This window comes from Lacrimispora sanguinis, from assembly GCF_044987295.1.
Taxonomy (GTDB): domain Bacteria; phylum Bacillota; class Clostridia; order Lachnospirales; family Lachnospiraceae; genus Lacrimispora; species Lacrimispora celerecrescens_B.
Window position 1 is genome coordinate 1960225 of record NZ_CP173277.1, and the last position, 57671, is coordinate 2017895.

Genomic DNA, 57671 nt, shown 5'->3' on the forward strand with positions numbered 1-57671 from the left:
GATATGCGGTTATAAAACTGGCAGCAATCACCGAAGAACCAGCCAATATAAATGCTATCGTTAAATATAATCTCCCCATAACGGCCTCAATAAACATTTATGGATTGTACTTCCACACCTGGAATTGCTTGCGACAGATAAGAAGATATTGTTTTTAAGTGCGCATGGATTAACGGTTCGGTCACGCCTTCAACTCCGTATACGAAATAGAGAGCATGTTGAGTAGCTTCTGTTATTCTTGTCCTGTAATCTTGTCCATTCATTATACTTGATAGTACCCCTTTTTCATCAGATAAGTACAGATCGTTTTTTATTAGCTGCTGTTCTTTCCCGGATAACCCTTTATAATTCAATGGTTCTGTGGCGATATTCACTGTCAGATCACCTTCAATCAATTCTAGATCGTGTCCGGCAGTAAGCAGTAAATCTTTCAACTCGGCCAAAAACATGGCTTCTACGGGTACACCGACAGGTGGGATACTTTTACCCTTTAGCAAAACCGACTCTAACTGCCCCAATACATGATAGGTTTTATGATACCGTTTGTAGTAGGCCGCATAATGACAAAGTGGTTCTTTTGTCAAGGCGGGTTTGCGTTCGTAACCAGAGTTATTTGACTTCATCTGCTCTATTTCTGTTGCTATTATGTTATCCATAACAGCACGTTCAATCGGTGAACATAAACCCTTAACAATCATCATGCCGAATTTCGTTTCTGGAAAAATGCTTTTCACAGAGGGGGATATTTTTATCATTTTCTTTCCGTCCTTTCCTTTTTGCAGTGGTATGTGCTATAATTCTATCATCTGGAAAGTGGTCTTAAAAGTTCCACTTTTCATCCGATTTTATAGAACCACTTTTGAAAGGAATGATTGGAATGTGGATTACGATTGACCGCCAAAGCCAGCTAACACTTGCCCGCCAAATTTATAAACAAATCTGTCAAATGATTTTAAACGGCACACTGGAATCCGGGCACCGGCTCCCCTCTACAAGAAAATTATCTTCTGATTTATCTGTCTCAAGAAATACTGTAATTGAAGCTTATAGTCAGCTTATTGCAGAGGGGTACTTAACTACTTATAAAGGTTCAGGTACCGTTGTTGCCCAAGGATTACACGCTTTCGATATTGGGGTATCTTTCAATCAAAGTCCTGCGCCAAAGCAGGATAAAGTACCGCTTCCAAAAGAAATGATTGACTTCCGAACCGGAATACCTGCGCTCGAATACTTCCCCCGCAAGGAATGGGGCAATCTCTATCGGGAAATATGCAACCAGATCCCAGCCTGTGCTTTCGGCTATTGCAGTACATCTGGAGTATGGGAGTTAAGGGTAACGATTGCCCAATACTTATATCGGACAAGGGGACTGTCATGCGACCCTGCCCAAATCATGATCACCTCAGGTTCAACGCAAGGATTATCGTTGATTTCCCATGTACTGCAGGATAAGCAAAAGGTGGTCTTAACAGAAGATCCTTCCCATGCAGGACTGCGGAAGGTAATTACAACGGCTGGTTGCTTTATCGAAGGCATTTCTGTAGATGATAAGGGACTGCGCACAGAATTGCTGGATATCCCAAGGCAGATCTCATTCATATATACCACGCCATCACACCAGTACCCCATGGGAAGTATTCTGCCTATTCACAGGCGGCTGGACTTAATCCGGTATGCCGAACAAAATAATTGCTATATTGTAGAAGATGATTATGACAGCGAATTTCGATACGAAGGACAGCCTGTGAGCTCTCTATATGAATTAAATCCGGAACGGGTGATTTATCTCGGCTCATTCAGTAAGATACTGGCCCCCGCATTCCGGTTGGGATTTATGATTTTGCCTAAGGAGCTGGTCTCCCCGTGCAAAAAGCTGAAAATGTATTCCGATGTCCATACGGATGCATTGGGGCAATACACATTGGCAAACTTCATACAAAACGGCGGTTTTGAAAAGCACATATGGAAAATGAAAAAGCATTATGGCAGAAACCGCAGTTTACTCCTTGCTGAACTATCAAAACATTTTCCCGGCCAGTATGAAGTCTTAGGACACGCTACAGGCTTACACCTTGTTGTACAATTCCATAACAAAATGTTTACTGATAAAATAATTCGTGCAATAGCCAATAATGGCGTACGTATCTATCGAGCAGGAAGTTTTTATCTGAAAGAAAATGAAGAGCACAGCAATGAAATTATTTTGGGTTATTCCCATTTGTCCTCTGAAGAGATCGCAGAGGGGGTTAAAATTATCAGTGACATAATTTCATAGACGGCAAAGATATGGGATACCTGAAACTTTAAATGAATAGGACAAGAGAGGGCACCCCTCAGTCATTTCACGACTTTTGGGATACCCTCTCCTTTTATTTTCACCAGCGTTAAGTTCAGTTAAGCTGCATTATAATGACATTGCCGAATACTCATCTACTGGTGTATTATACAAATCCACGTCAAGCTCTGATGTCAGCCTTGCTGTTACAAGGCCGGCCAGCATAGCATCGTTCACATTCAAAGCGGTCCGCCCCATATCAATTAAAGGTTCCACCGATATTAACAATCCGGCCAGGCCAACAGGCAGATTCATGGCGGATAAAACCATCAAAGCGGCAAATGTCGCACCGCCGCCAACCCCGGCAATACCAAAGGAGCTGATTGCAACGATAATAGACAGTTTTGCAATGAAACCAATACTCATTGGGTTAATACCCACCGCAGGAGCGATCATGACAGCAAGCATAGCGGGATAAACGCCTGCGCAGCCATTCTGGCCAATTGTTGTTCCGAAAGATGCGGCGAAATTGGCAATACTTTCAGGAATACCAAGTTTCTTAGTCTGTGTTTCAATCGTTAAGGGCAGCGTACCCGCACTGGATCTTGACGTAAAAGCAATGGTAAGCGTTGGGAAGGCCTTCTTGATGTATGTTGCTGGATTCAATTTCATCAGCAGGATAATTAAAAAATGTATGGCAAACATAACAATCAATGCCACATAATTTGCAATTACAAACTTAGACAGGGCAATAATGCCTGCTATATTCGTTGTCGCAATTGTCTTTGTCATAAGTCCCAGAATGCCATAAGGCGTTAATCTCAGTATAAAGGTTACCATACGCATAACTACCGCATAAAGGGAATTAATGATTTTCTGGAACGTTTCAGCTTCTTCCGGTTTTTTCTTTTGTATTCCCAATGCGGATATACCTAGAAATGCGGAAAAGATAACCACTGCTATGGTAGAGGTAGCCCTGTCACCGGTCATATCCTGAAAGGGATTTTGGGGGATAAAGCTCAATATCTGCTGCGGTATCGTCTGATCCTGGACAGTTGAAACTTTTCCTTCAAGATACTCGGCCCGGTCTGTCTCCGCCTGGCCCACGGTTATTTCTTCCGCTGTCAGATGAAAGGTATTTGCAGTCGCAATCCCCACCAACGCGGAAATGAACACAGTCAGCAGTAATGTTGCCAGCACATATGTACTGATTTTCCCCAAACTTGTATGGGACTTCAGATTAACGATGGCCGATATAATGGAGACCATAATGAGGGGAATCACAATCATTTTCAAGAGATTCACATAACCAGTACCGATAATGGAGATCCAATCCAACGAAGTTTTCAGTACTGGGCTGTCAGATGCAAAAGCAAGCTGCATGATACTGCCTATAACAATTCCCATAAGCAAAGCAGAAAATACTCTCTTTGCAAACGATATATGCTTCTTCTGCATATAGTAAAGAATTCCGACCAGCACAAGAATCACGGCGATTATAACCAAAGTCCATAACAAATCCATACATTTTCCTCCTTAAAAACCACACATATTGAACACTGCAGTATCAGACATTTGTTTGCATAGTGACGGGGAGTGATTGTGAAACTACTGAAATCTTTCATGGTACGATGATTCTGCGGCGGCTTTGGAACTGTTACGGCCTTAAATATTCCTATACCCAAACGCCCCCGGATTGATAAAGTATATTCACAAGGAACAGCCTTAATGATACGGTTTATTGATGACTTCAACCGGCCTTACTCTATATAACATATATGTTTAGTATGTTAACATTATGTGAGAAATTTGTCAATTTATTTTTGCTTGATTTTAAGCCATTACGGCTGCGTAAAAAACGGAGCGCATTTTGCATATGCACTCCGTTCTCCTGCCAGATACCGGTATAACTTCTGCCGGGCTATCTGACATATGCTTGATTTTAAAAAGGACAGCGTCCTTCTGCATCATAATTCTCTTGCAACAACTCCATATACACGGCGCCCGATCCGTATGATTCTTCCGGTTTCTAATTCTTCTTTAAAAAACGCCAGTGTGAAAATAAGGTATGTGAATACGGCCACCAGTCCAATCATTGATAAAAAGTAAACCATAACTTTATAAATGCGCATTATTTCTCCCTTTAAAAAAGTTGAAACTTACAAATCTTCATAACTTTTATTTTTTGTTTTTGCAGTCATTTCTTCCAACATGCGCATCAGTTCTAAAGCGCTTCGAAAATTCACATATTTTTTCTTCGTCAGCCTTCCAATCACTCTTCCCTGCATGCTGGCATTCTGGCGAAACTCTATCTTGACTATCAATGTTTCTTTAGCCAGATGAGCTCTGGAACCTAGGGTCTTACTATCCTGCAGCTGAATCTTTGCCTTTACTGGCAGTCTGTTTTTCCCTTGGGTCCTGTATGCATATTCTTCAGCCATTATTCTATTAAGAAACCTTGGATTCGTGGTTGGTTGGGGAGTCCCAATCCAGTTGCACATTTCATCCAACTTAAGAATCAAATCGCCTACTCCGGAAAACCAGACAGGTTCATCGATGTAGCAGTTAAGAATTTCACCATATAAATTCCCATCTTTTTCTTCATGAAAACAAATAAGCATTGTACTGATGCGGTCTGTTTCAGTCAAGCCTTGACAGACGTTTTGTATTTCATCGCTATATATCATTTGTATCTTACCCTCTTTTTATATCAGAGTTTATCAATTTTTGACTACTATCTATTTATATTAAAATAATAGAGGACTTTTTTGCTTTAATCTGTCCTTAACCTGCACTTTTTTGTTCCAAATTTGAAAATAATATCTGCAGGCATGAAGGCATGATAAAAACCGTGATAAAAACCGCAGCTTAAAACTGCGGCCTTTACTTTTTTGCTATATATATTGTTACTATATTATCTTTATTTATCAGTTGATAAATTCATCCGTCTTAATCACGCGTGCAAAAAGGCCATCCAATGAAGCCATAAAAACATTATGAACGGTTTCGGCGGGTATCGTTTGCTTATTATATATCAGGTCTTTCGTGGCACAGGCATCTTCCAGCAATGTAACCTTTAATCCAAAGTCCATACAAGCTCTTGTAGTCGTATCAACGCACATATGACTCATCATTCCGCATATGACAAGCTCTGATATTCCCTTTTCCTGTAAAACAGAAGAAAGATTTGTATTCAGAAAGCTGCTTGGAGCATGTTTTACGATTAGCGTTTCATGGTCCAATGGAGTCAGATTCTTGTGAATCAAAACTCCAGCCGTGTCTGGGAGAAAAAAGGTTGCTCCTGAACGAGTATTTATATGCTGCACATGAATCACAGGCTGATTGCTTTCACGAAAAAGCTTTAACACTTTTTCTATATTCATTAGTGCTTTGTATGAATTGTATAGCTCTGATTTACCACCTTCAAAGTAGTCGTTCTGAACATCAATAATTAGTAATGCTTTCTTCAATGAAGTCATCTCCTCCTTAGGCCCATGTACTTCAGGTACATTTGACCTCGACGGTTTCTTCCTTACTTTTTTATTTAAATCAGGCATAAATGAAAATCGCATGATCATTTCTGATTGAATGATAAAGAAGGGGTTCCAGTGATCGTGATTTCTCCACCGACACGGCAGCACACCGATCCGCTTTCCGCAATAATAAAACCTTGTACATCGCTCACATCGTCTGTATAGATTTTTCTGCATGTAATATCTCCTGCAACATGAGAATGGTATAGCTGCACTTGGTTCGCCCGGATATTTCCGGTGATGGTACCGCTGCAGTAAACTGTCCCTCTGCAAAAAACATCACCATTTACCTCACCTCGGATGAGCAGATCATCACTGCTTTCAAGATATCCATATATTTCATCGTTTTGCATATCATTGAACTTTTCGGATTGAAAGAATTTTTTATCCATTCCATCAATCACCTCCTTTTCACACTGTTCCTTAATCTGGTACCTGATTTGATCAATATTATATGGTTGTTTTATCTTACCTAAGTAAATATCGTTCCTAACTGGCTGTATCTTGTATCAAACAAGAATTGGTAACCATCGGTGACCACTTTTGGAATATTTTGTGAATCAAGAACATTATACTGGCATTTTGGAACAAATTATGCTAGAAATATTTTCAAAGTGCTATATTTAAAGCGTGAAATTAGGCAAACATGCGGCGCTCCCGCCACTCATCCTGCCAATTTTATCAGCACACGAAACGGAGGTGGTCTGTATTCCCAAGATCTATTCATCGGAAGACGTTTTAACCGCAGCAATGGAACGAATTAACATCGCATTCTCACATTTCTCCCATCTTTACCTCTGCGTATCCGGCGGCAAAGATTCATCTGTTATGCTCCAGCTCTGTGCGTACGTAGCCCGGCAAAGGGGCATGAAATTCAGCATTCAGTATATTGACCTGGAAGCACAATATCAGGCAACCATTCAGCATATTGAAGAACTGCGCAGGATGACGGCAGATGTCGTAGACAGGTTTTACTGGTGCTGCCTGCCTCTGTCACTTCGTAATGCGGTTTCCGTCATACAGCCTAAATGGATTTGCTGGGACCGCAATGATCAGGATAAATGGGTGCGGGATATGCCTGATTACGAATGCGTGATAAACGAAAACAACCTGCCAGAGGATTGGACATGGTTTTACAAAGGCATGGAGTTTGAGGAATATACATACCGGTTCAGTCAATGGTTCCAAAAAATTCATGGCGGTACTGTTGGCGTAGGCATCGCCATCCGGAGCAATGAGAGCCTTAATCGTTTTAACACCATCATCAATAAAAAGAAGGAACGGTTTCAGGAATATGGTTGGACTACAAAGTTACGTGTTTCTGATCCCAATTGCGAGATTTATCATTTCTATCCCTTATACGATTGGCGAACCGAAGACATATGGGGCGCAGTAAGCCAGCTGGATCTTGCCTTTAATGAAATTTATGAACTGATGTACAAGAACGGGCTGAGCATCCATCAGCAGCGGCTTTGCCAGCCTTATGGAGATGACCAACGCAACGGGCTGAACCAGTTCCGTGCATTGGAACCGGAAACCTGGGAGCGGGTGGTCAATCGAGTTCATGGCGTGAATTTTGGAAATATCTATGCCAGATCATCACTGCTCGGTAACATAACATCAGAAAAGCCCGGGGAAATGACCTGGCAGCAGTATACTGTATTATTACTTGAAAGTCTCGGCCTATATTCACCTGAACTGAGGGATCACTACTACCGTAAAATCAATACGTATATACAGTGGTGGGCCACACGCGGATTCCCGTTAGAGAAGATACCTGACGAAGCAGACCGGAAGCTGGAGACAAAAAAACAGGTTCCATCCTGGCGGAGGATTGCCAGAGCTATCGAAAAGAACGATTTTTGGCTGCGCCGGCTCAGCTTTGCGCCATCAAAGTCAGACGTAAAGCTTTTGACGCAGCTTAGAAAGCAATATAAGAATTTTATAAATTTTGACGACGCCCAGGATAAGCAGATGCGTAAGATCATTACCGAGGAGGAGGACGATGGAGCAGATACAATGCTTTGAAGGTAACTATGATAAGGCGCTTTTCTATTCAAAGATGGGGCGCTTTTTCGCAGAGGAGCGATACATTCGTCAGATGCCCTACCTGCGCAATGAACCTGACCGTGTCTGGTTCCTGATTGAAAAAGAGGGGCAGGTCGCCGCTTTTTCCTCTCTGGTGATTAAGGAGGAATACATTTTATTTTCTACAGAATATGTGGAGATAAGATACCGCAGACAAGGCTTGTTCAGTGCCTTAACAGATGCCCGGTTCGAATATTGCCAGGAAATCAAAATGCCTGTTCGCACCTCGACCAGCATCGAATTGGTCAAAGATTACTATATGCGGCGGGGATTTGCAGTATATAGAAAAACAAAAAACTACTGGTTTTTATCCGGAAAGATTCAGGAGGTTACCTATGATATGCAAGAAAGAGAAAACAGCAGAAACCTGCTATTCGGAGCTTGAGGCTTGTGTTGAAAAAATGACACAGCTAATTAAAACAATGAGATTACATGAAAAAGTGCAGGCACTAAATAAAATTCGACGCGCGTTAAGTGAATGTTCTCCGTTTCAAGATCCCGTAGATCTCGTGGAGTGGATTCCTGCACAAAAGGTACAGGCAAATGATTATAATCCCAATAAGGTTGCTCCGGATGAGATGGAACTGCTTTACACATCGATCCGTCTGGATGATTTTACCCAACCAATTGTATCCTATCGTATCGACAATGATCACTATGAGATTACAGATGGATTTCACCGTAACAAAATTGGCAGATATCCCGAAATTGCGAGAAAGCGCCATGGCTACCTGCCTTTAACCATCATAGATAAGCCTCTGGACGAGCGCATTGGCTCTACGATCCGCCATAACCGGGCAAGAGGAACCCACCAGATCCGTTCCATGAGTGAGATTGTTGTCGGCCTGGCATCCATGGGGTGGTCAGATGCTAAAATAGAAAAAAATCTGGGTATGGAATTGGATGAAGTCATTCGGCTGAAACAAATCAGCGGATTGAAAGAAGCCTTCCAAAACCACGAGTTTTCAAAATCGTGGAACGAATTTGAATATAAATATTTTAAATAAAAGGCAGCTTCCATCTAGATGAAATCGCCGCCTCATTCTATACTGTTTCGTTTGCTTTTGAGCGGGGATTTATAGGTATGCAGCTCTTTATTTTAAATATCCCCTTTTCACTGTCCGGTTCAATAAATACCAGTCCACCCATCCCCTCAATCGTCTCTCTTATGATTTGCAATCCAAAACCATGATAGTCCTTATCTTTCTTTGTAGTCTTCGGTTCACCGTTCGCAATTAACAGCTCTCCGTTAAAGGAATTGGTTACCTCAATGATTGTCCAATCCTGAGTGCTGTTGCTTGTTACCTCAATAAAACGTTCGAATTCGGATACCTTATTACAGGCTTCTATGGCATTGTTAATGATATTGGAAAAAACTCGGACAATTTCCAGCTCTGTCATTGACGCAGATTCAGGAAGATGTGCATGTGCCTGGAAACGGATATTCTTTTCTTCACAGACATCGGCGGCATCCTGCAATATGGCATCCAGGACAATATTATCGGAATAGTTTTTGTGAATCTGCACGCTCCGCTGCATCGTATCGTGAATGTCATCCAACAATTTGATTGCCTTTTTATATTCCTGGCGGCGCATTAAAGTTTTTAAAGAACCCATCAACTTTTCATAATCATGACGAAAGGCCCTATAGCTTTCTGTAAATTTACGATAGGATTGATAGTGACGCATTTGGCGGGAAAGCTGTTCTTGTAATTGAAGAGTAAATAATTCGTATTCAAACAATTCTGATATCCTTGATGCATGATTCAGGATAACCAGCAGCCATAAGTTACTTATGATGCAGGAGCCCATATAGAGAGTAGAATACCAATTTTGCCTAACATCATCATAGTAACGTCCATCATTAATAAGCGTGAGAAACAGCCATTGAAAAAACAGATAAATGACAACAAATTTCAGCTGGCCTTGATTATTCATTAAATACCTGGCCTTTTGTCTGGGAACGATGACATCGCGGATCATCAAAAAGTAAAAAATTGAAAGAAGTACTGCTAATACAGAAATTATATCATCATGCTGCTGTAGAACATTTTTAATGCTTGTATGTAAGGCAATAGAATAGATGGAAAAGACAATTCCCCGGCTGGAATACAAGGAAAACAAATAAATACTGCCCGCATAAAGTGTTTGAGTTGTGGTTCCGCTGAATAATAATCGGAAAGATATCATAAATGAAACAAATACCATATATACAGCGAACCTTGAATCCAACAGTATATAGGCTGCTGCTGTTGTAATAGCATTTATAGCAATTGCAATAATAAAATAAATCCAATGGTCCCTTTTCACCTGAAACAGCTTTTTAAAACGCAGAAGAGTAAATATATCATATGTAATCAGCGAAACAAGACTTATCATGATATTCTCCTATCCGCAATCGTGAATGTTGGTACGGCTGATATAATTGGCAAAAACCTGTTTCATCTGCTTCATATAAGTTGCACCGATCGGAATCTTTTCACCTGTTTTCAAAATTAAAACATTCTGTTCAAATTGCATAATATATGACATGTTCACAATATATGAACGGTGAATGCGAACGAACCCTCTATGGAGTAATTGATTCTCTATCTGCTCCATTGTTGAATAAAATTGAAATACTTCCCCTCCATTATAGTGAACGGATATAATTCGTTTCCAGATCTCGAAGAAGGAGATTTCCCTGAACGGAATCACTTTTCTAATATTATTTTTCCCTGACTCACAAAGGAACATATCATTTTCTTTTTTTGAGACCAAAGTAATAGCTCTGTTAAATATTTCCTCAAATTTAGCAGTAGTAATTTTTGATTTTATTAAATATTGGATAGGAGAAATATCATAAGCATCGAAAACATAATCTTCACTTGTAGTCAAAAAGATAATTTCTGAACTGCAGCCAAGTTCCCGAAGCCTCTTCGCTGTGTCCAGCCCATTCAGCTTGTTCATCAATATATCCAGGTAGATGATGTCTGCCTGGTTTGGTGAATCAGCTAAAAAAAACAAAAGTTCTTCTCCGCTTTTGAAATAGGAAATGGTGATTTCCACCTTGTTTTTCTTTGCAGCCTTTTTAATCAACCCGGCATATTGAGCACGGGCATCCAGATCATCATCACACAAAAATATCTTCAACATGACTGTTCACCAACCTTTCTCCAAGGTAATCCATCTCATCAAAGCCTTAATCTTGTGTATTGGCCCTGCACCATACTCTTCCCCCGGTTTCATGAAAATGTATTAATAGTATAACACTCTGTAATTACTTTTTCAATTATATAATATATTCCATTGTATGTATTATATAAAGAATTTCATTGTTGGTATTATATAATATATTCCTCTGAATCATGTAAAAGAAAGGAATGAATGAACATAAACTAATCAGAGGATAACCTTTAGAAAAATGCATACTGAAATAATAAGAGGAAATAAATGAGGTCAAATATAAATGATCTAATAAAGAGTATTTAAATAAAAAAGCGGCCTCAGAAATATAACTTTCTGAGGCCTAATTCATTCATGAAGCTTACTGCCAGAGCTTCAGATTCTTAACCTTTATTAATTGTTTCAATTGGGAAGAGCACCAGCCCCTGTACATCACTACATAGTACGCTTTCAATGAAATCCCTCCGTCCTACTACATGAAACCCTTGAACGCCTGCCAGAGAAAATACCTTTTTATCACCGATTTTGGAAGCATCTATAACTGCCTTTTTAATCACACTGTGATCCGGATTGAGCTTGCTTTGTTCGGTCAGGCAATCCACTTCATGTAACTCTGGGCAAAAGTACAATTCTGCAAGTTCATTAAACGTATCCATCAAAACAATTTCCGTAAAGACGGTGTCAGGTTCATATAATGCAATAACACTTTGAATTTTCTCTGATACCAGCAAGAAAGGCTGGAGTAGAATATCATGAAAGGCCGTGTAGGAGTTTCCGTGGAAAAACAGTAATTCACGCCCCGGAAGTTTATGAGCCCAGTCCTGTTTTATATCCCAGATATCAAATGGGCTTACTGCAATAGGTATATCTGTGTCAGCCATAATTAAGTAATATTCCATCCTATTCCGCCTCCTGATATTATGTATTTATGGTTCAGGTATAATCTTTTCTGTTATATAAGTTGTTCTCAAATATTTCCGCAAGAGCTTTCGTCGAAAGTTCATTACCATCATTAGAAGCTATCTGATAATGATATACCGCTTTCTCTATATCTTTTTTAACGCCCCAGCCATTTAGGTATAGATCGCCCAAGTGCTTGTGCGAAGTTGAGCAGCTGTTTTCAATGGCTTTTTGGAAGTATTCACTTGCTTTCTGATAATCCTGGATGACACCCAATCCTGTTTTATACATCCAGCCTAAATTATTTAAAGCACTTCCATTGCTATTTTCTGCTGCCTCCATAAGGTATATGAAGGCTTTGTGATAGTCCTTTCCAGCGCCTTTCCCATTGAGATACATTGCGCCCAGCCTCGCCTGAGCATCATCTTTGCCTTGTTCCGCTGATTTTTCATACCATTTACGTGCCATCAAATAGTTCTTATTAATCATAACTCCATAATAATACAAGTTACCGATTAAATATTGAGCGTCAGCATTTCCTTCATAGGCAGCTCTTAAATACCATTTGAATGCGTCTTGTTGTTGTGAATGTTGTGAGTGTTCATCTAAAGACATTTCATATAAATTGGAAATGTCCTGGCAAACCTCTTTAAGTATATCTCTCTTTGTATCCTTCATCGGTCCAAAAGCAGTGCATTGACCTTATCTCTGTTCTCGTTAGAAATGAGTGTTTTAAAAACCTTTTTCTCAGAACCGGACATGGAATGTACATCCTCACCTGACAGCCGTGCTACGCGGATAATTGATTCTTCTTCGTTTTTGGCTCCGCTTATCCTGTTCAGGCTCCAATAGATGGATTGAAGCTCGTCAAAATCGGTCTCGCCTGTTATTTCCACCTCATACGGATAATTCCTGGTCTGATTATGTTTTATAGCATAGACAGCAAGCGCTTCGCTAAAATTATCCTCTCCCTCTATGAGCGTATAATCATCAGAAATATCAAGCAGACCTGCAATATAATCAATGTGATCAAAAAGAGCCGTGTGTGCGGCTTCCATGGCGGCTGCAACATCAGGATTGCCTTTGCTTTCACCTGGAACTTTTGTTTCAGCCTGGGCCTGGCTTTCCTCCGGAATCTTACTTTCCCCATCTTTGCCGGTATCTGTCTCCAGCTCTTCCTCTTCCGTCCCATCGCTTTGTTCAGTTTTGGAAGCATCGGATCCATCAGAACCGCCAGAAGTTTCTTGTTCAGCGGAATCCTTGGAAGATGCTCCATCGCTTTCCTCAGGCTCTGACACAGACGTTTTCTGTTCATCACCGCCCAAGGTTTCTGAAGGATTATTGGAAGCTTCTGTATCTTTTTCGTTCCCGGCACTATCCTCCTGCTCCGCATTGTCTGCCTGTTCCGTATGATCTTCCTGCTCTATGTTATCTTTCTGTTCTATCTTATCTTCCTGTTCCGTATGATCTTCTTGTTTTACATGATCTTCCTGTTCCGATTCTTCTACACGCACTTCCTCCTGTTGTGCATATGCCCGAACAATCTTCCCGGTAATCAGGCTGGTGCAAAGTACCGCAGAAACAAGAAATATTGCATACCTTTTCATTCGATACTCCTCCTTATTTTGATATAGCCGTCTCCCTCTCTGACGCCTCATCTGATTTTGAATCCCCCAGCAGTTTTTCCAAGTCTCTTCTGATCTTCTCAATTTCCAGAATCTTATACTTTTCAAGACTGGATATCTGTTGCTGCAGCGTGATTTTATGCTGCTGCAGCGCCGTCAGTTCGTCATCACATTTACTCTGGGTCTGCTCAAGCATTTCCTTCGCTGTCTGCTGGGCAGCCAAAAGAGCTTCTGAAATCTGATTCTTCATCTGGTAATATTCCGTGCGGATGCTGCGAAGCTGTTCCAGTTCCCTGCACTGCTTTTCAGCCGCCTCCCCTATCTCATCAAGAAGGCTATCCACTTCCTGAGCATCATAGCATTTCCCGAACTTTTTTGTCAGCTTTACCATATCGATCGTTTCTTTCGTTAATATCATTTTCTCACTCCTCTCCTCTGCCCAGCTGGCTTCCTGATTCCGGCCGCAAAACACCGATTACGATATACCGGGCATCGTCAAATTCATAGCTGCATGTGGAAAGCACAAGGAAACTGTCGTCATCTCCATATTCTGCGGCACTTTTAAATGTCGTTTTCGTTGAGGCATAAGCTAACAACGCATCTAAATTCACCTCATACATAAACGCCCGGTCACGCCATTCCCCTGCACTGATGACGCAGCCATATTTTAAATCAACCCGATAATTGCCTTTCTCTGTGTATAGAAACATATAAGGGTGTTCATCAAAATAATCCTGTTTCTTATAGCCTGTCAGGGAACCAAACATCCTGCCGGATTTCATATGGTGTCCGTAAATGATACTTAAATCTCCGAGAAAGTCCTCTGGGCAGTTAGGATCAAGAAATAATGTTCCATTTGCATTACTGGAACCATCCGGAAGATGATGGAGATACCAGTCATAATCATCTGCGCGCATAACAGGATAATCAATTGCAGTATCCGGGCAATACAGCCATGCGGCAGTGTCAGGATTGATTTTATTTAACCACTCGAAATCGATAAAGACGGGCGGTATATTGCCTGACAGCAGCTCCCCTCCGGACTCACTGCCGCTTTCCCGGCGATGTGCCTGCTCCTTTAGAGTCTCATAACTTTGATTTCCTGCTTCATAAATCTGCAGACTTTTCTTAAGCTGATATCCAGAAAATATGATGACGCAGATTGAGCCGGTCAGAAGGAACCATACTGCTGTTGTAATGATCTTTTGCCTTTTCTTCATGCTTCACCTGTCATTTTGCCTGAGATTTCCGTTTCTTTTTCTTTGTCTGGCAGCAAGAATGAGGTAAATCATGGAGCCAGCCGCTACAACAGAAGAAACCCAAAGCATTCCCTCATATCGTTGATAGTTGATTTCATCACCGGTTTTGGGTACGCCTATTACACCGGAAGCATTGCTGCCGCCCCCTGCTTCACTTCCGGGGCTGCCATCGAAGCCGGTTCCAAAGTCAGGTCCGTCATTTGGCCGGAGCCCGCCATCAGGGCCGGGGCCGCCACCGTTTCCTGATATCTCGGGCCCATTACTGCTTCCCGATACTCCAGGCCCATTACTGCTCCCTGACACGCCGGGCCTGCCGGGACCGCCGCCGCTGCCTGATCCACCGCCATCGCTGCCTGATCCACCGCTCCCGCTTCCGCCGTTGTACTTATTGATAAAAATGCAGGACTCTACCTGCTTATTTGCACCATTTGTCACTGTCCGTGTAACTTCAAGCTTGCCGTCTATGTCTCTTACCACATCAGTGATCGTGTATACGGAACGGTCATAAGTATAGTTTGTTCCTGCAGCCACTACTTCAGAGATCGTATAATAATAAGTTCCTTCCCGGGTATAGGACCATGTACCAAAATCCTCTTCTCCGGATCCGTAAATGGTTATGTGCTTGATACCATCTGCACTTCCCTCCGGCATGGGATTTGCCTTATCCTGGGCTGTTAACGAAAAAGTAAAATTGGAAGCAGCAGACGGATTGCCGGAAACCGTCTTTTTCACCGGCGGGTCCACCATGATATCAGGGTCGCTTGCAATGGGAGTATACGTGTTTACAAATCGAATGCTTCCCGCTTTGCTGCCATCACTTTTTTTAACTATGATCTCAGCCGAAAGGTTCACCCCTGTCTGTGTCACATAGACCGTGACGGAATAGACCTGTGTATCATAAGAATATCCCCTGGCAGGGACTGATTGGTTCCCTTTGATTTCGTAACGGTAGATACCGGTGTCTGAAAAGGTGATGGGACCGATATCTTTCACACCTGTCCCGGCGGCCGTAAAAGAATAGATACTATTTAAACTCCCCTGCGGCATAGGATTTCCCGTATCCAGAGAAATGAGGTCATACGAAAACACATGATTCACATCGGAAGTCGAACTGTTCTTTATAAAAACCTGATCTACATATAACGTAACGGCAGCCGAATCCGCTTCTGCGTAAACATTCAAGGGGAATCCGATGACCAAAAGGCAGAAGAGAAGCAGGCGCCGCACAGTAATCCATTTATTCTGCACCTTATTATTTGAGTTCATATTTTCATTACTCCTTTTCGTGTTTCCTTCTTTTTCCTCTGCATTTATAATAAACTGCAATCATAAACAGAATCAGCATCATAACAGGCAGTAAGATTTGCAGCCACCGGGGAAGGCTTTCCCACTGGCCGGCTTGCCGGTCCACTGATACTGTGTTTGCATTGCTTGATTTTTCCTCATCAAATGGATTGCTATAACATTCTTTTGTAATCCTCGCAGCCAGGATATCTCTCCCATTGGTCGCATCCGTAGAACAGGTAGTCAGAAGCAGAATATGATCCTCCTCCGTTACCCCAATCCCGCGTGTATATACTGCCTTATCCAACAGGGACTTTAAATACGCCTGCTGCGCCTCTTTGCCCTGGACGTGGGGGGTAAACACACTTCCGTCATAGGCATCTGTTTTAATAAAAGCAAAAAATTCCAGTCCGTGATCTTTCCCGTCATAATACAAATTGCCGTATTGGTGGCTTTCAAAAAAGCTTTTGCTGCTGAATGATCCAAGCTCTCCAAACATTGTTTGTTTTTCCATGTGATGTCCATACAAAATGCTATTAAAATCCTGAAAGTCCTGGCGGTTGGTATAATCTAAAAAAATAGCTCCTGAAAGGGAATACTCTCCTAATGCATTGGTATTTACATATTTCCAGTTGTCCTCTCCCTGTGTTACCGGATAGTCGATATTCGTGCCATAAACCGTAAGCCAGCCAAACACCTCCGGATTAAGCTCCTTAAGCTGTTCAAATGACAGACCGCCTTCTGCTGAATCCGGTTTATAGACTGAGTATTGGGAAGCGTCCGCTGCCCGATATACCTGGTCAGAGTCCCATATGGAATAGACAGCCACAGCAACCAGCAGTAGAATAACAGCCAGTACCATAAAGTCCATGATACTGTTTACAAATCTTACTGCTATTCTGCCTGCTTTTTTTAATGATGCTGTGTTCATATGAGCCCTCTTTCCGGTACCTTTAAATACTTGTTAAGATTTTTCTGGTTTTATCACCGCCCTGCACTAAAAGATTAAGCACGGCTGCGTTTTTTACGGGATTTTACTGCTACAAATGCTATGAATGACCCTGCTGCCAGAATCAAGATCATAACAAAAGGAAGGTTGTTAATGACCACACCTGTAGGGGTAACGGTCTGGTATTCATTCGTAAATGCTGCACTATTTTGGTCTTTTCCAATAAGAATATTGCTAATACCGAGTTGCAAATTGCCTTCAGTATTGCTGGTAGACCCCGGAGTTCCTCCATTTACCACATACGCCAATGATGCTGTATAATTTTGCACTGCCGCCTCTGTTACATCATAGCTTGCACCTATATGAAGATCCGTGAAGACCAGCCTCTGGTCATGTTTGAGATTTACCGTCATAGGGATTCCTGCAGAAAAGCTAATATAAGGTTTGCTATTGCTATCTGTCTGCAGTGTCATATAATTTTCTGTTGAGGTAACAATATTATTAGATGCATCCAGGACATATGCCTTATATGTAACATCGCCTGGTATTACCTCCGGCTTCCTCGCAGCCACATCAAAAGCAAAATATCTGGTCCTATCCGCATAATCCCCAGTAACAGTCTTGCTTATGGTGAGAGCCTTGTCAGTTGGGTCTGTTGAGTCAATGCCGCCAGCAGTTTTGGAATAGATGTTGGTAAAGATCATTTTGCTGTAGTCACCTTCAATGTTAGGATCACCATCCGGGGTCGGATCCACCTTATCACCCACTACAGAATTGCCGTTACTGCTGTCAAGCGCCGCGATTTGTGAAGCAACAGCAGCCACGTACAGGCCGTTGGTGCCGTTTTTTACATAAGCTGTTAATGTATACTCTGCATGAGAAAATATATAAGCTTCGTTTGCGGCGGGTGCATATCCTGAAACAGCTTCTTCCTCTGTAACCTTGTATACATATTTGCCCGCATGTGGAAAGGTAGCACTGGAAAACAGATTATCAGTTTGCTTAACTATTGTCTTTGTGTTGAGATTATCGGCACCAGCTTCGTTGGCAATGAATGCAATGTTCTTGTCACCAAGGGCTGGCATAGTTGCTAAATCTTCCGGCGTAGATCTGTCATCGACGCTTACCGGCTGAACATGGAAAGTAAACGTTGCAGCAGGTGTTGGAGTACCTATTGGCATGGTCAGCTTTTTTGTAATTGCAGCCCGTGCAGGTGTTGTTTCTGAACCATAAACCGGATTACCGGCTGCAAATGCAGACATAGCTGTTCCCATGCTCATGACCACAGCAAGTGCAATAGCCGGCAGCCTCCTTTGTAATTCTTTTAATCTTTTTTTCATGTCTTACACTCCTTTTTGATAGTTTTCTTATTTTGAACATAGATTACAAGATTTCCGGTCGTTTAACCGTCCTGTAATTAAAGATCAAACATATTGGATTTTTAATGCTAACACGATAAATACCATAAATGCCCCATATTCTATATATTTCTCCGCCTGAGAACCGTCATCACTTTTCCCAGTGTATCTTTCACTTTCACCGCTCCGTAAATGCGGCTGTCCGTGGCATTTACCCGGCTGTCGCCAAGAACGAACACTTCTCCTTCGTTCAATGTAAGGGGAAATTCTGCGCCATTTTCATATCTTTGGGTAGGTGAATAGATCTCCGGTTCCTGTTGGAGTGCACCGTTGACCAGCAGCCCTTCCTCCGTAATATCCACGGTATCACCGGCTGTGGCAACCACCCGGCGGACCTGTTTCTGTCCTTTAAATTCCAGCACAAGGGCATCCCGGGCTATATAGTTTTTGTCCAGGCGGTAGAACATCACCAGGTCTCCATCTTTCACGGATGGACCCATGGAGGCATCCTGATTACGGCAAAGCCCAAACAGAAACGTGAATACCAAGAGGAAAGCAAGAATAATCCCTGCAATTTTTGCCAGAAGAAACAGAATTTCCTCTCCAAGGGAAATTTCTTCCGTAGATTCGTGATTTTTCCCTGCTGCTTTGATTTCCTGCTGTATTTCAGCCATATCACAAACCTCGCTTTCTGCGGGAATGAATCATACCGGCACCTGCAATCACCATCAGCAGAAACAAGGACAGTCCCAGAAGAACAGGTCCCTGCATGCTTTCTGCCCGTACACCTGTCGGTACCTCCTCATTTCTTGTGTTTCTAAAATCAAACCGGCTATTTATTTCTTCCAGGCTGACCGGACCGGTATTCGAACCGTCTACTGGCTGGCCTAAGTTAACCGCAAAAGACACCCTATAATTGGAGGGGCTATCTTCTGTCACACGGATACTGCCCTGCGGTACCGCCATAATGGTGATCTTCTGGCCATGTTTCAACCTGAAAACAGCTTCACCATTCTCACCCAGCGCCAACATTCCATCGGCCGGTACCTCTGCTTCTGAACCGGGCAAGGTTCCGCCTTTATACTGCAACTGGGTCCCTTCGGCGAGGGGAATCCCTTCGCTATCCTTGAAGTATGCCGTAAACAAAAAGTCCCTTGTTTTGTCAGCGTAAGCGCCGATGACCTCCTGGGATACCGTGACATTTCTCATTTCGTATGCCAGATAAATGTCCGTATCAGCCAACACGCTGGCCAGTCTGACCGGGGAATTTCCTTTCCACCCTCCGTCTTCGTGTTCTTTCCAATCCACGTACACATAGCCTGGGATGAGTGGGATTTTTTCATCCGGAAGGGTAAATGGTTCTCCCAAAACTGCGGCGTATGCATCCGGGCTTAATCCGTCTATGGGCCTCACACTCCGGTCTACATAACAAACCTTCACGATTAACACGTTAATATCGAAGTTGTTGAGCGGGTAGTCATAGACGCTGCTTTCGACGTCCGCTATATTGAGATACTTTTCTTTCATATCCGGGAGTGGTTCAGCATCTGCCCTTGCCGTATTACTATTAAACGTAACCGTCTTGAAAACAGACAATTTCGCAAGGTCTTTGGTGTAGATGCCGCCGCCATCATCTGTTGCTATATTTCCGGATATTGTTCCGGCTTTCATGGTGACTGTGCTGCTGTCAGAAAAAATACCGCCTCCATTGCCTCCAGTGGCTTTATTGCCGCTGATTTCACCCCTCTCCATGGTGAAGACGGTGTTGGACTTTACATACGCACCGCCGCCTGCGGTATCCGATAAATTGTCAGAGATGATGCCGCCATCCAAGGTAACTCTGGAGTCGTTGGCATATATGCCGCCACCGGATGTGCTTGCTGTGTTTTTCTGGATTTTGCTGTTGCCTATTACCTTAATTGAACCCTTGGTACTAACATATATGCCACCCCCATACTTTGCTTGGTTGTCCGATACATCACTGTCACCCATAATAGTGATTTCACTTCCTCCGGGGGTACAAAGACCGCCTCCGTTAAAGGCTGCCTCATTATTGGATATCGTGCTGTGATTAACCTTAACAACCGTTTGCCCCTCGCTCCCCCAAGCCATGATCCCACCCCCCTGGGCTCCCCCGTTATTGTAAGAGATTGTGCTATCTTCAACAGTGAATGACGAACTCTCATTCTTGCCAGCATAGACATATACGCCGCTGCCGCTGTAGGCCGATGTATTTCCTGAAACTGTACTGTCATTTTGTATCACGGCCGTGCTCTTATCAACAAATATGCCACCACCGCTCCCCTGTGGACTGGTCACCGTATTGCTTTTTATATCACTGTGATCTACAGTGAGGCTGCCTCCATTATAGACACTGAGGCCCCCACCGTAGTTATTGGACACATTCCCGGAAAACTCGCTGCCACTTATCTCGACTACGCTATTAGCCTCAGCATATAAGCCGCCACCGTAAGCGATGGTGCCCACGGCCCTATTACCGGAGATTGTGCTGCTGCTAATCGTAATTTGAGCGCCCTTTCCATAGATTCCGCCTCCGCCGTAATCTTTTGCAGTCGCCGTATTGCCGGAAATCGTACTGCCTTCAATGGTAACCCTGCTGCTCTCGGCATAAACAGCGCCACCCTTTTCCGCCATGCAATTTTGTATATTTGCTCCTCCCATCGTAAAGGATGCTCCCGGTTTGACATCAATCCCACCGCCTTTTCCGCCGCCGTCAAGCTTGATGTTTTCAAATGTAAGCTTGCCGCTTCCGTTTGCTGGAATGACGAAATGGCGCTGATTTGCAGACTTCAGGGTGACAATGCCTATTCCGTCTGCCGCTTGGATTGTGATACTCTTTTTGACTGTCAGCGAACTGGTAAACACAATGTTGTCTCCAATCTGTAGAACATCTCCATCACTCAAATAAGGCCAGATATACTTCTGTAAATCTTCAAAATTGTCAACCAAAATTATAGAACGGGGCTTAATGCCCCCCGGCAGGCGCATGCCCGCATCAATTCCGGAAATCACCGTATCCTCCGCAATCTCCAGAGGGGCGGACCATGAGGCTGCCGCTTCCTCGTCCATCTCAAACTTGTTGTCATTTGTAATAGCCAGCGGCAGTAAATATTCCGTTCCGCCAATTGTCTCGGTTGTAACTTTTACCACGTATCTCCCAGGTTCCATGCCCTCAAACCGGTATGTACCATCCGTTTTGGTTAAGGTATCCTGAACCGCGTCCGTCAGGTTGTCTTCTGCATAGAGCGTCACGGGATACCCGGCAATGCCTGTTTCACCCACATCCTTTATTCCATCGCCGTTGTTATCTAACCATAACATTCCGTTTATATTCCTGCCTGGAGGAACTACTGTTACGACAGCCACAGGACGGGCTTGTGGATAAACCCAGGTACCGATATCAGCAGTAAACAGATACGTTCCTTCCGATTCCGGATTATACCCGTCAGCTTCCCAGGTTACGGGTATGTCTGCAGCAGTGCCGCCCTCCAGCGCTGCCGCCAGGGTTTCAGGCAATGGAATGTCTTCGATTTTCGTACCTAATGGTACAATAAGTTCCGTTACAGGCATGTCAAAGGACACTATCACTTCTTTTTCACTGTCATTCTGCGCGATTCCTGCAACAGGCAGCAATCCCACTAACAGCAATCCTATTAGCAATAGAGAAAAGGCAATGCGCCTACTGCTTATTTTTCCCATATTTTACCTCTTCTTTTAACGATTTTACAAATTTATGGACTGCAACGAAAAATAAAGACCGCTTTTCCGTGTATCTGTTCTTTGCTTACCGCTCCATAGTTACGGGAGTCCAGGGAATCACTTCGGTGATCTCCCATAACGAAATACTGATTTTCAGAAAGTGTGAGCGGATAACTGACTTTCGTCTTCCCATAAGTCTTTTCATAGATATGCGGTTCTTTTTGTACCTCTCCGTCTACAAGGAAAAGCCCGTTATCATCATCAAATCCCAGGACATTGCCGGGTATACCGCAGATACGCTTGACATAATCTTTCCGCCCATGTGCCTTAATAAAAATAATGTCTCCTTTTTCATACAAACTGGAATATTTCCAGAATACGATTACATCCCCATCATAAAGGGCCGGTTCCATCGAAGTCCCTGATACAACCCCAATGCCAAACATCGTATTAAAAATCAACGCTGCCGCTGCTGCAATTACTGCACTTTTTATAAGCGGGAACCAGAATGACCGGCTGATGTAATCCGTTGCTGCAGCATGTTTTGGATGATATTTTTTTCCTGATCTCTCCATGTTATTGCTTGAACCTGCTTCCTCTTATTCTTTGTAATACGGCCTTTATTTCTTTTTCTATGGGCTGTTTTGATATTTCACCTGAATTGGCTGATATCAGACCGGAAGCATTCATATACATTTCCTTGTTCATCCCTGCATCTTTCTCCAATCAGTTGCATCGCAGAAATAACCAGGGGTTTATTTTTATTATATTTTTTGAAAAAAATCTATTATAATGTTCCAAAACACAAGTTTCATGTACTGATTTTCCATTTTAATATTTCCCCTGTATTTACTGGATTTACAGATACCCCAGTTTGCATATACCAGATTGGCTGTCTTCGCGTGCAATTCAACCCCATGTTTCTTTCCGTTTAGATAGATTATTAGAAAGGCCAGAAAATTCATTATTTATTATTAATATTTTTCATCTGAAAAGTCTTTTTAAATGTTCCAAAACATGAGATTATTGTCCTAAATTTCTTGCTGCTGAAGCTCTTGCTGATACCTCTATAGGTGGGCTTGTAAAAGCTTCGGGGGTGTGGCAAAGATCGTCTTCCTATCACACGGCCGGCATATGTGCGCATTAAAAAGCAGCCCCGATTTGGATGAACTCATCCAGGCCGGGGCCGCTTTCAGGATTCAATACTATGCAGGCTTTCAATTACAGCCACCATGCCGGTTTCCAGGAATCCGGCATGGTGGCTGTTTTATTTCATGATTTTTATTTAGCCTTTATTTTGGCTGCATTTAACCGCATCGATGGCAAGGACCACCATAAGTGCTAAAAGGCTATCCTGCCCATCACTTACATCGATCAAGTAGGTGTCAGTAAAATGAAAAAGCTGTTTTTCAATCCGGGCCACAACGCTGCCGTTCTGGGAAAGAATGCTGTAATCCCATTCCAGGAAACTGCCTTCCACATGCCAGCCATTGCAGTCAACAGAAAAAGAGGGCTTGAAAAAAGTAAAATCCTTGGTGATGGTCCCCACCGTTTGGCCGCCGATCTGGATGGTAAACCTGGGCAGAAAGGTCAGTACCTGTTCCCTTAACGTGGCCAGGTGATTGCCATTGCTATCATAGATTTCCAGCTTGTGACCCCAGGCAGGCTTACCGCAGACCGTATATACGGCGGCTCCGCTTTCGTCATAAATATCGTAGCTATCAAACCAGGAAAAAAAGCGTTGCTTAAACATTAGCTTCATGATATCTTTCTATCTCCTTTTTCGTCTTTATCTATTACTTGTTCACACCATTCCCTTAGCATGCATTCCCCGCATTTGGCCTTCCTTGCCGTGCAGATTGCCCTGCCATGATAAATCAGTTGAAAATTGATCCGGTTCCAGTGGTCTTTTGGGAGAACTCTTTGCAGTTCCACTTCTACCTCCGCCGGATTTTTCCCAAATGCCCAGCCCAGTCGTCTGGCAATGCGGAATACATGCGTATCCACCGTGACCCCCGGGATACCGTAAGCATCTGCCAGAAACAAGGTGGCGGTCTTTCTGCCAACTCCGGCCAAAGTCAGTACCCCGTCAATATCCCTTGGAACCTCGCCTCCATATTCCTCTGCGATTTGACTGCAGCACTTTTTTAAATTCTTTGCCTTATTCTTATAAAGCCCGATGGAGCGTATGGAATCCTCGATTTCCTCCAGCGGCGCTTCTGCCATCTGCTCTACGGTTTGAAAACGCTGAAACAGCTGGGGAAGCACCTCCTCCACCTGTTTGTCAGTGCTTTGGGCGCTGAGCATAATGGCCGCCAGAAGCTGCCAGGGCTGCTGATGGTAAAACCCTTCTTTTGTCACACCATAAACCTGGTCCAATTTATCAAGGATGTTGCTGACATTTCTCTTTCTCATCCGGTATTTCCCAACCTTCCGTCAATGTATTGAATCTGCTGCCATCTCCTCCGGCTCAAACAGCCGTATGATCCCGTATTCTCCGTCATATCCGGGACTGCAATGTACTTTCCCCTCTCTTAACCGCCGGATCCCCTCTGATATCATATTACCGGAAGCATGCCTGATATCCTCCAACGGCAGCTCCCGAAGGATATGAAATTCCGGTCCTAAATCCCTTATCATGGATTCATACTGGTTCTTGACTTTCTTGCTTGCGGTAGTATATCCGATAGAAGCCGCAATCACTTCATTAAGAGGAACCAGATTCTCAAATGGCTTTCCCCCGGGAAGAACAAAGCCCTGACTGCGGTCAGCCAGCTGTTCGATCCTGTGAGACACGCCTGTGGTCAGTTTTCGGCCGCATACCGGGCATTTACCGGAATACCGTTTCGCTTCTGACGGAGAAAGGCAGAGATTGCATTTCCGGTGGCCATCATAGTGATATTTTCCCTCTTCCGGAAAAAACTCTACGGTCCCCTCTAATCCCTCTCCCTTTTGTATGGCATTCCACAGCCCGGTATAGGACAAGTCGATATCCAGAAGATTGGCTTCCCTGCCAAGCTTTGAAGGAGAGTGGGCATCAGAGTTGGATACCAGCTGAAAACGGTCCAGAGCCGACAAACGCCATATCATAGAAGGATCGGAAGAAAGTCCTGTCTCCAATGCATGCACATAGGGAGTTAAATCCTCAAAGCACTCCTCGATCGTATCAAAACCGGAAAATGCCCCAAACACTGAAAAATGCGGCGTCCAGATATGTGCCGGGATATAGATAGCCCTGGGGCATAATTCCATCGTGATTTCCAGAAGGTCATGACAGTCCAGTCCCAATATGGGCCTGCCGTCCGAATGAAGGTTCCCAATGGTTTCCAGCTTCTTTGAAATCCTCTCTGCATCCTCAATGCCCGGAAGCAGAATGACGCTGTGAACCTTTCTAACTTTCCCGTTTTTCTTATAGATCGAGCTGATCTCTCCGGAGACCACAAACCGGGGAGTGCTGGCTTCCGGCCCGGCTCCCTTGTCCAAACGGTATTCTTCTTTTAATATGTAAAGCCCTTCCTCAGCAGGAATCAGCTTTTCCTTTAACTCCTCACGCCAAGCCGGGTGGGTAAAATCACCGGTCCCCAGGATCCCGATCCCTTTGCGCCTCGCCCATAAGTCCAAATATTCCAGCGTACACTCCTTACTGGTCGCTCTGGAATAGTGGGAATGGATGTGTAAATCTGATATATACATAAATTTCACCTGCTTTTGTCAATTTATGTTTTATTATAGCTTTGTTTTCTATGGGTTGCAAGAAGCGGGTCATTCCTTTTACCGGCATATTTCTCATAAATTCCCATGGCAAGCTCTGCCATGTCCCTTCTGAATTCCGCCGGTTCCGTTAGTTCAATCTGATCACCCATACTTAACAGCCAGCCAAAAAGATTCTCCTTGCTGGAAAAATCAAACTCAAACAATAGCTTTCCATCCTCCCGTTCCCTAAAACTGTTCATTCCAAACTCCTCGATCAGATGCCATTTTATCTCCGGTTCACAAACCGCAGTGATATGAAATTGTCTGGGGTACGGATTTTCCGGAAAGTACTCGATGGGAGGTAAGGGAAGCTTTTCATAATGATCCCCGGTGTCCGAAAGCTCCTGGATCCGGTTTAGCTTAAACATGCGGAAATCTTTCCTGCCCCTGCAATAACCCCACACATACCAGGAGGACCATTGAAATACCAAAAGATAAGGGTCAATCATTCTCACTGTTTCACCGCTTGGAGCATAATAGCAAAACTTTACCGAATGGCCTGCTTCAATGGCTTTCTGGATCAGATCGATCTTTGGAGACAGGGAGGTTTTATACCAGGAGGAAAGGTTAATCATGATATGGCTTTCCGGGACCTGCACCGATGCCTGGTCTGATGACAGTTTTTTCATCAGCTGCTGGTACCGGTTCGTCCCCGCCACACTGTCTAAGCTCCTAAGTCCGGTCAGAATGGACTGCATTTCAAAGGAGGTCAGCACGGTCCGGTCAATCCGGTAAGCCGGCATGATAGATATTCCCCCGTTCTGTCCCTGTAAAGTGGTAAGGGGAATGCCTGCCCTTAACAGGGCCTCCACATCTCGGTTTATGGTCCGTCTTGAAACCTCAAAGATCTCCGCGAGATAAGCGGCTGTTACCTTTTCCTCCTGAAGCAGGATGGATAAAATTCCAATAAGTCTGTCTATCTTCATAGGCGTTCCTTTCTTTGCTGCCCTTATTATATCACGGCAAAAGGTCCCGGAAAAGACCGTTCTTTCCATCGTCACTCATTGACTCCTTTTTCTATTTATGCTAGGATATGCCTAATGACCAAGAAAGAAAGGACCTGTTAAATGAACTTAATGAACCTGATGCAGTTAAAGGAATCCTGGGCTGTTTTTAAAAATAACCATCCTAAATTTCCTCTGTTCCTGAAAGCAGCCTTAAACACCTCTATAAAAGAAGGAAGTGTGGTGGAAATCCATATTACGCCGCCGGAAGGAAAGACTCTTACTACTAATTTAAAGCTCAAGGCTTCTGATCTGGAGATGTTTGAACAGTGGAAGGACTCCTTAAAATAAAAAATAATCCCTAATAAAAATCCAGCCGGATTGTCATTTCAGACTTTCCGGCTGGGTTTTTAGCAGGTCATATTGTTAAATATTCATCAATGTCGTACGGAACAAGAAAATCACTGTTTGGAACATGGGCAGCATTTTCTTGTTGTATTTACCAAAATATGGTACAATGGACGAATCAATGCAATAGACCGGAAGCTTTGTCCAAGCCTTTCTTACGATAAAGGCGAATATAACAAGCAGGAGGAATGAAAAAGCATGAAAAAAATTATAAAATTATTTGTTGTCGCTTCACTTTTATCCATAACTATGGCATCAACCGCCCATGCGGGAGTTTGGAAGCAGGACAGCCATGGCTGGTGGTGGCAGGATGGAGATAAATCCTATCCCTCTTCCACATGGAAATGGATTGATTCTGATGGGGATGGAATGGCAGAATGTTATTATTTTGATGAAAATGGTTATCTTTTGACCGGGGCCACTGCACCCGACGGCAGCACGGTCAATGAATCCGGCGCATGGACCGACCAGGGTATTGTCCGCCAAAAGGCTGCTACCCCTGCCGCTGCAAGGACCATAAACAAGAAGGGAATGGAGCTTTACCAGGAAGCAGATCAGAAAAGTTCCGGGCTGCCCGGCCTGGATATCACCGCAGACATCCAGATGAACCTTTCTTATGACTGGATGAATATCCCGGTCTCTATGAATATGCAGCTAAAATATCATGACCTAAACACTCCAAACATGGAATTTCTATCCCATACCAGTATGGATATGCTGGGGATCAGCAGGTCAGAGACTTCATTCTACACCAATGGCTGCTATTATCTGGATGCGGGGATGTATGATAAGTACAAGATGAATATCGGATATGCGGACATGACAAGAAACATCACGTTGGGAGGGCTGACCGGACAGTTTGGTGCATTCCTGGATAACGTCCAGATCGCAGACGATGACGCTGGAGATAAAATCCTTATGTATTCCAGCAAAGCAGAAGGCCTTGAAACATATCTCACCAGTTTCTACGATGAGATTTGGCCGACTCTTTCTTATTCCGATTATAAGATCGATTGGATCGACGGAAAAGCAGTCTTCAGCCCGGAAGGCTATTTTTCCAAGGAGGCCATTTCTATTTACATGACCATCACCGAAGAGGGAGAAACCATGGGCATGCTCATGAATATGAATCTGGATTATAATAATCCTGGGAAAGCCATTTCCATTGAATTTCCTTCCACAGAAGGATTTGAAGAAGTCATCTACTAATAAAAAAGAAGGAGGGAAAACCACTTACGGCTCCCTCCTTCTCTTTTATTAATCCTTTAAGCCTATATAAATATGGACCAGTGCATCTTCCATGTCCCCGTTCTGATATTCTTCAAAATCGCAGACAAAAGTTCTTGGCAGATCCATCTTCCAAAGCTCCTGCCAGAATTCCGCTACCGCCTTTATCATGTTTCCCCTTACCACAAACTTAGCATACGTTCCTGCCGGAATAGTCCTTACCACCGTCCCTTCCGGGAGCTCATCCGCTTCTTCCACTTCACAGGCCACGATCACACTGTAATCATCCAATTCATTTCCTGCATAATCTGTATAAATCCCCAGGGCCTTTTCATTACTCTTATTTTTAATACCGGAATAGATCCCCCTCCCGTAAAAGTTCTCCCAAAGGCCGCCGATCACATTGCCTATATCCGGTGACGCATTGTTTGTCCGGGCCAACAGCCCCACTACTTTTTTTTCCTTAAGCTCAATCCTCTCAATGTCCATCTTTTCTTACCTCTTTTCCTCTTTCTTACCTGAACTGCGGCTTCATGGGTCACCTGTCAGGCATTACTTTCTATGGTAAGTGGATTGTAGCATACCGAATATGACATCTATATGTCACAATTCATCTGTTCCTGATTATTTTTTATGAAGCCTTCCGTATTTCTATCCGATCTGTAAAAACGAATCAGGGTGATAACCAGAATAATGGGAAACAGGACCGCCCCTAATATTCCGATTTTTAAGTTGTTCCCAAAATATCCAGAAACAACGCCTACAAAGGTAGGCCCACCGGAACAACCAAGGTCTCCTGCCAGAGCCAAAAATGCAAACATTGCGGTTCCTCCTCCCCGTATGGAAGCAGAAGCCATACTAAAGGAACCGGGCCACATAATTCCCACAGACAGGCCGCACAGGCCGCAGCCCAGAAGGCCCAGTGCAGGAAAAGGAGAAAGAGCGATCAGAAAATAAGAACCTATGCATAGGATTCCGCTTGCAATCATCATCTTTTTTAAGTTCACCTTTTCTCCGTATTTTCCATAGAACGCCCTTGAGATTCCCATTAGCGTGGCAAAGAGCATGGGGCCAGCAAGGTCCCCAATGGCCTTACTCACTCCCAGTCCCCTCTCTGCAAAAGCGGATGCCCACTGGCTTACTGCCTGTTCGCTGGCTCCGGCACATACCATGAGAAGCATGAATCCCCAGAATATCCGTTTCCTGATGAGGCCCTTTAAGGAAAGGCCTTCTTCCTCTTCCACCAGCGGTGCAATAGGTACCTTAAAAAATAAAAACATGTTGATAAAAGGAATCAGCGCCCAGAAAAGCGCCAGCAGCCTCCAGTTTTTTAATCCTGCAATGCTGAAAAATATGGTGGACACCAGGACAACCCCTACATGACCCCAGCAATAAAAGGAATGAAGCATACTCATGGCTTTTTCTTTATTATCCGTTGGACAAGCCTCTACAATGGGGCTTACCAATACCTCAAGAAGGCCGCCTCCGGCCGCATAGATAACCACTGAGGCAAAAAGTCCGATCCATGCCTGGGGAAACAATCCGGGCAGAATGGTCAGGGACACCAGCCCTATTGCTGATAAAATATGGGCCGTTATCATAGAAGCCCGGTAACCGACCCGGTCAACAATGCCTGCAGACAACAAATCCACAATCAGCTGAATTCCAAAATTAAAAGTCACAAGCATGGTAATCCTGGATAAGGAAATGCCGTACTCGGACTGAAATGTAAGAAATAAAAGAGGTACAAAATTGTTAATGATCGCCTGCACGATATAGCTCATAAAACAGGCGTGGACGGTTTTGGTATAATCTTTATTCACTGTATTTCACCTGCTATTCATTTTTTTGTATTATACCGCATATTTTTTTCAAAATCTTGTAAATTACCGCCAGTTTGTGATACAATCTAGCCAGCAACCAAAGGAGAACGCTCTATGCAAAGCACGAAAATACTCACTGACGAATCCATGATGGAGCTTGTCTCTCACGGCTCCTCCACCTTTCCATTTCAATATTATTACGAAGATGTAGGAAAGTTCGATAACAAGTGCATTGACTGGCACTGGCACAGGGAATTTGAACTGGTGTCTGTAACAGAAGGAATCCTGCAGTGTTCCATCGGCAACATCAATTACATACTGGAAGCAGGGGATGGGATTTTCATCAATTCCGGAGTCATTCACCGTTTTCTCTCAGCCGGTACCGCAGTTATCCCTAACGTATTGTTTGCATCCGATTTCATTGCCCCTGAAAATAGTTCTATTTATGACAAATACATGCTTCCCTTTCTCACTTCGGGTATTTCCCATTTTGTCCTAAGAAGCAGTACTTCCTGGCAGAAGGACGTTCTTTCCTCTCTTTCAAGGCTGTATGGCGTATGCGAAAATCCCGGTCCGTCCTGGGAGCTGGAAGCCCATATCATCGTTTGTCAGGTTTGGACCAGTTTGTTTGAACACCGGTTGGAATTTGCAACCATGGAAAATACGGGGGTAAGCAGGATTTCTCAGGCCCGGTTTAAAGGCATGACCTGTTTTATTGAAGAAAACTACTGGAAAAAGATTACGTTGAAGGATATCGCCTCATCCGTGGGCGTAAGCAAGCGGGAGGCTCTGCGCTGCTTTCAATGCTCCGTCCCGTTATCGCCCATAGAATATTTAAATAAATACCGGCTCCAGCAGGCATGGAAGCTGCTCCTTCAAACGGACCGCTCCATAACAGACATTGCGGAGCATACCGGATTTGAGAGCACCAGCTATTTTGACCGTTTGTTTAAAAGAGAATTTCATATAACCCCCAGAAGGCATCGGAACAGTGGTAAGAACTTATAAACATCGCCATGGAATATCAAAAGGAGGAACACAATGGGAGAATTATCTAACCTTCCTAATATTGGAAAGGAAGTAGAACGTCAGCTGAATGAAACCGGAATCTTTACTTACGAAGATTTAAAGACAGCAGGTGCCAAAAAAGCCTGGCTAAAGATCCAGGCCATGGACTCCTCCGCCTGCATCCACCGTCTTTATGCTCTGGAAGGAGCAATTCGGGGAATAAAAAAAGGCCTCCTTCCTCAGGAGAGGAAAGAGGAATTGAAGGCATTTTATAATTTTCATAAATTATAAAAGAAAGGGGCCTCCCAGCCAAATAAACCAAAAAAGAAAGAAAATCAAAAAGTATACGAGAACCACCAAAAGGCAGACTTCGCCTGCCAATCGGTATTTTATTAACCGAAAGCCTCTCATCCATTGATAGAAATAATAAAAAATAAACGCAATACCCAAAGCACCAATCAATATTGGCAGCCAGGCCATTAAAAGAAAGATAAGATTCATCGCATTACTCCCAAAAACCGTCCTATCCTTATCATCCCCTCTTTCTTCCCGCTTATAAGCAAAGGTCTGGAATAAAAACCCACCCTATGCAAAAGGGCGGGTTTCACACTGTTTCAGCTGCCTGACGGACAGCCCGGAACCAGTTATTCTGTTAAATTAATGGTGATTGCTTTTGGCCTTGTCATTGCTTCTATGGAATACTTCACTCCCTGGGTTCCCATACCGGAGGCCTTTACTCCTAAAAATGGGAAGTGATCCGGGCCTCTTTCTGTTTTATTGTTAATCTGTACGGTTCCCACTTCTAACTTTTCAGCTATACGGAAGGCTTTATTGATATCTTTGGTAAATACAGAAGTCTGTAAGCCATATTCTGAGCGGTTGGCTATCTCTACCGCTTCATCCATATCTTTTACCCGGATAATAGGAAGAATGGGGGAGAACGGTTCTTTCCATGCAATCTCCATATCAACAGTTACCTTATCCAGCAAAGTTGGATAGACTAAATTTCCTTCTCTTTTATTTCCAACAATGAGCTCTGCACCTTTTGCAATGGCATCCTGAATTAAGAATTCTGCAAAATCAGCCGCTTTCTGATCGATCAGAGGGGTGACAACCACATTATCTCTTGGATCTCCCACAGCTAATTTTTCAATTCCCGTTTTCAGCATATCTACCAGCTGATCCGCTATCTTGTCAGTGGTAATAATACGCTTAACTGCCGTACAACGCTGTCCGGAATAAGAGAATGCACCTTCTACAATATTACTTGCCGCATATTTTAAATCGGCATCTTCCAGTACAAGGGCTGCATCTTTCCCCCCAAGTTCCAGTAACAGAGGGGTCATACAGGATATCTTGGATAAATGCCTGCCTACCTCCGTACTGCCTGTAAAATTAATGAAATTAATATTTTCATGAGTTACGATATAGTCACCGATTTCACTCCCCTTACCGGTAACTGTCTGCAATACTCCCTCCGGCAGTCCGGCATCCTGTAATGCTTTTACAAGATGTAGGGCACTGATGGCCCCCTGGGTCGCCGGTTTTAATATTACCGTATTGCCCCCCATAAGCGCCGGTCCTATCTTGGAGGCTGATAAATTAATGGGGTAATTAAACGGTGATATGGCCAGTACGGTACCTAGCGGAACCCTTCTTACATATGAAATTTTATTGCGGGAACCACCCGGGAAATTCTCCCCGCTTACTGCAATTCCTTCCAGGCTTTTTCCTGCGTCTGCAGTAAACCGGAGAAAATCTGCGGTTCGCTTCACTTCTGATACAGAAGATTTCCTATCCTTTGCAATCTCCATCATCAAAATATCCGCGATCTCTTCTGCCCTTTCCTCCAATATCTCTGCAGCCTTATAAAGGATCCGTGCCTTTTCAAATATTGGAACACCAGCCCAGGAAGAAAGACCTTCTTTGGAATACCGGATGACCTCATCAACCTCTTCTTTACTGACTGCCTGTATCTCACCGATAAAAGAACCGTCTACAGGGGATGTTACGGTAATGACATTCCCCGATGCGGATTCCATCCACCTGCCATTGACTAAGTTACCATAAACCAGCTTTTCATTACATAACTCTGACATATTATCCTCTCCTTTCAATACAATTATAATTTCTATTTGTATGTAATATATCCTGGAGACAAGAATCACATGTCAATAACATTGTTTGCTTATCTGTTAACCAAAAACTTCATATAGCGGATGAATACATAAACCACCAGGCATACTGCAATAACAGTTTCAGCAAGCACGATGACAGGTAAAAATCCTACGGCATATCCCATCTTTGCCAGGAACGATGTTGACATCTTCATTGCAATGGCACTGATCACCACCGGGAATGTAAAGGCTGCATAGCTTGGGTAAAAAGGCAAGGCAAGGAACCTTGGCAGATAAACCAGTACAGTTATATATAAGATTCCCGCTAATACCATGAGAAAGAGAACCATTGTCACGGATTTTGTTTCCACGGACTGTAAGTATCCAGCCAGGCAAAGGCTCACCGGAGCCGTATAGATGCAAAACAGCGGCCTTGCCGGTTCTGCAATTTCCCTGTATTTCACATACCGCATCGTTACAAGAACCAGTAGAATCAGGCAACAGACCAGACCGAACCAGAAAATGCCGGTTCCAACCCCTGTGAGTCCAAATGCAGGAGCCGTCACACTGGCTGTCACAATTCCCACATACACGATGTAATAGCTGGCAAATACGGTTTTCATATTCAGCTTGTAAAGAAAACGTGCGGTAAAATACAACATAAGAAGAACGTGCAGGGCAATGCCAATATACCAGATATAAACTGCACTTCCTCCAATAAAGGGCTTGGCATAAGCAGATAACAGAATGACCGCCATGGAGAAAGTCCCTGATATACTTGCCATCACCGGATTTTTCATATCCTCTTTTACCATATCAAAATGAAAGATACACTTACACAAAAATAAAATCGCCAGTACAGCGGATATGATACCGCAAACCAGGCGGATGGATTCTGAGTAGCTTTGTAGGAGATTTCCCAAGGCCGCAAACCCAAGGGAAAGCCCTGCCATGGGAATGGGAACTTTTTTAATCATGACATTCCTCCGCAGACTCAAGCTCATCGGTATTCGTAAGACAGTATTCCCGCACTACGATCTCAGCCACCTTTCTAGCTACCATTCCTGTAAAGCGGATGCACTGTTCCTTGTGCTCTCCCCTTCCCATATCAAACTCTTTGGTCAGGATCCGGCAGCATAGGGCATTCTTCCCGTTGCTTTCCTTAAACCAGTCGTGAAGCTCCTTTGACACTTCTAAGTTCTTTTCTACCTTTGGGTCTCCCTGTCTTGTCCGTCCAAAGAATATACCAAGAGCCATCACTCCGCCGGAAACCGCCCCGCACAGGCACTTGGACCGTCCGATCCCAACGGGGAAGCCGGATGCCATGGCTATGATTTCTTCCGGTAAATCCAATTCAAAGTTTGTCCGCATGGAACTAACAACTGCCTCCGAGCAAAAAAATCCTCCCCGAAACAGAGCTTCCGCATCATCTCCGATCTTCTTTACACTAACCGCCTGTTTCACATTCATCTCTAGTATCCTCCTGCATGTTTATTGATACCTATATTCTATTAAGATTTAAGGCTTACGTCCAATTCATAAATACTATAAATAAGCCCTACTTATAGATATTATCTATCAACATACTCGAAGCTTACATGGTCACTTGTCAAATCAAATATTAGTTCCTCCTCTTTATACAGTAAAAATCTTGCTAACAATAAATGCTCCTCTTTTATAGAGCGCACCATCCTTCCCAGATCCGGAGCCAGAAGCGGATGGGAAAACCCTGTTTTTTTTATCCTGTTCCGATTTGTTAAAAATATTTTAAATGTATAGTTACCCTGCTTTAATATAACTGCAGTTTCTCTTTTGCATACCACCTTGACTCCCAGATAGGTGGCAAAACGGTATTCCCGGCCTTTATACTGAATGACACAGATGTAGCCCTGAAAACTGTGTCCGATAAAAGGAATGTGGGCAATGGAAACCATGACCGATGCCTCTTGCGGAAAGCGGTTGCATTGAAGCCATAAATAATCCCTGGGAAAGGATCTGCCCCTGTCTCCCTCTATATATCCCTTTTCCCCTTGAAAATCCAGGACCTTTCCATTAACCGTAAGGCTTCCCCTAAGAGCGTGGGACATGCTGATAATCTCATGCCTGCATTCCATAAAGGGGACCCATTGAAAGGGGCCCATGATGGTATAATTAATGGGATTTAAGGAGCCGTAGCGGATCATTCCCTGAATCGTAATATCCTCTGACTGAATATCCACCATAACGCCGGTCAGGGAAAAAATATTACTACCAAGAACAATCCTTTTTCTCTTTCTGTCAACCAGATAATCCTCCTCTTCAAAGTCCAGGGAATAAGAATTTTCATTCCATATAATCTGCAAAAACGGGTGCTTTACTCCCTTTTCATCCACGCTATGACCGGGAATAAAGGCTAAGACCGTATCTGCATTCTGATGTTTAAAATACCAGCCCTCAAAAAACGCATTTCCAAACTTGGCCATACTACTCGTCCCTTCTTTTTCATCATTTTCTAACCATAGGGTTACCAAATATCAGGGAACATAGTCAGAAAAAGCATGTTTAATATTTTATGGAAATGATCCGAAAAAGGCCCGTCCCTTTCTAGGACGAGCCTTTTTAATCTTTCTTATTTTAAACGCTGACTTTTACATCATAAACAACCTTGTCAATAAATACATTGACGTACTCCCCGCAAAACTGCGTACCGGCTCCCTTAACCAGCTCACTGATCGCATATTCCCTGGGCAGCGCCTGGCGATAGCTTCTTTCACTGATCATCGCATCGTATGCATCTGCAATGGCAATGATCCTGGACTGGACCGGTATTTCATTTCCTTTAAGTCCCTTCGGGTAGCCATTTCCATCCCACCGTTCATGATGGGCCAGAACGTAATCCGCCATCTCTGACAGCTCATTGACCGAGCTTAAGATGCGATATCCGATTTCCGGGTGCTTTTTAATTTCAACCCATTCCTCTTCTACCAGTTTTCCGTTTTTATTCAATATCCCTTCTTCAATTGCAACCTTGCCGATATCATGGAGCAATCCAACGGTCTTTAGCTCTTTTACTTCATCTTCCTGCAGTCCAAGGGCTGTCCCCATTTTTTCACACAGCTCTGAAACGCGGAGGGAATGCTGTTCTTCTCTTGGATTTTTTTCATGAAGGGCCGCCATAACCGTATATATGGTCTTTCCCCTTATCCCCGCACTCTCCAGCAGTTTTTTCTTATACATATAGTCCTCAGCTTTTTTAAGCACTTCTAATATAGATTCTTCCTCCCTGTCCTTTATGCTGTATCCAAAAGAAACGGAAAGAGTAATCTTATTTACGGCTTCAAGCTTTGTCCTTTCATTGATCCTGCCGATCAATTCTTTAATTTCCTTTTCATCGGTATTAGGAGAAAGTATAATGAATTCATCGCCTCCCAGACGGCATATGATGTCCTTTTCCCTGAAGCCCTCTCTCAATACTTCGGTCACTTTTTGGATATATTTATCTCCCACTGTGTGTCCGAAGGAATCGTTTACAAGCTTTAACCCATTGATGTCAGCCATGGTTATAATTAACGGAAAATAGTTCTTGGAATTCAGCCGCTGCAGCTGTTCTTCAAACAGCCTTCTATTGTATAATCCGGTTAGCTGGTCATGATAGCTTAAATAATGCAGCCGCTCCTCCGCCTGCTTGCTTCCGGTAATGTCATTTAAAATAACGACCAGCTGGTTTTCCTTTGGACGGGACGCCAGTACTTCATAGTAATAATTTGTATTTTTCTGAAACTTCTCGTAGCAGGTTGATTCTCCTGTTTTAATGGTCCAGATCAGCCTGTCCAAGTTTTGCGGTTCTATATTTTTATGTATTTCGGAAAAATATTTTCCTGATATCTCTTCTTTTTTTAAACCGGTCAGGATTTCATGGCTGTGATTAGAATCTATAAGCCTATATTTGAAAATATCTTCTCCGGAGGCGCCCTCATACAATGCCATGCCTAGCTGCATCTGGTTTATAACAGCCTTATATTTCTCCTCACTTACGCTTAATTTGTGGTCAGCCAGCCTCACCTTCCTTAAAAGATTGGAAATTAAATAATAGAGAAGCAAGGCAGTAAACAAAACATAGACCATTCCCTTATAAGTATGAATCACCAGCCTTGCAGAAGGATTGGAAACGAGCCGGTTCACAATTCTGTCGGAAAAATCAATCCAGACAAAACCAAAAATCAAATACATGAAGCAGATTTTAATTCCTTCCTTTTTTAAAGGATCTCTTTTACCCTTAAAATCACCCATTTTACCCTTTAACCATTTAATCATACTACTCCCCCTTTAAATGGTATTATACACTATTTTCATTTTATAAGAAACATTTTACCAATTTTTTCATTTCAATTATGACCGGACATAACAAAAAAAGAAGGGCTGGCGGCACCCTTCTTTTTTAACTTTACTAGTATTTTATTTACCTAAGCGGCGTGATCATTCGTCGTTCTTTAATACTTTAACGATTTCTCCTATGATAGTATCATGGTAATCTTTGTTCGGATAGTTTTGCTTATCAATAGCCGGATCAAAAAAGCAAACGGGTTCCAGCCTCTGCTTATAAAGCTTGCGGCAGATAAGCACCAGCCTTGCTTCAGAAAAGTAAGGAGCCTCTGCGTCAAAAACAGGGGTAAGTCCGCTCTCTTTCTCTTTATCCACGTCACGTCCGGAATGGGCGCCGCAGAAGTTTAAAGCGGATCTGCAATTATCACCGAAAAAGCTAAGGGCGTAATATTCGCTCTTGTCAATGAATTCCAAGGTATATCTCTGGGGACGAAGCACAATGGTAGATACGCTCTTATTCCACATGATTCCAAGCCCGCCCCAGCTGGCTGTCATCATATTATACTTTACCTCACTGCCGGCAGAAACCAGCATCCACTCTTTTCCTATCATTTTAAATGGATCCATGGTCACTTCTTTTAAATCAACTGGTCTTAACATGTTAATACCTCCATACTTTTAATGTCTTTTATTATATATTCCCATATTATATAACAAATTAATCGAAGATCAGGATTCGGAATCTTTCCGCACATCAATATCCACCAGCTCCAGGCCATCCACCACCTCGTGAAGGTACAAATCTTCAATATGTCTCCGGATGACACGCTTACCTCCCACATCTCCTTCTAATTTCAGAAGCTCCTTAAGGTAGTTCTTAGAGAAGATGGCCGGGTTTCCCAAAGCGCCCATGTTGCATAAACAGCCGATTCCCTTTCCGCTGTTTCGCCAGCCCCTTACCAGATCTCTTATGGTAGCTGCCTTTAAATATGGCTGGTCACAGACTGCAAAACAATAATCCGTTTCTTCATTTTCAAGCACTTCCAGAGCCAGATGAATGGAATGAGAGATGCCAAGGCTGCTTTCCTCGTTTACCACTACCTCATACCCATAATCGCTCATGCAACTCATGATCTCCTGGTACTGGGTAACAACCACCTTCCTGTCAAAGATGTCGTCCGGAAGCTTTTCCACTTCCTCTAAAATGTATTGGTACATGGGTTTCCCATTGAATTCATGAAGCAGCTTATTGCCGTTAAATCTTCGGCTGTCACCCGCTGCCAGAAGGATAAGTGCCAGTTTCATGCCATCAAACCTCCTCTTTTCATTACTTTTCTCTTTTTTCCGCCGCCCCTTTTTTCTTCTTCATGCTTAAAATCCCTTCCAGCACGCCTCCTCCTATGGAAGTTGCCTTGTCCGAGATCGTGTAGCAGTTTTGGGCGTTTCCTCTGGGATCTATATCTCCTGACTTCATTCCCTTTGTCACTGTTACACCGTCCTGCAGCAGGCCTCTTACAACGCCTCCTACCAGGGCATATATAGGAGCATCGCCTGAATAGCCAACCAGATCCTCTTTTTCTACCAGATCGCCGATCATGACCTGGCCTTTAAATGTTCCGTCAGCTGTTGCACGGATAATCCGTTCTTTATCATAACCGCCAATCATGCCTGGAACTCCTGTGTTGGGAAACGCACTTCCCTCCCAGATGCAGCGGCCTAAGTTATGGCCTCTTTTTGTTTCTACCACCACATGACAGTCAAGCCCTGCCGTAAAGCCGGGACCAACACCTACTACCACATCGGCGTCGGTTATTCTGGTTCCCAGATTCGTCTTTGCAATAATGGCATCCACCACCACATCCGGCTTCCAGACTTCCCGGATTTTGCATTCCTCGTCTACCACCACAGCAACCTGGTCTCTTGCTATGGCTTCATTGATTTCCTCCAGGTTATGGCATAAAACTCCGGTGATATCTTCCACCTTTGCCTGCCCCTCATAGACTGCCCTGGAAAAAGCTACCGTCCGCCGCACCGTGGTGGGAACGGCGATATCCGTCATCACCAGGTCAAAACCGCAGCGCTTCAGCCGGCATCCAATGCCTGTTGCCAGATCACCGGCTCCTTTTATCAATACCTTCATTATAATCTCCTGATCTTTTAGTTTATTTTCTGGCGCAATCTCCGCCCCTGCCTGACAGGATTTCCAGGCCATGGGAAAGAGTATCCAGAATATATTCCAGACTTTCTCTCACCGCTTTGGGACTACCCGGAAGATTGATGATAAGGGTTGATCCCCGGATGACACTGGCTCCCCTGCTTAACATGGCCCGCTTGGTCACAGTCATGCTGTAAGCCCTTATGGCCTCGGCAATCCCCGGCGCATTGCGGTCCGCAACAGCCAGAGTTGCCTCCGGGGTTACGTCTCTGGGCGAAAAGCCGGTCCCGCCGGTCGTCAGAACCAGATCGCATTCCACTTCATCGCTTAAGCGCATGAGTTCTTCTTTTAAGTCTTCTCCTTCATCGGCAAGGAGCCGGTAGCTGACCACTTCATAGCCTGCCTTCTCCAATATCTCTCTTATGACTGCGCCGCTTACATCTTCCCGTTCTCCGGCAGCTCCTTTGTCACTTAGGGTTACGATTCCAGCTCGGTACATACCGTGATTTCATCCCCTTCCTTCATGAGTCCTCCATGGAGAACTCTTGTAAAGATTCCATTGGTGGGCATAATGCATTCTCCCATTTTCTTGTATATCTCACAGTGGCTGTGACATTCCTTCCCGATCTGGGTCACTTCCAAAAGGATATTTCCGCACAATAATCTGGTGCCGATGGGAAGATGAATTAAGTCGATTCCCTGAACAATAACGTTTTCACCAAAGGCTCCGTTACCAATCTCCGCTCCTCTGGCCTTAAAGTCCTCTATGGTATCAAAGGATAAAAGGCTTACCTGCCGATGCCATTTGCCTGCATGGGCATCCCCTTCTATCCCGAATTCTTCTATAAAATGCCCTTCTTCCACTCTGGTTTTCTGGGTTCCTTTTTTTTCGCTGATACAGACAGCCATTACCTTTCCCATCTGCTTATCCTCCTATCTGGTTCATGTTGGGGCCTGTTTCTCCCTGGTCTTCTTCAAAATGATGGCTCTCCGGCTTGTTCCGGATGGTCTGATTCATCAGATCAAAAAGACCGTCATCAGAAATGCCTTCACGCAAAGGCCCTTTTATATCCACTCCTGCTGGACTGTCCAGGCAAAGCTTCAAAAATCCGTCAGATGTCAGCCTCACCCGGTTGCAGGTACGGCAGAATTTATGGCTGACAGCGCTGATAAAGCCGATAAAGCCCGTTTCATCGCCCCATGTATAATAAACGGCAGGCCCGTTGCCTTTCACCTTGCGGCTTTCTTTAAGCGCTCCAAATGCCTCTGACAGGATCCCTGCCAGATCATCATTTTCCATTGCTTTGTAATTTTTCCCCTGGCCAATGGGCATCATTTCGATAAAACGGACCGGGATCTTTCGTTCCATGGAAAAACGGGCAAAAGCCAGTACCTCTTCCTTTGCTAAGTCATCCATGACAGCACAGTTTATTTTTACCTTAAGCCCTGCTGCCTGCGCACTCTTGATTCCTTCCATGACGGAGTCAAAGGAGTCTCTTCTTGTGATCCTGGCAAAACGCTGAGGATCTAAAGTATCCAGGCTTACATTGACGCTAGATAAACCTGCAGCCTTTAGCTCCGCTGCTTTTTCCTTTAACAGACAGCCATTGGTGGTCATGGTTACATCTTCAATTCCAGGGATCTGCGCCAATTCTTTAATCAGGACTTCTATGTCTTTTCTCACCAAAGGCTCCCCGCCGGTTATTTTTACCTTGCGGATTCCCAGGCGTGCACCTGCCTCACAGATTCTAACGATTTCCTGATAGGTGAGAATATCCTCGTGGCGAAGAGGGGCAATCCCCTCCTCAGGCATACAATAAAGACACCTTAAATTACACCGGTCTGTTACGGATATTCGGATATAATCAATGGTTCTGTTACAGCTATCTTTCATAGTCCGTCCCCCTGCTGCCTAAGTCCTTTTCATAAAGTCCGCTTTTCCCGCCATCCTTTTTCAAAAGGCAGATATCACTGAGGATCATCCCTCGGTCCATGGCCTTACACATGTCATAAATAGTCAGCAGTGCTATATTCACTCCTGTTAGGGCTTCCATCTCCACGCCAGTCTTACCCTGGGTTTTGACCGTACAAACTGCCTCTACCGAAAGCCTTTCCTCATGAAGCACAAAATCCACTGCGCATTTTGTAAGCATTAGACCATGGCACAATGGGATCAGCTCAGAAGTCCTTTTGGCTCCCATGATACCGGCCACTCTGGCCACTCCCAGAACATCGCCCTTTTTTGCGGTACCAAGGGAAATAGCTTCAAAAACCTCCTGATTAACCGTAATAAACCCATGGGCAACGGCGATCCTGTCTGTCTCCGCCTTTTCTCCTACATCTACCATGCGGGCATTACCCTGTTCATCAAAATGTGTCAGTCCATTCATATTGTTGTTCAACCTTTCTCCTGTAGTGCCTTACCAGCCCTTTCCGAAGCCGCAGTTTGGATAAGTGCATACGTCGCAGGAGAGGCAAAGCCCTCCCTTGCCCAGCTTATCAAGATCTTCCTTTGTTACCGGATCATCCGCCATAAGTCTTGGAAGCACCAGATCAAATACGGTCCTCTTGGAATACATCACGCAACCAGGAAGTCCAGCTATGGGAATGTTTTTCCCATCCTCTCTGTAATAGGAAAGTAAGAACATGGCTCCTGGCAGCACTGGAGCACCGTAGGAGATCACCTCCGCACCTGTATTCCGGATTGCCAGAGGAGTCTTGTCATCCGGGTCAACGCTCATGCCTCCGCTGACAAGCACCATGTCAGCTCCTTTACGGATAAGGTCAAGGATCGCCTCCGTGGTATGCTCCGGATTATCATCGGTGACTGTCTGCCCCAGAATCTGGCCGCCCAGCTCTTCCACCTTGGACTTTAATACAGGTCCAAAAGAATCCTTTATTCTGCCATGGAATACTTCGCTTCCTGTGGTTACGATTCCCACCTTTTTATCCAGATAAGGCAGCACGGCAAAGATCTTCTTACCGGCGCAAACCACTCTTGCTTCTTCCATCTTTTCCTTTTCAATGACAAGAGGAATGATCCTTGTCCCGCAAAGCTTGTCCCCAGGCTCAACAGGAGTATTAGGGTGTCTGGAAGCGATCATCATGTTCCCTAAGCTGTTTATTTTATCTAAAAGTCCGGTATCTATTTTTAACAAGCCCCGAACAGTTGATTTCAATTCAATTTTACCTTCCTTTACCTCGCTGCGATCCATATGATCACCAATACAAAGGCTGCAAAGGATTTCAGCAGCTTCATTTTCATGGTAAAGGGAATCATCCTTTTCCCAAACATATATGTGTTCTTTTCCCATGGACAGCAGCACCGGAATATCCTCCTCTGTCACCACATGTCCTTTTCTGAATCTTGCATCCTTCATGACTCCCGGTATAATCTGAGTCATATCATGGCAGAGAACCTGTCCTACCGCATCGACTGTCTTGATTTCTTTCATGTTCCCTCTCCTTTCGTTCTTGGCATAATTATGTTATTCTCAAGTAAGAATATCCACCTTTGCAGAAAAATCTTCATATCCTTTCATTATATCATTTGGGAAAATATTTGTAAAATAATTCTTCCACTGCTGCTTCTGCTTCCTCTGCAAAAGCCAGATATTGGTTCAAGAATTTTTCACCTTCCTCAGTTAAAACGGTGGTTCCCCCATTTTCCCCACCTCTTCTTCCTTCCATCAGGGAAAATCCAAGATCCTCTTCTGCTCTGTTAATAATCTTCCACGCTTTCGAATATGCCATATTCAGTTCCTGGCAGGCAGCCGAAAGGGACCCCCTCTCCCTGACAAGCTTCATTAAAGATGCCATTCCAGGACCGAAGTTGCGCTCATCATAGTAAACGCGGAGTTTTAAATGATACTTAAGCGTTCGTTCCTCTTTTTTTATTTCTTCCATTCTGATCCTTTTCTATGATGTAAAGAAACTGGTCATCACGCAGCGCCTGGCCCAATCTTCTCCCAGGCATTCCATAACACGGATTCCATCGGACAGCCTGTTTTCATGATCAGCCTTATTTAATAAAATCCGGTATTCCATGGATTCCGCTCCCTTTCTGGTTCCATTGCTGCTTACAAGAATCCTGGCTGCCTGGTCCGGTGTAATAAGACTTTTTCCTGTCTGCCAGCCAAATGCGGATTCTGCCAGCTCCCACCGGAAGCACTTTTCTTCCCAGGGACTTCCGATGGCATCAAGGCCGGCACAACCGATCACTCCATAGGTACCTTTTAAAAGTACAGGCTCCCCTTCCTTCGGGATCTTTAAAGGCAGACGTTTTGCTCCGTCCGCCTCTACAAGAAGCACATCGGTAAGACTTGAAAGCTGCTCCAATTCCTGGAGAGCCATCCCCTTTAATTTACCCTCAGCTGCAGGCTGCCCTGTCACCAGAACCTGGCCTGCATGGCCAGAATGCCATTCTTCCCTGTCTTTTAAGAAATCTTTTACAGTATCGGCCCGGTCTGCCAGCACTACCTTTCGGTCTTCAGGGTAGAATATGTGGGTGCTGGTGGTAACAATCACACGTTTTCCCATGGCCGCCAGTTCATCGGCCAGGGAAAACATGGTGGTGGTCTTACCGCCGCCGCCGGTTAAGCAAATGACCATATGATCCTTAAGAGGAAATCCCAAGGCTTCCCACAGAGAATCCCGCCTTGTCACAGCCGGTTTTTCTCCATAGCCATGAAAGGTATAGACATTCTTCAATCCCATGATTACAGCTCCATACGGCTCTTTCTAGGAACATAAGAACCGGTTTTCTCCAATACGACCTTACCGTCTTTAGCAGCCAGACAGCCCTTTAAGAATACAAGTTCTGCTTTTCCCTTGACAGAGGTTCCTTCAAAAGGACAATAATCCACATTTGCCACCTGGTTTTCTACAGACATCGTCCACTGAACCTCCGGATCCCACACAACGATATCCCCATCGCTTCCTGGAGCAATGGCCCCTTTCTGTGGATAAACGCCGTAAAGCTTTGCCGGATTCTCTGACAGCACACGGCACATCTGCTCCAGCTTTAAGTTATGCTCCAGAACACCGAAGCTGTATATGAGAACAGGACGGGATTCCACGCCCGGCATTCCATTTGGGATCTTTGTAAAATCTTCTTTTCCCGCCGCCTTCTGGCTGGTAGTAAAGCTGCAGTGATCCGTTGCGATAGTCTGGATATGATTCTTAAGAAGAGCATTCCACAGCCTGGTGCTGTCCTTTTCTTTCTTAATAGTGGGAGAAATCACATACTTGCTGCCCTCAAAGCCGGGGAGGTCATATACGCTCTCATTAAGAAGCAGATACTGGGGACAAGTTTCCAGATAAATCTCCTGCCCGCGCTCCCTGGCATATTTCACTTCCTGATAACCCTCGCCTGAGCTTAAATGGACGATGATCACCGGAGCATCTGCAAGGCCTGCGATTTTTAATAGCCTGCCAATGGCTTCCGCCTCTACGGCTGCCGGTCTGGTCTTTTTATGGGTGCTGACGGACAAATTACCTTTTGCCTTCTCTTCTTCCACCAGTGCTTCGATGAGTCCCATATTTTCACAATGGATACCGGCAATTCCGCCGACTTCCTTTAACCGCTTCAGCACCTGATAGATTTTCTTATCATTTAAGTACATCTCATCATAAGTCATGTATAGTTTGAAAGAGGTTACGCCGCCAGCAACAATTTCTTCCAATTCCTTGCTGATAGAAGGGTTCCAGTCGGAGATCGCCAGGTGGAAACCATAGTCACAGGATGCGTTTCCATCTGCTTTTTTATGCCAGTTTTCCAGGGCTTTCTCCAGGGTCTCTCCCTGATACTGAGTAGCAAAATCAATGATCATGGTAGTACCGCCTGATAAAGCGGCCTTTGTTCCTGTTTCAAAATTATCTGCCGTCACCGTACCTGCCACATGAAGATCAAAATGCGTATGCGCATCAATGAAACCTGGGAACAATAGCTTTCCCGTTACATCAATCACCTCTGCTTCTTCATCCCGGATCCCTGCTTCCACTGCCTGGATCTTTCCCTCATCCATGAGCACATCCGCCTGGACCAGGCCGCTTCCAGATACTACTGTTCCACCTTTTAATAGTGTTTTCATAAAATATCTACTTCCTTTCTTTCAGCTGCCAACATGTTCAAAGCTTGAAAGGCGCAGGGAGAAACTCATTCTCCAACTGCGCCGATTCATTGCCAATACAATTACTTATTCTTTTATTTCCGGGTTTTTATTATCCTAAGATATAGTCGTAGTCACTGCAGACAGTTTCCATAACTTTTCTAAGTCCTTCCGGAATTACGCTGTCCTTTTCGCCGGCTTTCCAATTGAGAATATTTCCAAGGTAACGCACCTTGCAAGCTGCTGTTTCCTTATCTAATACAACAAAGCCTTCATTTTTGCTGTTTTCCATATCAGCCTCGTTGGCGAATAAGGTAAACTTATCCAGGTAAGGAGCGCTGTCATATGGGCAGAAGCTCTTACAGTTTCCGCACTCATTGCACATATAATCCACATGGACGATCTGGTGCATGGACAGGCCAGAAATATTCAGTGCCAGGTTTGCACGGTTTGGACAGACCTCAGCACAGTTCTCGCAGACATTGGAGCAGCCAAGACATCTGGCATCTTCCACCTTATAGTCCCTGGTTCCTTCAAGAATACCACGCTTGTCATAGATCTTGTCTAAGTTATCTACGGTATCATCAAAGTCCACAGCAGCTTTCTTGCCTAAAATTGCTTCGGCAGCTACGCGGGCATCTCTCATAGCCTCTACTACAGTAGCCGGTCCATAGAGTCCGTCACCTACCACATAAACTCCTGCAGCGCTTGTTTCTAAAGTTTCCTCATTTACAAGGACTTTGCCGCGGTTGCTTACGTTAATGCCGTTTGCTTCATAGAATTCTGTAGGAACCTGCTCGCCTACTGCAGCGATTACTGTATCTGCAGGAATCTCCACGGTTTCTTCTGTTTCTACAATGCCTCTTCTGCCGGTAGCATCGGTATCACCAAGCTTCATTACTTTGCAAAGGAGCTTTCCGTTTTTAAGCTCTACTGGGGACAGCAGTTCCTTGAATTCCACGCCGTCTTCCAATGCCATCTCTAATTCTTCCTCATCTGCAGGCATATAACGTTTGGTTCTGCGGTAAACCAGATAGGAGTGCTCCACGCCTTCTGTTCTCTTTACTGCTCTGGCTGTATCCATAGCAGTGTTGCCGCCGCCGATGACTACTACATTTTTACCAATGTTTAATTTTCCGTCGGTCTCCTTAAACTGAGCCAGGAAATCTAAAGCATTTATGGTTTCTCCTGCCTCAAGCTTTAACACGCCTGGTTTGGACGCGCCTGTAGCAAGGATGATATAATCAAATCCTTCATTCTTTAAGGCTTCTAAATCTGTCACTTCAGCATTTAATCTTAACTCAGCACCATATGCCAGAGACAGAGCTGCATCTTTGTCAATTGCATCATCTGGAATACGGAATCCAGGAATCACATGTTTTACCACGCCTCCCAGGCTGCCGCTCTTTTCAAAAATAGTTGCTGGCATTCCGTTCTTTGTCAGGAAATAAGCTGCTGCAAGACCAGCCGGGCCGCCGCCTACTACTGCTGTCTTTTTGCCCTTCAGTTCGCCTGCTTTAATCTCCTTCATAAACGCATCGTATCCGCCTTCTGCACATACCAGTTTGACTCCACGGATATTTACCGGATCTTCATAATAGTTCCGGTTACACTTGCTCATACAGTTATGGGCACAGATGGTTCCGGTTATGAATGGAAGTGGATTCTTCTCTGCGATTACCTTCATCGCATCCTCGTATTTGCCTGCGCCGGAAAGCTGTAAATAGGTGGTGATATCTTGATGAATGGGACATCCTTCCTTACATGGAGCCACATAGCAGTCAATAAGGGGAACGCTCTTAGGCATCTTCCTGATAGGAAGTGGTTTTACTGCCTTTTTATGATGAGGATCATGAACTGCATCTGCTGCCAGTTTTGCAGTCTTTTCCGGATCAACTCCAGTAAACTCTACATTGCCGCCTTCCAGCTTCTCTGCGATCTGGAACAGTCTCTGATAACCGCCTGGCTTTAAAAGAGTGGTTGCCACGGTTACAGGCCAGATTCCTGCATCTACAATATCCTTGATGTTGTGGTAATCTGCACCGCCTGAGAAGGAAATTCTTAACTTTCCGCCAAATTCCTTTGCAAGTCTTGCAGCCAGAGTAATGGAAAGAGGATATAAGGACTTTCCGGACATATACATCTCTTCGCTGGGAAGTTCATTATTTTTTACATCAACCGGGAAGGTGTTGGTAATCTTTACACCGAATTCCAGATTCTTTTTCTCTGCCAAAGCCATAAGGGTCTTTAACATAGGAATTGCATCCTCGTACTGTAAGTCATCAAGGAAGTGGAAATCGCCGAATGATACGTAATCATATCCCATATCATCCATGGTCTTTCTTGCGAATTCATATCCAAGAAGAGTTGGGTTGCATTTAATGAAAGTATTCAGTCCCTTTTCCTCGATCAGATAGGTAGCAATTCTCTGAATCTCCTGTGGAGGACATCCGTGAAGTGTGGAAAGGGTTACGGAATTGCAGATTTCGGAAGGAATGCTCTCGATATCTTCTTTGGTTACGTTCTTAAACTGATCTAAATGATCGTAAAGATATGTTATGCAGTCCTTAAACATCTCTGTATCTTTTGCATCCTTCATGTTATCGATAAAGGAGTTTACCTTCGGAGATTTAATTCCTTCCAGATCATATCCAACGCTCATGTTGAACTGGAAGCCATCCATTGCTCCAAGGCCGTATTCTTTAGCAATAACGTGAAGCAGGATCCATGCCTTGATGTATTCGTCCTGTGCCTGTGGAACATAAAGTTCTGTAGACCACTCACAGTTATAGCACTCGTCATCTGCCTTAATACATGGTTTGCTTACAGGCAGATCTTCTCCGTCTAATAACTGAACAGTCTTTAACTCAAAGAAACGGCTTCCGGCATAGTAGGAAGCTACAATGTTCTGTGTGAGCTGGGTATGAGGGCCGGCTGCCGGTCCCATAGGTGATTCCAAAGTACGGCCGAATATTTTGCGGTTGTTTTTCTCGTCTGCCTTGTAAGGTCTGTAGACGCCAAAAACAGTATCATTCTTTCCTTGTTCTTTTACGATCCAGTCCACTAACTGCCCAAAGGGCATTGGGGTCATTCTATCTCCCATGTTTTACCTCCTATAACGGGGTTGTCCACTATCCTTCAGCAGACAACCCTACGTGTATATTCTATATTTGTATATTCTATATTGTATATATTACTCTTTTTATTGTTTTTTTGAAAGTAGTATTACCTGGAATTAATCCGGTTTGCCAGTTCTGCTGCTGCTTGTCTGCAGTCTGCCATTACCTTCTCTTCATCAATGGCTGTCAGGATACGATCCTTCATCAACACTTTTCCGTTACCTACTGTGGTTACCACGCTGCGTCCTGTCATTCCGAAAAGGATATGGCTGTTGCAGTTATCCCCATTCATTGGTGTTAACGGAATATAGTCAGTAACGATCACGTCTGCTGCTGCACCTTCTTTTAAAACGCCCAAAGGTTTCTTAAAGTAACGGCCTGCAATCTTTGCATTTCCTTCAAACAGCATCTTTGGAACTTCGCCCCATGCCGCATTCGGATCGCATAAGTGATGTTTATGCAGTACATTGGCCACTTTATAGGATTCTGTCATGTCGTGAGTATAACCATCAGTTCCAAGACCTGTTAAGATTCCTCTGTGAACCAGTTCCATGGTTGGCGGGCAGCCGCAAGCATTGCCCATGTTGGATTCTGGATTGTGAACTACCATGGTATCCGTATCCTTAATCAGCTGCATCTCATGAGGATTGATATAGATGCAGTGTCCAAGAAGAGTCTTTTCTCCCAGGATATTGCAGTCCATAAGACGGTCTACGATTCGTTTACCATATTTCTTTAAGCAGTCATGAAGATCTTCGATTCCCTCTGCCACATGAATGTGATAACCAACACCTTCAGGCTTGTGGGAAGCGGCAAGCTCCATGGTCTCATCAGAAATGGTGAACTGGGCATGCATACCCATCATTCCTGCGATCATGTCACTGTCATCTGCTAACGCATGCTTAATAAATGCTTCATTTTCCAGAACTGCTTCTTTTGCCTTGTCTTTGCCATCTCGGTCAGAAACCTCATAGCACAGACAGGAACGGACACCCGTCTCTCTTGCTGCCTCTTCAATCTTAAACAGAGAATCTGTTATATGACCGAAGCTTGCATGATGGTCGAAGGTTGTCGTTACACCGTTCTTAATGGAATCGATGTAAGTCGCCATAGCGCTTAACCGTGTTTCTTCTAATGTAAGGTTGCGGTCAATAGTCCACCACATACCGTCCAGGATCTCTAAGAATCCGTGAGGATCATATCCATTGATACTTAAGCCTCTGGCAAAAGAGCTGTAAATATGTTCGTGGGCATTAATAAAGGCTGGCATGATAACTCCGCCCTTTGCATCAATATACTCCGCATCCGGGTATTCTTTCTTCATGTCATCCGTGGTTCCAACTTTGCGGATCACGTTCCCTTCCATAGCAACTGCACCGTTCTCAAAAAACGGATTTTGGGGGTCTCTTGTAATCATTCTTCCATTACCGATAATTAGCATGTTTCCATCTCCTTTTTTTCCATTTTCTAACATAATTTAGGTTAAACCATAAAATATTCAACTGTACAAACCTCACATAGGGACCTGCTCTATGCCTGTACTCAAATTTTGCAATCTGCTTATACTCACTCCTATAATTCGCCATTTTCTATACAGATTACACCATAAATCCCTCACTAGGTACAGTGTATCATTTCATATAAAGAAATGCAAGTGAAAAATACAAAAAAATTTTAGCGAACCTAAAAATTTTTTAGAAAACCACTTGTAATTTTAATTTTTTATGCTATGATGAGTGTATAAGATGTTCCGATGAGGGGAGGGCAAACGATGGATTCAAAGCTTGAACTGTTAACGCAGATCGCACGTGGAATTGCTACTCATTTTGGTAACAACTGTGAGGTAGTTATCCACGATATAAGGAAAGAAGATATAGAGAGTTCTATTGTCTATATTGAAAACGGCCAGGTAAGCAACAGAAAGCTGGGGGATGGTCCCTCTGAAATCGTTCTGGAAACGTTAAAAAAGAACCCGGATCTTTTAAAAGACCGCTTATCCTATTTAACTAGAACCGATGATGGCAGGATCTTAAAATCCAGCACCATGTATATAAGAGGGAAGAACAACACCATTGATTATATTCTGGCTTTAAATTATGATATCACAGGCCTGCTTACCATAGACAATTCCCTAAAATCTCTTCTCTCCACCTCGGAAACAGAAGACGATGAGAAGCAGCCAAAAAGAATTACTCATAATGTAAATGATCTTCTTGACGCACTGATCGAACAGTCTGTTGCTTTGGTTGGCAAACCAGTCGCTCTTATGAGCAAGGATGACAAAGTTGCAGCGATCCAGTATTTAAATGATGCCGGAGCTTTCCTTATTACTAGGTCAGGCGACAAGGTTTCCAATTATTTTGGCATATCCAAATTCACTTTATACAGTTATATGGATACTAATAAAGAAAAGTAATATATTAATGAAGAAAAAGGAGAATGAAAAATCATGAAACCAATCCAATGGGTTGTAAACACCATGCCAAAGACCGATGATAAAAATTTACCGGTTATGGCCACTGATGAAATCAAGAAGGCAAGAGTATTCCACGAAAGCTTTCCTCAGTACAGCAAGACTCCTCTTGCAAAGCTGGATCACATGGCTGATTATTTAGGCCTTGGCCAGGTTTACATGAAAGACGAATCTTACCGGTTCGGCTTAAATGCATTCAAAGTATTAGGCGGATCCTTTGCTATTGCAAAGTACATTGCAAAGCAGACTGGAAAAGATGTTTCTGATCTTCCTTACAGCGTACTCACATCTGACGCATTAAGAGAAGAGTTTGGCCAGGCAACCTTCTTCACCGCTACCGACGGAAATCACGGACGTGGTGTTGCATGGGCAGCAAATCGATTAGGCCAGAAATCTGTAGTCTATATGCCAAAGGGCTCTACAATTACCCGTTTCAACAATATTAAAGCAGAAGGCGCTACTGTTACTATTGAAGAAGTCAACTATGACGAATGCGTCCGTATGGCTGCAGATGCCGCTTCCAAAACAAAGAACGGCGTTGTGGTACAGGATACTGCCTGGGATGGTTACGAAGAGATTCCTGCCTGGATCATGCAGGGCTACGGAACCATGGCACTGGAAGCGAATGAGCAGCTTGAGGAATACGGCTGCGACAGACCGACCCATGTATTTGTTCAGGCTGGTGTAGGTTCTCTTGCAGGTGCTGTTCAGGGATATTTTGCAAACCGCTATCCTGAGAATCCTCCTAAGGTTGTTGTTGTGGAAGCTGATGTGGCTGACTGTCTCTATAAGGGTGCAAAAGCCGGCGACGGAGATATCCGCATTGTAGACGGCGATATGCAGACCATTATGGCCGGCCTTGCCTGCGGAGAGCCAAACACAATTTCCTGGGATATCTTAAAGAATCACGTAGATACCTTTGTATCTGCTCCTGACTGGGTAGCTGCCCAGGGCATGAGAATGCTTGCCGCTCCTATCAAAGGCGATGTACCGGTAACTTCCGGTGAATCAGGCGCTGCTCCTTTCGGAGTTCTTGCCTGCATCATGCTTCTTGATGAATACAAGGAGTTAAAAGAGCATTTAGGACTTAATAAGGATTCAAAAGTTCTCCTCTTCTCTACTGAGGGTGACACCGATCCAGAACGTTACAAAGCAATTGTCTGGGACGGAAAAGAACGATAATAACTTATATAAAAAATATGGAGGACAACAAAATGGATTACAACAAAATCAAAGAAGCAGCACAGAATTATCAAGCCGACATGACAAAATTCTTACGGGAAATCGTTAAATTCCCTGGCGAAAGCTGTGATGAAAAGGCTCATATCGACCGTATCGCAGAAGAAATGCGTAAGTTAGGTTTCGACAAAGTTGAAATCGACGGCATGGGTAACGTATTAGGTTATATGGGAACCGGCAAAACTTTAATCGGCTTTGACGCTCACATCGATACTGTTGGTATCGGCAACAAGAACAACTGGAACTTTGATCCATACGAAGGCTATGAGAACGAAACAGAAATCGGCGGCCGCGGCGTATCCGATCAGTGCGGCGGTATCGTATCTGCAGTTTACGGCGCAAAGATCATGAAAGATTTAGGTCTTTTAAACGACAAATTTACCGCTTTAGTTGTTGGTACTGTTCAGGAAGAGGACTGTGATGGTCTTTGCTGGCAGTACATCATCAACGAAGATAAGGTTCGTCCTGAATTCGTTGTTTCCACAGAGCCTACTGACGGCGGCATCTACCGCGGACAGAGAGGACGTATGGAAATCCGTGTTGACGTGAAAGGTGTTTCCTGCCACGGTTCTGCACCAGAGCGCGGTGACAACGCAATCTACAAGATGGCTGACATCCTTCAGAACGTTCGCTCTCTGAACGAGAATGATGCTGCTGATGACAAGGAAATCAAGGGCCTTGTAAAAATGCTTGATGAGAAATACAACAAAGAGTGGAAAGAAGCTAACTTCTTAGGACGCGGTACTGTTACTGCTTCCGAGATCTTCTTTACTTCTCCAAGCCGCTGTGCAGTTGCTGACTCCTGTTCCGTATCCTTAGACCGTCGTATGACCGCAGGCGAGACATGGGAAAGCTGCTTAGAAGAAATCCGTAACCTTCCTAATGTAAAGAAATACGGCGAAGACGTTACTGTTTCCATGTATGAATATTCCCGTCCTTCCTACACAGGACTTGTTTATCCGATCGAGTGCTACTTCCCAACATGGGTTATTCCGGAGGATCACGATGTTACCAAGGCTCTGGAAGAATCTTACAAGGCTCTTTACGGTGATGTAAGAATCGGTGCTGAAGAAACTGTTGCTATGAGAACCGCTCGTCCTCTTACCGACAAGTGGACCTTCTCTACAAACGGCGTTTCCATCATGGGCCGTAACGGAATCCCATGCATCGGCTTCGGACCTGGCGCAGAAGCTCAGGCTCATGCTCCTAACGAGAAGACCTGGAAGCAGGATCTGGTAACATGTGCAGCAGTATATGCAGCACTTCCAGGCGCTTACTGCAAATAATTCAGACAAGCTTTTGACAACCATTTTATTACCATAATTCTGGCAGCAGGCTTTTTAAGCCTGCCGCCACTCCTAACAATCATTTTTGCAGTCTGCCGAACATTCCTTCCCCAATCAATGCCTGGCAAACTGCATGAAGGATAGATAACAATAAAACAAGATAATATTCAGGAGGCTAACTACAATATGAAAACCTTACAGGATTACATTGACAAACTGAATTCCTTAAACTTTAAGGAAATGTATGAGAATGATTTCTTCTTAACATGGGAGAAGTCCGACGACGAGTTAGAAGCTGTATGGACCGTTGCTGATGCTCTTCGTTTCATGAGAGAAAACAACATTTCCACAAAAGTATTCGAGAGCGGTCTTGGAATTTCCTTATTCCGTGACAACTCAACACGTACCCGTTTCTCCTTCGCTTCCGCATGTAACTTACTTGGTCTGGAAGTTCAGGATTTAGACGAGGGCAAATCTCAGGTAGCTCACGGCGAGACCGTTCGTGAAACAGCTAACATGGTTTCCTTCATGGCAGATGTTATCGGTATCCGCGATGATATGTATATTGGCAAAGGAAATACCTACATGCATGAATTTATGGACGCTGTTACCCAGGGAAATAAAGACGGCATCTTAGAGCAGAGACCAACCTTAGTAAACTTACAGTGCGACATTGACCATCCAACTCAGAGTATGGCTGATATGCTTCACATCATCCATGAGATGGGCGGCATCGAGAACTTAAAGGGCAAAAAGCTGGCTATGACATGGGCTTACTCTCCTTCCTACGGAAAGCCATTATCCGTTCCTCAGGGAATCATCGGCTTAATGACTCGTATGGGTATGGAAGTTGTTTTAGCTCATCCAGAAGGCTACGAAGTTATGCCTGAAGTTGTTGAAGTTGCTAAGAAGAACGCTGAGAAATCCGGCGGTTCCTTCCGTGTATCCAACGATATGGCTGACGCATTCAAGGATGCTGACGTTGTATATCCAAAGAGCTGGGCTCCATTTGCAGCTATGGAAAAGAGAACCAACCTTTACGGTGAAGGCGATTCAGAAGGCATCAAGGCTCTTGAGAAAGAATTACTGTCTCAGAACGCAAGCCACAAAGACTGGTGCTGTACAGAAGAGCTTATGAAGACCACAAAAGATGGCAAGGCTCTTTACATGCACTGCTTACCAGCTGACATCAATGATGTAAGCTGCAAAGACGGCGAAGTTGTTGCTTCCGTTTTTGATCGTTACCGCGATCCATTATACAAAGAAGCTAGCTACAAGCCATATGTAATCGCTGCTATGATCTTCTTAAGCAAATTTGAGAATCCACAGGAAATCTTAAAGAAGCTGGAATCTGGCAAAACACCAAGAATTTTTGAATAAATTCACATCGGGGCAACTGCTCCATATTTAAGAATATCAGGCGCACCTGCAGCCTACCAATGGATACAGGTGCGCCTTTTAAATAATTCTTAATCACTAAGAGGATAGCAAAATGGAAAAGAAGAAAAGAATTGTTATTGCGTTAGGCGGCAATGCTTTAGGTAACACTTTATCAGAGCAGATGGCTGCAGTAAAGATCACGTCAAAAGCAATCGTTGATTTGATCGAAGAAGGCTGTGAAGTAGTAGTAGTTCACGGCAACGGCCCACAGGTGGGTATGATTAACAACGCAATGAGCGCTTTAACACGGGAAGATCCCAAACAGCCAAACACTCCTCTTTCCGTCTGTGTAGCCATGAGCCAGGCTTATATCGGCTATGACTTACAGAATGCTTTAAGAGAAGAGCTGGTTAACAGGAACATGAACAACATTCCTGTAACCACCATGATCACACAGGTTCGTGTGGATGAAAACGATCCTGCTTTTAACTCCCCCAGCAAGCCAATCGGTCATTTTATGACAGCAGAGGAAGCAAAACTGGCTGAAGAAAAGTACGGATACATCACAAAGGAAGATGCAGGACGGGGATACCGCCGTGTGGTAGCTTCTCCAAGCCCTGCAGAAATCATTGAAATCGGCGCAATCCGCTCCCTTGTGGAAGCAGGACAGCTGGTTATTGCCTGCGGCGGCGGCGGTATACCCGTTACCCTTCAGGGAAATCATTTAAAAGGCGCAAGCGCAGTTATTGACAAAGATTTTGCAAGTGAATTGCTGGCAGAGGAACTGGATGCAGACTTCTTAATCATCCTCACAGCAGTTGAGAAAGTAGCAATAAACTTCGGTAAACCGGAAGAGAAATGGTTGGACGATATCACAACAGACGATGCCCGCAAGTATATAGGAGAAGGACACTTCGCTCCTGGCTCCATGCTGCCAAAGGTTCAGGCTGCCGTGAAATTTGCAGATTCCAAGGAAGGGCGTAAAGCGCTCATCACCTTGCTTGAGAAAGCCAAAGATGGAATCTTAGAGAAGACCGGAACTCACATTCATAAGTAAAATTATGAATTTTTCTTTTATTTTTATGCAAAATATAGTATAATATTACCGTTACTATTAGGCAAAATACCAAGATTCAAAGTCGTTGACCATCATAGAATTTATGATACGTCATTACAATAGGGGTATTGTAATCCATTGGGGGACTGGGGACTGTCAAATTATTTCTGAACAGTCCCTACAAGACTTTGAAAATCTTAGAAAAGAGAGGGACTATCTTTGAATAAGCAAAACGACAAAGAACTGATCTATCAACTGGAAGGCAGACCAAGTTTTAAAACTGCATTCCCACTAGGTTTACAGCACATACTGGCCATGTTTACGGGCAATTTAGCACCAATACTTATCATTGCCGGTATCTGTGGGTTAGAGCCAGCTGATAAGACCGTTATGTTATCTTCCGCAATGGTTGTATCCGGTGTAACCACCTTGTTTCAGTTGTATCCGCTCAAGCTCGGGAAGAGCTACCGCATTGGAGCGAATCTACCCATAGTCATGGGTACGTCCTTTGCATTTGTTTCCGTGGCTGCCATTGTTGCCACTCAAGTTGCACCTTCCATGGGACTGACCGATCCGCGTGATATCTATGCGCTGGTTCTTGGCTGTTCACTTGTAGGTGGTCTTGTTGAAGTATTTATGGGATTCTTCTATAAGAAACTTGCCAATCTGTTTTCACCAATCGTAGTGGGAACAACGCTCATTGCCATTGGATTAAACTTATTAAGCGCAGGCGCACGTTATTTTAACGGCGGTTCAGCCGCAGCGGCTAATCTGGCGGCATACAACGAGGATCCGGCTAAATATCAATTTTCAGGCGTATTTGGTTCAATGAAAAACGTGGGCATGGCATTATTTGTATTTGTCCTTGTATTATTGCTCCAAAAGTATGGCAAAGGCATTGTAAAGAATTCCGCTTTACTTTTTGGACTGGCTATCGGATATGTGGTGTCTATTGCCTTAGGTATGGTAAATTTTGCACCGATTACAGCTGCTAAAGTTGTCTCCGTACCATTGCCATTTTATTTCGGCCTCAAATTCTCTATAGCTGGTATCTTAAATTTCGCCCTGTTTTATGTCATTTCCGGACTGGAAACCATCGGAAATACCGGCGGTA

The 57671-nt window shown here is 44.0% G+C and carries 57 protein-coding genes and 1 pseudogene (2 of these 58 only partly in view); 14 read left to right on the forward strand and 44 right to left on the reverse strand.

The annotated features are described in order from the left end of the window. A protein-coding gene (locus tag ACHZES_RS09175; RefSeq protein ID WP_395548183.1) for a DMT family transporter crosses the window boundary here: on the reverse strand, positions 1 to 79 show its start. 818 nt of this gene lie to the left of the window's left edge; the window shows 79 of its 897 coding nt (coding positions 1-79); its start codon is at positions 77 to 79; the stop codon falls past the left edge of the window. 7 nt (positions 80 to 86) lie between these two features. Continuing rightward, positions 87 to 734 carry a hypothetical protein gene (locus ACHZES_RS09180; protein WP_404820359.1) on the reverse strand — a complete coding sequence of 216 codons (648 nt, stop codon included), beginning with the start codon at positions 732 to 734 and terminating at the stop codon, positions 87 to 89. A gap of 143 nt (positions 735 to 877) precedes the next feature. On the opposite strand from ACHZES_RS09180, the gene ACHZES_RS09185 reads away from it, so the two are divergent. Continuing rightward, positions 878 to 2275: a PLP-dependent aminotransferase family protein gene (locus tag ACHZES_RS09185; RefSeq protein ID WP_404820360.1), complete on the forward strand. Its 1398-nt coding sequence runs from the start codon at positions 878 to 880 to the stop codon at positions 2273 to 2275. Between the two features lie 129 nt (positions 2276 to 2404). On the opposite strand, the gene ACHZES_RS09190 is transcribed toward ACHZES_RS09185, so the two are convergent. From ACHZES_RS09190 to ACHZES_RS09210, 5 genes are all read right to left on the reverse strand, one after another. Then, positions 2405 to 3799: an L-cystine transporter gene (locus ACHZES_RS09190; RefSeq protein WP_395548179.1), complete on the reverse strand. Its 1395-nt coding sequence runs from the start codon at positions 3797 to 3799 to the stop codon at positions 2405 to 2407. Between the two features lie 443 nt (positions 3800 to 4242). Beyond that, on the reverse strand, positions 4243 to 4407 hold the full coding sequence (locus ACHZES_RS09195) for a hypothetical protein (protein ID WP_156961214.1): 165 nt from the start codon (positions 4405 to 4407) through the stop codon (positions 4243 to 4245). 27 nt (positions 4408 to 4434) lie between these two features. Further along, positions 4435 to 4962 (reverse strand): hypothetical protein, encoded by a 528-nt coding sequence (locus ACHZES_RS09200; RefSeq protein WP_154522112.1) that lies wholly within the window; start codon positions 4960 to 4962, stop codon positions 4435 to 4437. Positions 4963 to 5202: 240 nt separating this feature from the next. Continuing rightward, entirely contained in the window at positions 5203 to 5745 is a 543-nt protein-coding gene (locus tag ACHZES_RS09205) for a cysteine hydrolase family protein (protein WP_395548178.1), read from the reverse strand. 104 nt (positions 5746 to 5849) lie between these two features. Next, a complete protein-coding gene (locus ACHZES_RS09210) occupies positions 5850 to 6200 on the reverse strand; it encodes a polymer-forming cytoskeletal protein (RefSeq protein ID WP_395548177.1) in 351 nt (116 codons plus the stop codon). A 238-nt stretch (positions 6201 to 6438) separates the two neighbouring features. Between ACHZES_RS09210 and ACHZES_RS09215 the strand changes: the two genes are divergently transcribed. From ACHZES_RS09215 to ACHZES_RS09225, 3 genes are read left to right on the forward strand one after another with little or no spacing between them, the layout of a single operon-like run. Beyond that, positions 6439 to 7836, forward strand: a complete 1398-nt coding sequence (locus ACHZES_RS09215) for a DUF3440 domain-containing protein (RefSeq protein ID WP_395548176.1) — start codon at positions 6439 to 6441, stop codon at positions 7834 to 7836. Beyond that, positions 7814 to 8281, forward strand: coding sequence for an N-acetyltransferase (locus ACHZES_RS09220; RefSeq protein ID WP_051835075.1), 468 nt, complete (start codon positions 7814 to 7816; stop codon positions 8279 to 8281). The genes ACHZES_RS09215 and ACHZES_RS09220 overlap by 23 nt, the downstream gene beginning before the upstream one ends. After that, positions 8232 to 8903: a ParB/RepB/Spo0J family partition protein gene (locus ACHZES_RS09225; protein WP_084719544.1), complete on the forward strand. Its 672-nt coding sequence runs from the start codon at positions 8232 to 8234 to the stop codon at positions 8901 to 8903. Before ACHZES_RS09220 ends, ACHZES_RS09225 begins: the two co-directional genes overlap by 50 nt. 37 nt (positions 8904 to 8940) lie before the next feature. Here the strand turns inward: ACHZES_RS09225 and ACHZES_RS09230 are convergent, their stop codons facing one another. The 17 genes and pseudogenes from ACHZES_RS09230 to ACHZES_RS09310 all read right to left on the reverse strand — a co-directional run bounded on the left by ACHZES_RS09230 (position 8941) and on the right by ACHZES_RS09310 (position 26835). Next, positions 8941 to 10275: a sensor histidine kinase gene (locus ACHZES_RS09230; RefSeq protein ID WP_395548175.1), complete on the reverse strand. Its 1335-nt coding sequence runs from the start codon at positions 10273 to 10275 to the stop codon at positions 8941 to 8943. Positions 10276 to 10284: 9 nt separating this feature from the next. Beyond that, positions 10285 to 11031, reverse strand: a complete 747-nt coding sequence (locus ACHZES_RS09235; protein ID WP_038279402.1) for a LytTR family DNA-binding domain-containing protein — start codon at positions 11029 to 11031, stop codon at positions 10285 to 10287. Positions 11032 to 11444: 413 nt separating this feature from the next. Then, entirely contained in the window at positions 11445 to 11960 is a 516-nt protein-coding gene (locus tag ACHZES_RS09240; RefSeq protein ID WP_038279404.1) for a hypothetical protein, read from the reverse strand. 34 nt (positions 11961 to 11994) lie between these two features. Beyond that, complete coding sequence (locus tag ACHZES_RS09245) at positions 11995 to 12639, reverse strand: tetratricopeptide repeat protein (RefSeq protein WP_154522124.1); 645 nt, start codon at positions 12637 to 12639, stop codon at positions 11995 to 11997. Beyond that, positions 12636 to 13568 carry a hypothetical protein gene (locus tag ACHZES_RS09250; protein ID WP_395548173.1) on the reverse strand — a complete coding sequence of 311 codons (933 nt, stop codon included), beginning with the start codon at positions 13566 to 13568 and terminating at the stop codon, positions 12636 to 12638. The genes ACHZES_RS09245 and ACHZES_RS09250 overlap by 4 nt, the downstream gene beginning before the upstream one ends. Before the next feature lie 13 nt (positions 13569 to 13581). Further along, on the reverse strand, positions 13582 to 14004 hold the full coding sequence (locus ACHZES_RS09255; RefSeq protein WP_154522129.1) for a hypothetical protein: 423 nt from the start codon (positions 14002 to 14004) through the stop codon (positions 13582 to 13584). Between the two features lie 4 nt (positions 14005 to 14008). After that, the gene (locus ACHZES_RS09260) at positions 14009 to 14806 is read right to left on the reverse strand and encodes a class B sortase (RefSeq protein WP_051835077.1); all 798 of its coding nucleotides are present in this window, start codon (positions 14804 to 14806) and stop codon (positions 14009 to 14011) included. Between the two features lie 3 nt (positions 14807 to 14809). After that, positions 14810 to 16111 (reverse strand): Spy0128 family protein, encoded by a 1302-nt coding sequence (locus ACHZES_RS09265; protein WP_395548170.1) that lies wholly within the window; start codon positions 16109 to 16111, stop codon positions 14810 to 14812. 7 nt (positions 16112 to 16118) lie between these two features. Then, positions 16119 to 17060 carry a class B sortase gene (gene srtB, locus ACHZES_RS09270; protein ID WP_395548168.1) on the reverse strand — a complete coding sequence of 314 codons (942 nt, stop codon included), beginning with the start codon at positions 17058 to 17060 and terminating at the stop codon, positions 16119 to 16121. Positions 17061 to 17134: 74 nt separating this feature from the next. Then, positions 17135 to 18418: a Spy0128 family protein gene (locus tag ACHZES_RS09275; protein ID WP_395548167.1), complete on the reverse strand. Its 1284-nt coding sequence runs from the start codon at positions 18416 to 18418 to the stop codon at positions 17135 to 17137. A 140-nt stretch (positions 18419 to 18558) separates the two neighbouring features. Beyond that, positions 18559 to 19110, reverse strand: coding sequence for a signal peptidase I (lepB, locus tag ACHZES_RS09280; protein ID WP_395548166.1), 552 nt, complete (start codon positions 19108 to 19110; stop codon positions 18559 to 18561). Position 19111: 1 nt separating this feature from the next. Further along, entirely contained in the window at positions 19112 to 22156 is a 3045-nt protein-coding gene (locus ACHZES_RS09285) for an SdrD B-like domain-containing protein (RefSeq protein ID WP_395548165.1), read from the reverse strand. 32 nt (positions 22157 to 22188) lie between these two features. Next, positions 22189 to 22731, reverse strand: coding sequence for a signal peptidase I (gene lepB / locus ACHZES_RS09290; protein WP_395548163.1), 543 nt, complete (start codon positions 22729 to 22731; stop codon positions 22189 to 22191). Positions 22732 to 23441: 710 nt separating this feature from the next. Next, positions 23442 to 23918: an LURP-one-related/scramblase family protein gene (locus ACHZES_RS09295; RefSeq protein WP_395548162.1), complete on the reverse strand. Its 477-nt coding sequence runs from the start codon at positions 23916 to 23918 to the stop codon at positions 23442 to 23444. Continuing rightward, positions 23915 to 24571 carry an endonuclease III gene (nth, locus tag ACHZES_RS09300; RefSeq protein WP_395548161.1) on the reverse strand — a complete coding sequence of 219 codons (657 nt, stop codon included), beginning with the start codon at positions 24569 to 24571 and terminating at the stop codon, positions 23915 to 23917. The genes ACHZES_RS09295 and nth overlap by 4 nt, the downstream gene beginning before the upstream one ends. 42 nt (positions 24572 to 24613) lie before the next feature. Then, positions 24614 to 25849: pseudogene (locus ACHZES_RS09305) on the reverse strand (endonuclease Q family protein); the annotation flags it as partial. Positions 25850 to 25872: 23 nt separating this feature from the next. Then, entirely contained in the window at positions 25873 to 26835 is a 963-nt protein-coding gene (locus tag ACHZES_RS09310; RefSeq protein ID WP_154522682.1) for a YafY family protein, read from the reverse strand. 141 nt (positions 26836 to 26976) lie between these two features. Here ACHZES_RS09310 and ACHZES_RS09315 point away from each other — a divergent pair, with 141 nt between their 5' ends. Further along, complete coding sequence (locus tag ACHZES_RS09315; RefSeq protein ID WP_038279442.1) at positions 26977 to 27204, forward strand: hypothetical protein; 228 nt, start codon at positions 26977 to 26979, stop codon at positions 27202 to 27204. Positions 27205 to 27459: 255 nt separating this feature from the next. Further along, the gene (locus ACHZES_RS09320; RefSeq protein ID WP_051835082.1) at positions 27460 to 28470 is read left to right on the forward strand and encodes a hypothetical protein; all 1011 of its coding nucleotides are present in this window, start codon (positions 27460 to 27462) and stop codon (positions 28468 to 28470) included. A 48-nt stretch (positions 28471 to 28518) separates the two neighbouring features. On the opposite strand, the gene ACHZES_RS09325 is transcribed toward ACHZES_RS09320, so the two are convergent. Together ACHZES_RS09325 and ACHZES_RS09330 are read right to left on the reverse strand one after the other, a co-directional pair. Next, positions 28519 to 28977, reverse strand: coding sequence for a GyrI-like domain-containing protein (locus tag ACHZES_RS09325; protein ID WP_395548160.1), 459 nt, complete (start codon positions 28975 to 28977; stop codon positions 28519 to 28521). A 107-nt stretch (positions 28978 to 29084) separates the two neighbouring features. Further along, on the reverse strand, positions 29085 to 30311 hold the full coding sequence (locus ACHZES_RS09330; RefSeq protein WP_395548158.1) for an MFS transporter: 1227 nt from the start codon (positions 30309 to 30311) through the stop codon (positions 29085 to 29087). A 114-nt stretch (positions 30312 to 30425) separates the two neighbouring features. Here ACHZES_RS09330 and ACHZES_RS09335 point away from each other — a divergent pair, with 114 nt between their 5' ends. Further along, positions 30426 to 31319 carry an AraC family transcriptional regulator gene (locus tag ACHZES_RS09335; RefSeq protein WP_154522164.1) on the forward strand — a complete coding sequence of 298 codons (894 nt, stop codon included), beginning with the start codon at positions 30426 to 30428 and terminating at the stop codon, positions 31317 to 31319. A 33-nt stretch (positions 31320 to 31352) separates the two neighbouring features. Beyond that, entirely contained in the window at positions 31353 to 31610 is a 258-nt protein-coding gene (locus tag ACHZES_RS09340) for a TfoX/Sxy family protein (protein ID WP_395548157.1), read from the forward strand. A gap of 353 nt (positions 31611 to 31963) precedes the next feature. On the opposite strand, the gene ACHZES_RS09345 is transcribed toward ACHZES_RS09340, so the two are convergent. The 18 genes from ACHZES_RS09345 to ssnA all read right to left on the reverse strand — a co-directional run bounded on the left by ACHZES_RS09345 (position 31964) and on the right by ssnA (position 50563). Beyond that, positions 31964 to 33418 carry an NADP-dependent glyceraldehyde-3-phosphate dehydrogenase gene (locus ACHZES_RS09345; RefSeq protein WP_038283577.1) on the reverse strand — a complete coding sequence of 485 codons (1455 nt, stop codon included), beginning with the start codon at positions 33416 to 33418 and terminating at the stop codon, positions 31964 to 31966. A gap of 89 nt (positions 33419 to 33507) precedes the next feature. After that, positions 33508 to 34413 (reverse strand): TDT family transporter, encoded by a 906-nt coding sequence (locus ACHZES_RS09350; protein ID WP_395548155.1) that lies wholly within the window; start codon positions 34411 to 34413, stop codon positions 33508 to 33510. Next, positions 34406 to 34906 carry a C-GCAxxG-C-C family protein gene (locus ACHZES_RS09355; protein ID WP_395548154.1) on the reverse strand — a complete coding sequence of 167 codons (501 nt, stop codon included), beginning with the start codon at positions 34904 to 34906 and terminating at the stop codon, positions 34406 to 34408. The genes ACHZES_RS09350 and ACHZES_RS09355 overlap by 8 nt, the downstream gene beginning before the upstream one ends. 101 nt (positions 34907 to 35007) lie before the next feature. Further along, positions 35008 to 35898 carry a tocopherol cyclase family protein gene (locus tag ACHZES_RS09360; protein WP_395548153.1) on the reverse strand — a complete coding sequence of 297 codons (891 nt, stop codon included), beginning with the start codon at positions 35896 to 35898 and terminating at the stop codon, positions 35008 to 35010. Between the two features lie 151 nt (positions 35899 to 36049). Next, positions 36050 to 37729 (reverse strand): HD domain-containing phosphohydrolase, encoded by a 1680-nt coding sequence (locus ACHZES_RS09365; RefSeq protein ID WP_395548151.1) that lies wholly within the window; start codon positions 37727 to 37729, stop codon positions 36050 to 36052. A 162-nt stretch (positions 37730 to 37891) separates the two neighbouring features. Continuing rightward, positions 37892 to 38398 (reverse strand): flavin reductase family protein, encoded by a 507-nt coding sequence (locus ACHZES_RS09370; RefSeq protein WP_395548149.1) that lies wholly within the window; start codon positions 38396 to 38398, stop codon positions 37892 to 37894. Between the two features lie 69 nt (positions 38399 to 38467). Next, positions 38468 to 39043, reverse strand: coding sequence for an NTP transferase domain-containing protein (locus ACHZES_RS09375; protein ID WP_038283590.1), 576 nt, complete (start codon positions 39041 to 39043; stop codon positions 38468 to 38470). A gap of 22 nt (positions 39044 to 39065) precedes the next feature. Beyond that, entirely contained in the window at positions 39066 to 39878 is an 813-nt protein-coding gene (yqeB, locus tag ACHZES_RS09380; RefSeq protein WP_395548148.1) for a selenium-dependent molybdenum cofactor biosynthesis protein YqeB, read from the reverse strand. A 22-nt stretch (positions 39879 to 39900) separates the two neighbouring features. Next, a complete protein-coding gene (locus ACHZES_RS09385; RefSeq protein WP_038283593.1) occupies positions 39901 to 40392 on the reverse strand; it encodes a molybdenum cofactor biosynthesis protein B in 492 nt (163 codons plus the stop codon). Next, complete coding sequence (locus ACHZES_RS09390) at positions 40371 to 40814, reverse strand: MOSC domain-containing protein (RefSeq protein ID WP_395548147.1); 444 nt, start codon at positions 40812 to 40814, stop codon at positions 40371 to 40373. Before ACHZES_RS09390 ends, ACHZES_RS09385 begins: the two co-directional genes overlap by 22 nt. A 4-nt stretch (positions 40815 to 40818) precedes the next feature. Then, the gene (gene moaA, locus ACHZES_RS09395) at positions 40819 to 41787 is read right to left on the reverse strand and encodes a GTP 3',8-cyclase MoaA (protein WP_395548146.1); all 969 of its coding nucleotides are present in this window, start codon (positions 41785 to 41787) and stop codon (positions 40819 to 40821) included. Beyond that, complete coding sequence (gene moaC, locus ACHZES_RS09400; RefSeq protein WP_051835280.1) at positions 41777 to 42283, reverse strand: cyclic pyranopterin monophosphate synthase MoaC; 507 nt, start codon at positions 42281 to 42283, stop codon at positions 41777 to 41779. Before moaC ends, moaA begins: the two co-directional genes overlap by 11 nt. A 30-nt stretch (positions 42284 to 42313) precedes the next feature. After that, positions 42314 to 43348, reverse strand: coding sequence for a molybdopterin-binding protein (locus ACHZES_RS09405; RefSeq protein ID WP_395548145.1), 1035 nt, complete (start codon positions 43346 to 43348; stop codon positions 42314 to 42316). A 91-nt stretch (positions 43349 to 43439) separates the two neighbouring features. Beyond that, the gene (locus ACHZES_RS09410) at positions 43440 to 43799 is read right to left on the reverse strand and encodes a winged helix-turn-helix domain-containing protein (protein WP_051835281.1); all 360 of its coding nucleotides are present in this window, start codon (positions 43797 to 43799) and stop codon (positions 43440 to 43442) included. Between the two features lie 12 nt (positions 43800 to 43811). After that, positions 43812 to 44609, reverse strand: a complete 798-nt coding sequence (yqeC, locus tag ACHZES_RS09415; protein ID WP_395548142.1) for a selenium cofactor biosynthesis protein YqeC — start codon at positions 44607 to 44609, stop codon at positions 43812 to 43814. 2 nt (positions 44610 to 44611) lie between these two features. After that, positions 44612 to 45985, reverse strand: a complete 1374-nt coding sequence (hydA, locus tag ACHZES_RS09420) for a dihydropyrimidinase (protein ID WP_154522199.1) — start codon at positions 45983 to 45985, stop codon at positions 44612 to 44614. Positions 45986 to 46115: 130 nt separating this feature from the next. Next, positions 46116 to 49106 carry a putative selenate reductase subunit YgfK gene (gene ygfK / locus ACHZES_RS09425; protein ID WP_395548141.1) on the reverse strand — a complete coding sequence of 997 codons (2991 nt, stop codon included), beginning with the start codon at positions 49104 to 49106 and terminating at the stop codon, positions 46116 to 46118. Positions 49107 to 49228: 122 nt separating this feature from the next. Continuing rightward, positions 49229 to 50563 (reverse strand): putative aminohydrolase SsnA, encoded by a 1335-nt coding sequence (gene ssnA, locus ACHZES_RS09430; protein ID WP_038283605.1) that lies wholly within the window; start codon positions 50561 to 50563, stop codon positions 49229 to 49231. A 330-nt stretch (positions 50564 to 50893) separates the two neighbouring features. Between ssnA and ACHZES_RS09435 the strand changes: the two genes are divergently transcribed. The 6 genes from ACHZES_RS09435 to ACHZES_RS09460 form a co-directional block, all read left to right on the forward strand. Next, positions 50894 to 51538, forward strand: a complete 645-nt coding sequence (locus ACHZES_RS09435; protein ID WP_038283607.1) for a transcriptional regulator — start codon at positions 50894 to 50896, stop codon at positions 51536 to 51538. 33 nt (positions 51539 to 51571) lie between these two features. Further along, positions 51572 to 52777 (forward strand): diaminopropionate ammonia-lyase, encoded by a 1206-nt coding sequence (dpaL, locus tag ACHZES_RS09440; RefSeq protein WP_395548140.1) that lies wholly within the window; start codon positions 51572 to 51574, stop codon positions 52775 to 52777. Between the two features lie 32 nt (positions 52778 to 52809). After that, entirely contained in the window at positions 52810 to 54120 is a 1311-nt protein-coding gene (locus ACHZES_RS09445) for a YgeY family selenium metabolism-linked hydrolase (protein WP_038283611.1), read from the forward strand. Between the two features lie 186 nt (positions 54121 to 54306). Then, positions 54307 to 55500, forward strand: coding sequence for a knotted carbamoyltransferase YgeW (gene ygeW, locus ACHZES_RS09450; RefSeq protein ID WP_038283613.1), 1194 nt, complete (start codon positions 54307 to 54309; stop codon positions 55498 to 55500). 112 nt (positions 55501 to 55612) lie between these two features. Next, positions 55613 to 56557 (forward strand): carbamate kinase, encoded by a 945-nt coding sequence (gene arcC, locus ACHZES_RS09455; RefSeq protein ID WP_038283614.1) that lies wholly within the window; start codon positions 55613 to 55615, stop codon positions 56555 to 56557. Between the two features lie 219 nt (positions 56558 to 56776). Further along, positions 56777 to 57671 carry the 5' portion of a uracil-xanthine permease family protein gene (locus tag ACHZES_RS09460; protein ID WP_395548139.1) on the forward strand. Its footprint extends 566 nt past the window's final position, so 895 of the gene's 1461 nt are visible here — the first part of the coding sequence; its start codon is at positions 56777 to 56779; the stop codon falls past the right edge of the window.

Coding starts and splice junctions, on each gene's coding strand:
- ssnA (WP_038283605.1), bottom strand. CDS start 50,563: ATGCTAATTATCGGTAATGGAAGAATGATTACAAGAGACCCCCAAAAT.
- hydA (WP_154522199.1), bottom strand. CDS start 45,985: ATGAAAACACTATTAAAAGGTGGAACAGTAGTATCTGGAAGCGGCCTG.
- ACHZES_RS09325 (WP_395548160.1), bottom strand. CDS start 28,977: ATGGACATTGAGAGGATTGAGCTTAAGGAAAAAAAAGTAGTGGGGCTG.
- yqeB (WP_395548148.1), bottom strand. CDS start 39,878: ATGAAGGTATTGATAAAAGGAGCCGGTGATCTGGCAACAGGCATTGGA.
- ACHZES_RS09235 (WP_038279402.1), bottom strand. CDS start 11,031: ATGTTGAAGATATTTTTGTGTGATGATGATCTGGATGCCCGTGCTCAA.
- arcC (WP_038283614.1), top strand. CDS start 55,613: ATGGAAAAGAAGAAAAGAATTGTTATTGCGTTAGGCGGCAATGCTTTA.
- ACHZES_RS09250 (WP_395548173.1), bottom strand. CDS start 13,568: ATGAAAAGGTATGCAATATTTCTTGTTTCTGCGGTACTTTGCACCAGC.
- ACHZES_RS09210 (WP_395548177.1), bottom strand. CDS start 6,200: ATGGATAAAAAATTCTTTCAATCCGAAAAGTTCAATGATATGCAAAAC.
- moaC (WP_051835280.1), bottom strand. CDS start 42,283: ATGAATGGACTGACACATTTTGATGAACAGGGTAATGCCCGCATGGTA.
- ACHZES_RS09200 (WP_154522112.1), bottom strand. CDS start 4,962: ATGATATATAGCGATGAAATACAAAACGTCTGTCAAGGCTTGACTGAA.
- lepB (WP_395548166.1), bottom strand. CDS start 19,110: ATGGCTGAAATACAGCAGGAAATCAAAGCAGCAGGGAAAAATCACGAA.
- ACHZES_RS09230 (WP_395548175.1), bottom strand. CDS start 10,275: ATGATAAGTCTTGTTTCGCTGATTACATATGATATATTTACTCTTCTG.
- ACHZES_RS09320 (WP_051835082.1), top strand. CDS start 27,460: ATGAAAAAAATTATAAAATTATTTGTTGTCGCTTCACTTTTATCCATA.
- ACHZES_RS09265 (WP_395548170.1), bottom strand. CDS start 16,111: ATGAACTCAAATAATAAGGTGCAGAATAAATGGATTACTGTGCGGCGC.
- ACHZES_RS09375 (WP_038283590.1), bottom strand. CDS start 39,043: ATGAAACTGGCACTTATCCTTCTGGCAGCGGGTGACAGCCGAAGATTT.
- ACHZES_RS09255 (WP_154522129.1), bottom strand. CDS start 14,004: ATGATATTAACGAAAGAAACGATCGATATGGTAAAGCTGACAAAAAAG.
- ACHZES_RS09350 (WP_395548155.1), bottom strand. CDS start 34,413: ATGATTAAAAAAGTTCCCATTCCCATGGCAGGGCTTTCCCTTGGGTTT.
- ACHZES_RS09370 (WP_395548149.1), bottom strand. CDS start 38,398: ATGTTAAGACCAGTTGATTTAAAAGAAGTGACCATGGATCCATTTAAA.
- ygeW (WP_038283613.1), top strand. CDS start 54,307: ATGAAAACCTTACAGGATTACATTGACAAACTGAATTCCTTAAACTTT.
- ACHZES_RS09405 (WP_395548145.1), bottom strand. CDS start 43,348: ATGAAAGAAATCAAGACAGTCGATGCGGTAGGACAGGTTCTCTGCCAT.
- ACHZES_RS09220 (WP_051835075.1), top strand. CDS start 7,814: ATGGAGCAGATACAATGCTTTGAAGGTAACTATGATAAGGCGCTTTTC.
- lepB (WP_395548163.1), bottom strand. CDS start 22,731: ATGGAGAGATCAGGAAAAAAATATCATCCAAAACATGCTGCAGCAACG.
- nth (WP_395548161.1), bottom strand. CDS start 24,571: ATGAGAAAGAGAAATGTCAGCAACATCCTTGATAAATTGGACCAGGTT.
- ACHZES_RS09225 (WP_084719544.1), top strand. CDS start 8,232: ATGATATGCAAGAAAGAGAAAACAGCAGAAACCTGCTATTCGGAGCTT.
- ACHZES_RS09360 (WP_395548153.1), bottom strand. CDS start 35,898: ATGGCCAAGTTTGGAAATGCGTTTTTTGAGGGCTGGTATTTTAAACAT.
- srtB (WP_395548168.1), bottom strand. CDS start 17,060: ATGAACACAGCATCATTAAAAAAAGCAGGCAGAATAGCAGTAAGATTT.
- ACHZES_RS09410 (WP_051835281.1), bottom strand. CDS start 43,799: ATGGAAGAAATAAAAAAAGAGGAACGAACGCTTAAGTATCATTTAAAA.
- ACHZES_RS09385 (WP_038283593.1), bottom strand. CDS start 40,392: ATGTACCGAGCTGGAATCGTAACCCTAAGTGACAAAGGAGCTGCCGGA.
- ACHZES_RS09310 (WP_154522682.1), bottom strand. CDS start 26,835: ATGAAGATAGACAGACTTATTGGAATTTTATCCATCCTGCTTCAGGAG.
- ACHZES_RS09365 (WP_395548151.1), bottom strand. CDS start 37,729: ATGATTAAATGGTTAAAGGGTAAAATGGGTGATTTTAAGGGTAAAAGA.
- ACHZES_RS09190 (WP_395548179.1), bottom strand. CDS start 3,799: ATGGATTTGTTATGGACTTTGGTTATAATCGCCGTGATTCTTGTGCTG.
- ACHZES_RS09240 (WP_038279404.1), bottom strand. CDS start 11,960: ATGGAATATTACTTAATTATGGCTGACACAGATATACCTATTGCAGTA.
- yqeC (WP_395548142.1), bottom strand. CDS start 44,609: ATGGGATTGAAGAATGTCTATACCTTTCATGGCTATGGAGAAAAACCG.
- ACHZES_RS09355 (WP_395548154.1), bottom strand. CDS start 34,906: ATGAATGTGAAACAGGCGGTTAGTGTAAAGAAGATCGGAGATGATGCG.
- ACHZES_RS09260 (WP_051835077.1), bottom strand. CDS start 14,806: ATGAAGAAAAGGCAAAAGATCATTACAACAGCAGTATGGTTCCTTCTG.
- ACHZES_RS09295 (WP_395548162.1), bottom strand. CDS start 23,918: ATGAAGCTAATGTTTAAGCAACGCTTTTTTTCCTGGTTTGATAGCTAC.
- ACHZES_RS09435 (WP_038283607.1), top strand. CDS start 50,894: ATGGATTCAAAGCTTGAACTGTTAACGCAGATCGCACGTGGAATTGCT.
- ACHZES_RS09445 (WP_038283611.1), top strand. CDS start 52,810: ATGGATTACAACAAAATCAAAGAAGCAGCACAGAATTATCAAGCCGAC.
- moaA (WP_395548146.1), bottom strand. CDS start 41,787: ATGAAAGATAGCTGTAACAGAACCATTGATTATATCCGAATATCCGTA.
- ACHZES_RS09390 (WP_395548147.1), bottom strand. CDS start 40,814: ATGGGAAAGGTAATGGCTGTCTGTATCAGCGAAAAAAAAGGAACCCAG.
- ACHZES_RS09340 (WP_395548157.1), top strand. CDS start 31,353: ATGGGAGAATTATCTAACCTTCCTAATATTGGAAAGGAAGTAGAACGT.
- ACHZES_RS09245 (WP_154522124.1), bottom strand. CDS start 12,639: ATGAAGGATACAAAGAGAGATATACTTAAAGAGGTTTGCCAGGACATT.
- ACHZES_RS09275 (WP_395548167.1), bottom strand. CDS start 18,418: ATGAAAAAAAGATTAAAAGAATTACAAAGGAGGCTGCCGGCTATTGCA.
- ACHZES_RS09315 (WP_038279442.1), top strand. CDS start 26,977: ATGAACTTAATGAACCTGATGCAGTTAAAGGAATCCTGGGCTGTTTTT.
- ygfK (WP_395548141.1), bottom strand. CDS start 49,106: ATGGGAGATAGAATGACCCCAATGCCCTTTGGGCAGTTAGTGGACTGG.
- ACHZES_RS09185 (WP_404820360.1), top strand. CDS start 878: ATGTGGATTACGATTGACCGCCAAAGCCAGCTAACACTTGCCCGCCAA.
- ACHZES_RS09345 (WP_038283577.1), bottom strand. CDS start 33,418: ATGTCAGAGTTATGTAATGAAAAGCTGGTTTATGGTAACTTAGTCAAT.
- ACHZES_RS09285 (WP_395548165.1), bottom strand. CDS start 22,156: ATGGGAAAAATAAGCAGTAGGCGCATTGCCTTTTCTCTATTGCTAATA.
- ACHZES_RS09195 (WP_156961214.1), bottom strand. CDS start 4,407: ATGCGCATTTATAAAGTTATGGTTTACTTTTTATCAATGATTGGACTG.
- ACHZES_RS09335 (WP_154522164.1), top strand. CDS start 30,426: ATGCAAAGCACGAAAATACTCACTGACGAATCCATGATGGAGCTTGTC.
- dpaL (WP_395548140.1), top strand. CDS start 51,572: ATGAAACCAATCCAATGGGTTGTAAACACCATGCCAAAGACCGATGAT.